Source organism: Pedococcus sp. NPDC057267, assembly GCF_042668795.1.
Lineage (GTDB): Bacteria > Actinomycetota > Actinomycetes > Actinomycetales > Dermatophilaceae > Pedococcus.
This window is the reverse complement of sequence record NZ_JBHUYG010000023.1, coordinates 1-44,213: the sequence shown is the minus strand read 5'-3', so window position 1 is coordinate 44,213 and position 44,213 is coordinate 1. Positions and strand designations below refer to the sequence as shown.

General features: G+C 71.3%; 43 protein-coding genes. 15 read left to right on the top strand and 28 right to left on the bottom strand.

The features are described 5' to 3' along the window. Positions 1-64 precede the first annotated feature (64 nt). From ACFUC1_RS07445 to ACFUC1_RS07435, 3 genes are all read right to left on the bottom strand, one after another. On the bottom strand, positions 65-751 hold the full coding sequence (locus ACFUC1_RS07445; RefSeq protein ID WP_379118204.1) for a hypothetical protein: 687 nt from the start codon (positions 749-751) through the stop codon (positions 65-67). 14 nt (positions 752-765) lie between these two features. Next, positions 766-1,320, bottom strand: a complete 555-nt coding sequence (locus ACFUC1_RS07440) for a helix-turn-helix domain-containing protein (protein ID WP_379118202.1) — start codon at positions 1,318-1,320, stop codon at positions 766-768. A gap of 105 nt (positions 1,321-1,425) precedes the next feature. Further along, the gene (locus tag ACFUC1_RS07435; protein WP_379118200.1) at positions 1,426-2,277 is read right to left on the bottom strand and encodes a 3-keto-5-aminohexanoate cleavage protein; all 852 of its coding nucleotides are present in this window, start codon (positions 2,275-2,277) and stop codon (positions 1,426-1,428) included. A 141-nt stretch (positions 2,278-2,418) separates the two neighbouring features. Between ACFUC1_RS07435 and ACFUC1_RS07430 the strand changes: the two genes are divergently transcribed. Continuing rightward, on the top strand, positions 2,419-3,831 hold the full coding sequence (locus ACFUC1_RS07430) for a polysaccharide biosynthesis tyrosine autokinase (RefSeq protein WP_379118198.1): 1,413 nt from the start codon (positions 2,419-2,421) through the stop codon (positions 3,829-3,831). A 96-nt stretch (positions 3,832-3,927) separates the two neighbouring features. Here the strand turns inward: ACFUC1_RS07430 and ACFUC1_RS07425 are convergent, their stop codons facing one another. Next, positions 3,928-4,971 carry a YgfZ/GcvT domain-containing protein gene (locus ACFUC1_RS07425; protein ID WP_379118196.1) on the bottom strand — a complete coding sequence of 348 codons (1,044 nt, stop codon included), beginning with the start codon at positions 4,969-4,971 and terminating at the stop codon, positions 3,928-3,930. Then, complete coding sequence (locus ACFUC1_RS07420) at positions 4,968-5,381, bottom strand: Fur family transcriptional regulator (RefSeq protein ID WP_379118194.1); 414 nt, start codon at positions 5,379-5,381, stop codon at positions 4,968-4,970. The genes ACFUC1_RS07425 and ACFUC1_RS07420 overlap by 4 nt, the downstream gene beginning before the upstream one ends. Positions 5,382-5,437: 56 nt before the next feature. On the opposite strand from ACFUC1_RS07420, the gene ACFUC1_RS07415 reads away from it, so the two are divergent. Then, positions 5,438-6,457 carry an LCP family protein gene (locus ACFUC1_RS07415; RefSeq protein WP_379118192.1) on the top strand — a complete coding sequence of 340 codons (1,020 nt, stop codon included), beginning with the start codon at positions 5,438-5,440 and terminating at the stop codon, positions 6,455-6,457. 26 nt (positions 6,458-6,483) lie between these two features. On the opposite strand, the gene ACFUC1_RS07410 is transcribed toward ACFUC1_RS07415, so the two are convergent. The 3 genes from ACFUC1_RS07410 to ACFUC1_RS07400 are packed head-to-tail and all read right to left on the bottom strand — an operon-like array spanning position 6,484 to position 8,528. Continuing rightward, a complete protein-coding gene (locus ACFUC1_RS07410) occupies positions 6,484-7,443 on the bottom strand; it encodes a hypothetical protein (RefSeq protein WP_379118189.1) in 960 nt (319 codons plus the stop codon). Then, the gene (locus tag ACFUC1_RS07405) at positions 7,443-8,027 is read right to left on the bottom strand and encodes a low molecular weight phosphatase family protein (protein ID WP_379118187.1); all 585 of its coding nucleotides are present in this window, start codon (positions 8,025-8,027) and stop codon (positions 7,443-7,445) included. Before ACFUC1_RS07405 ends, ACFUC1_RS07410 begins: the two co-directional genes overlap by 1 nt. A gap of 3 nt (positions 8,028-8,030) precedes the next feature. Continuing rightward, complete coding sequence (locus ACFUC1_RS07400; protein WP_379118185.1) at positions 8,031-8,528, bottom strand: FABP family protein; 498 nt, start codon at positions 8,526-8,528, stop codon at positions 8,031-8,033. Positions 8,529-8,650: 122 nt separating this feature from the next. Between ACFUC1_RS07400 and ACFUC1_RS07395 the strand changes: the two genes are divergently transcribed. Continuing rightward, positions 8,651-9,022 carry a DsrE family protein gene (locus tag ACFUC1_RS07395; RefSeq protein ID WP_379118183.1) on the top strand — a complete coding sequence of 124 codons (372 nt, stop codon included), beginning with the start codon at positions 8,651-8,653 and terminating at the stop codon, positions 9,020-9,022. 39 nt (positions 9,023-9,061) lie between these two features. Here ACFUC1_RS07395 and ACFUC1_RS07390 read toward each other — a convergent pair whose 3' ends face one another. Both ACFUC1_RS07390 and ACFUC1_RS07385 read right to left on the bottom strand, forming a co-directional pair. Further along, entirely contained in the window at positions 9,062-9,919 is an 858-nt protein-coding gene (locus ACFUC1_RS07390) for a hypothetical protein (protein ID WP_379118181.1), read from the bottom strand. 16 nt (positions 9,920-9,935) lie between these two features. After that, positions 9,936-10,196, bottom strand: a complete 261-nt coding sequence (locus ACFUC1_RS07385) for a MoaD/ThiS family protein (RefSeq protein WP_379118180.1) — start codon at positions 10,194-10,196, stop codon at positions 9,936-9,938. 83 nt (positions 10,197-10,279) lie between these two features. On the opposite strand from ACFUC1_RS07385, the gene ACFUC1_RS07380 reads away from it, so the two are divergent. After that, on the top strand, positions 10,280-10,969 hold the full coding sequence (locus ACFUC1_RS07380) for a winged-helix domain-containing protein (protein ID WP_379118179.1): 690 nt from the start codon (positions 10,280-10,282) through the stop codon (positions 10,967-10,969). An 81-nt stretch (positions 10,970-11,050) separates the two neighbouring features. Here the strand turns inward: ACFUC1_RS07380 and ACFUC1_RS07375 are convergent, their stop codons facing one another. Further along, positions 11,051-12,883 (bottom strand): bifunctional metallophosphatase/5'-nucleotidase, encoded by a 1,833-nt coding sequence (locus ACFUC1_RS07375; protein ID WP_379118178.1) that lies wholly within the window; start codon positions 12,881-12,883, stop codon positions 11,051-11,053. A 103-nt stretch (positions 12,884-12,986) separates the two neighbouring features. Between ACFUC1_RS07375 and mshD the strand changes: the two genes are divergently transcribed. The 7 genes from mshD (at position 12,987) to pstB (ending at position 21,498) form a co-directional block, all read left to right on the top strand. After that, positions 12,987-13,985 carry a mycothiol synthase gene (gene mshD, locus ACFUC1_RS07370; protein WP_379118177.1) on the top strand — a complete coding sequence of 333 codons (999 nt, stop codon included), beginning with the start codon at positions 12,987-12,989 and terminating at the stop codon, positions 13,983-13,985. Between the two features lie 10 nt (positions 13,986-13,995). Then, entirely contained in the window at positions 13,996-16,254 is a 2,259-nt protein-coding gene (locus tag ACFUC1_RS07365) for an RNA degradosome polyphosphate kinase (RefSeq protein WP_379118176.1), read from the top strand. Continuing rightward, positions 16,251-17,201 (top strand): NUDIX domain-containing protein, encoded by a 951-nt coding sequence (locus tag ACFUC1_RS07360; protein ID WP_379118175.1) that lies wholly within the window; start codon positions 16,251-16,253, stop codon positions 17,199-17,201. Before ACFUC1_RS07365 ends, ACFUC1_RS07360 begins: the two co-directional genes overlap by 4 nt. Positions 17,202-17,410: 209 nt before the next feature. Then, positions 17,411-18,547: a phosphate ABC transporter substrate-binding protein PstS gene (gene pstS, locus ACFUC1_RS07355; RefSeq protein WP_379118174.1), complete on the top strand. Its 1,137-nt coding sequence runs from the start codon at positions 17,411-17,413 to the stop codon at positions 18,545-18,547. A gap of 152 nt (positions 18,548-18,699) precedes the next feature. Beyond that, positions 18,700-19,683 (top strand): phosphate ABC transporter permease subunit PstC, encoded by a 984-nt coding sequence (pstC, locus tag ACFUC1_RS07350; RefSeq protein WP_379118172.1) that lies wholly within the window; start codon positions 18,700-18,702, stop codon positions 19,681-19,683. Further along, positions 19,680-20,618 (top strand): phosphate ABC transporter permease PstA, encoded by a 939-nt coding sequence (pstA, locus tag ACFUC1_RS07345; RefSeq protein ID WP_379118171.1) that lies wholly within the window; start codon positions 19,680-19,682, stop codon positions 20,616-20,618. The genes pstC and pstA overlap by 4 nt, the downstream gene beginning before the upstream one ends. A 103-nt stretch (positions 20,619-20,721) precedes the next feature. Then, positions 20,722-21,498, top strand: a complete 777-nt coding sequence (gene pstB, locus ACFUC1_RS07340; RefSeq protein ID WP_379118168.1) for a phosphate ABC transporter ATP-binding protein PstB — start codon at positions 20,722-20,724, stop codon at positions 21,496-21,498. 43 nt (positions 21,499-21,541) lie between these two features. Here pstB and ACFUC1_RS07335 read toward each other — a convergent pair whose 3' ends face one another. From ACFUC1_RS07335 to glyA, 14 genes are all read right to left on the bottom strand, one after another. Then, positions 21,542-22,639 (bottom strand): hypothetical protein, encoded by a 1,098-nt coding sequence (locus tag ACFUC1_RS07335; protein ID WP_379118166.1) that lies wholly within the window; start codon positions 22,637-22,639, stop codon positions 21,542-21,544. Between the two features lie 236 nt (positions 22,640-22,875). Continuing rightward, complete coding sequence (locus tag ACFUC1_RS07330; RefSeq protein ID WP_379118164.1) at positions 22,876-23,868, bottom strand: anion permease; 993 nt, start codon at positions 23,866-23,868, stop codon at positions 22,876-22,878. A gap of 8 nt (positions 23,869-23,876) precedes the next feature. Then, positions 23,877-24,503, bottom strand: coding sequence for a DUF47 domain-containing protein (locus tag ACFUC1_RS07325; RefSeq protein ID WP_379118162.1), 627 nt, complete (start codon positions 24,501-24,503; stop codon positions 23,877-23,879). A 224-nt stretch (positions 24,504-24,727) separates the two neighbouring features. Further along, positions 24,728-24,946, bottom strand: coding sequence for a hypothetical protein (locus ACFUC1_RS07320; protein ID WP_379118160.1), 219 nt, complete (start codon positions 24,944-24,946; stop codon positions 24,728-24,730). A 638-nt stretch (positions 24,947-25,584) separates the two neighbouring features. After that, positions 25,585-26,232 carry a hypothetical protein gene (locus ACFUC1_RS07315; protein ID WP_379118158.1) on the bottom strand — a complete coding sequence of 216 codons (648 nt, stop codon included), beginning with the start codon at positions 26,230-26,232 and terminating at the stop codon, positions 25,585-25,587. Between the two features lie 53 nt (positions 26,233-26,285). Then, positions 26,286-26,672, bottom strand: coding sequence for a zf-TFIIB domain-containing protein (locus ACFUC1_RS07310; protein ID WP_379118156.1), 387 nt, complete (start codon positions 26,670-26,672; stop codon positions 26,286-26,288). 172 nt (positions 26,673-26,844) lie between these two features. Beyond that, positions 26,845-27,486, bottom strand: a complete 642-nt coding sequence (locus ACFUC1_RS07305; protein ID WP_379118154.1) for a malonic semialdehyde reductase — start codon at positions 27,484-27,486, stop codon at positions 26,845-26,847. A gap of 345 nt (positions 27,487-27,831) precedes the next feature. Then, positions 27,832-28,680 (bottom strand): formyltetrahydrofolate deformylase, encoded by an 849-nt coding sequence (gene purU, locus ACFUC1_RS07300; protein ID WP_379118152.1) that lies wholly within the window; start codon positions 28,678-28,680, stop codon positions 27,832-27,834. Between the two features lie 28 nt (positions 28,681-28,708). After that, a complete protein-coding gene (locus ACFUC1_RS07295) occupies positions 28,709-30,082 on the bottom strand; it encodes an L-serine ammonia-lyase (RefSeq protein ID WP_379118151.1) in 1,374 nt (457 codons plus the stop codon). Continuing rightward, a complete protein-coding gene (locus ACFUC1_RS07290) occupies positions 30,073-30,711 on the bottom strand; it encodes a sarcosine oxidase subunit gamma (RefSeq protein ID WP_379118149.1) in 639 nt (212 codons plus the stop codon). The genes ACFUC1_RS07295 and ACFUC1_RS07290 overlap by 10 nt, the downstream gene beginning before the upstream one ends. Beyond that, positions 30,701-33,568, bottom strand: coding sequence for a sarcosine oxidase subunit alpha family protein (locus ACFUC1_RS07285; RefSeq protein ID WP_379118147.1), 2,868 nt, complete (start codon positions 33,566-33,568; stop codon positions 30,701-30,703). The genes ACFUC1_RS07290 and ACFUC1_RS07285 overlap by 11 nt, the downstream gene beginning before the upstream one ends. Continuing rightward, a complete protein-coding gene (locus tag ACFUC1_RS07280; protein WP_379118146.1) occupies positions 33,565-33,843 on the bottom strand; it encodes a sarcosine oxidase subunit delta in 279 nt (92 codons plus the stop codon). The genes ACFUC1_RS07285 and ACFUC1_RS07280 overlap by 4 nt, the downstream gene beginning before the upstream one ends. 82 nt (positions 33,844-33,925) lie before the next feature. Further along, positions 33,926-35,161, bottom strand: a complete 1,236-nt coding sequence (locus ACFUC1_RS07275) for a sarcosine oxidase subunit beta family protein (protein ID WP_379118144.1) — start codon at positions 35,159-35,161, stop codon at positions 33,926-33,928. Further along, positions 35,158-36,468 carry a serine hydroxymethyltransferase gene (glyA, locus tag ACFUC1_RS07270; RefSeq protein ID WP_379118143.1) on the bottom strand — a complete coding sequence of 437 codons (1,311 nt, stop codon included), beginning with the start codon at positions 36,466-36,468 and terminating at the stop codon, positions 35,158-35,160. The genes ACFUC1_RS07275 and glyA overlap by 4 nt, the downstream gene beginning before the upstream one ends. A gap of 262 nt (positions 36,469-36,730) precedes the next feature. On the opposite strand from glyA, the gene ACFUC1_RS07265 reads away from it, so the two are divergent. Both ACFUC1_RS07265 and ACFUC1_RS07260 read left to right on the top strand, forming a co-directional pair. Next, on the top strand, positions 36,731-37,948 hold the full coding sequence (locus tag ACFUC1_RS07265; RefSeq protein ID WP_379118141.1) for a M24 family metallopeptidase: 1,218 nt from the start codon (positions 36,731-36,733) through the stop codon (positions 37,946-37,948). A 149-nt stretch (positions 37,949-38,097) separates the two neighbouring features. Further along, on the top strand, positions 38,098-38,883 hold the full coding sequence (locus ACFUC1_RS07260) for an IclR family transcriptional regulator (RefSeq protein WP_379118139.1): 786 nt from the start codon (positions 38,098-38,100) through the stop codon (positions 38,881-38,883). A gap of 75 nt (positions 38,884-38,958) precedes the next feature. Here the strand turns inward: ACFUC1_RS07260 and ACFUC1_RS07255 are convergent, their stop codons facing one another. Both ACFUC1_RS07255 and ACFUC1_RS07250 read right to left on the bottom strand, forming a co-directional pair. Next, the gene (locus ACFUC1_RS07255) at positions 38,959-39,909 is read right to left on the bottom strand and encodes a polysaccharide deacetylase (protein WP_379118137.1); all 951 of its coding nucleotides are present in this window, start codon (positions 39,907-39,909) and stop codon (positions 38,959-38,961) included. Then, positions 39,906-41,426 carry a purine-cytosine permease family protein gene (locus ACFUC1_RS07250; protein ID WP_379118135.1) on the bottom strand — a complete coding sequence of 507 codons (1,521 nt, stop codon included), beginning with the start codon at positions 41,424-41,426 and terminating at the stop codon, positions 39,906-39,908. The genes ACFUC1_RS07255 and ACFUC1_RS07250 overlap by 4 nt, the downstream gene beginning before the upstream one ends. 109 nt (positions 41,427-41,535) lie before the next feature. On the opposite strand from ACFUC1_RS07250, the gene ACFUC1_RS07245 reads away from it, so the two are divergent. Both ACFUC1_RS07245 and ACFUC1_RS07240 read left to right on the top strand, forming a co-directional pair. Then, a complete protein-coding gene (locus tag ACFUC1_RS07245) occupies positions 41,536-43,080 on the top strand; it encodes a PucR family transcriptional regulator (protein WP_379118133.1) in 1,545 nt (514 codons plus the stop codon). Continuing rightward, entirely contained in the window at positions 43,077-43,541 is a 465-nt protein-coding gene (locus ACFUC1_RS07240) for a nucleoside deaminase (RefSeq protein WP_379118131.1), read from the top strand. Before ACFUC1_RS07245 ends, ACFUC1_RS07240 begins: the two co-directional genes overlap by 4 nt. Before the next feature lie 141 nt (positions 43,542-43,682). On the opposite strand, the gene ACFUC1_RS07235 is transcribed toward ACFUC1_RS07240, so the two are convergent. Then, positions 43,683-44,213, bottom strand: a 531-nt coding sequence (locus ACFUC1_RS07235; RefSeq protein ID WP_379118129.1) for a hypothetical protein, incomplete at its 5' end; no start/stop codon positions are given.

The window sequence follows — 44,213 nt, the reverse complement described above, 5'->3', positions numbered from 1 at the left end:
CCCGGGTCGCGGGTGGGGGCCGTCGGTGGTGGGCCGGTGTCTGGCCGGCCCCGGGGGGTGTGGCTCAGTCGCCGACCTTCTCGGCCGCGGCGACGGTGGCCTTCTTGGTGGCGGAGGCCGTCTTGCGGGCGCTCGTGGCGGCGCGCTTGGCCGAGCTCTTCGTCGTGGCGGCCGACTTCTTCGTGGTCGTCGCGGTGCGCTTGGCGGCGGTGCGGGTGCGGGCCGCGGACTTCTTGACGGTCGCGGTGGCCTCGCCGGCCTCGGTGGCGACCGACTCGGTGACGGCGTCGACGGTGGCGACGGCCTCACGGCGGCCGGTGGTGAGGGTGGCCTTGGCCGAGCGCTGGATCTCGCTGGCGGAACGGCGCACCGTGGTCACGGCGCCCTTGCCGAGGGCGAACGTCGCCTCGGCCTGGGCGAGCAGGTCCTGGGTCGGCTTCTGGGTGCGGACGCGCTTGACGAGCTTCTCGCCGCGGGCGACGACGGTCTCGTACTCCTCCTGGGCCTTGCCGGCCAGGACGAGGCCGCGGTTGAGCGCGAGGGCGGGGATCTCCTTGCCCTGCTCGACGGCGACGGCGGCGCGGGCCTGGGCCTTGGCCTGCAGGGCGGACGGGTCGAGCTCGGCGCCGACGGTGCGGGCCTTGACGCGGGCCTCGCGGACCTTCTCGACGGCGAGGTCGGTCAGGCCGACGACGGCGTACACGGGGGTGCTGTCGGTGACGGTCTTGCGGATGTCGGCAACGCGTGCCATGGGAATCTCCTTCATCAGGGTGTGGTCGTGGTGGGGCGGGAGGCGCTCCGGGGAGCGGCGGACTTCGACGCCGGCTTCCGTGCCGGCTTCGCGGTGGCCGCGGCGGTGCGCCCGGCGGCCGGTCGTGCGGCCCCCTTGGCTGCCGTGGCGGCCTTGTCGGACTTCTGCGCGGCGGCCTTCCTGGTGGCCCGCGTGGCAGACGGCTTCACGGCACCCACGAACGAGTCGTAGATGTCGAGCAGCGCGGCCCTCTGGCGGTCGGTGAGGTTCGGGTCGGCGCCGATGACGGCCCGCGTGTCGAGCGGCTCGGCCTCGTGGCCGTGGCGCTCGTCGAGGATCCCCGCCCGCACGTAGAGCGACTCCGCGGAGACCTCGAGGCCCTTGGCGAGCTGTTGGAGGATCTCGGCGCTGGGCTTCTTCAGGCCCCGCTCGATCTGCGACAGGTAGGGGTTGGAGATCCCGGCCAGCTCGGACAGCTGGCGCAGCGAGAGCCGGGCCGACTGGCGCTGCTCGCGCAGGTAGTCGCCCAGGCTGTTGCCTGCCAGGGGGCCGAGCGGGATCCGGGACATGCCTCCAGTGTGCTTGCTCCAGTTAGCAGATTGCAAACCCGAGACAGCGTGACGGTGACCACACGGTGGCGTCCACCACGCGCACCCCACCCGGTCCAGGAGGGTTCAGGCGGTGGGCGTGCGGCGGTCCTTGACCCCGAGGAGGGCGCGGGCGTCGTCCGTCGACATCGCCGGACGCTGCATGACCTCGGCGAGGTGCGCCGCCCGCTCCACGAGCTGGGAGTTGTGCTCGACCGGCACACCGCGCGCGTAGACCACGTTGTCCTCCATGCCGACGCGCAGGTGGCCACCGGCCGACAGGGCGGCCGCTGCGACGGGCAGGTGCGAGCGCCCGATGCCGGTCGCCGACCACGAGGTCACCTCGGGCGGCAGCATCGCGACGCCGGCCATGAGCGCGGCGGTCGTGCCCGGCATACCGCCCGGCACACCGGTCACGAAGTCGACGTGCACCTTCCCGCCGAAGGGCAGGCCGTGGCGGTCGAGCAGCCGGGCCAGTGCGGCCACGTGGCCGAGGTCGAAGAGCTCGAACTCGGGGACGACCTCGCGCTCCTGCGCCTGCACGTACAGGTCCGACATGAAGCCCCACGGGTTGAGGAACACGTCGTCGCCGAAGTTCGTGGTGCCACAGGTCAGGGAGCACGAGTCGGGCTCGGCGTCGAGCACGGTCAGCCGCTGTTCGAGCGGGTCGTGGACGGAGCCCCCGGTCGACAGCTGCACGACGAGCGACGTCTGCTCGCGCAGCGCCTCGACCGCGGCCGACAGGTAGCCGTGGTCGAGTGTCGGGCGGTGCTCCGCGTCGCGGATGTGCAGGTGGATCATCGCGGCCCCGACCGCCTCGCAGGCCTTGGCCGTCTCGACCAGCTCCTCCAGGGTGGTGGGCAGCTGCGGGACGTCCGCCTTGTCGAGCTCGGCGCCGGTGGGCGCGACCGTGATGAGGGTGCCGGGGGTGGGGGGCATGGCGTCATCATGGCAGCGAGTGCTCGCGTCGGGGTCCCCGGAGGGCCTGCAGCGTGTGGGACACTGAGCACCGCCTGCGCGCAAACGCGCGCAAACCGGGAACGGAGACACCCCCGGGGGACAGAGAGCGAAAGCGGGACCGTGGACCTTCACGACTACTACCGGGTGGTGCGCAAGCGTTGGCGCACGATCGCCGCCTGCACCCTCCTGCTGGTCGCCCTGGCAGCCCTCTTCACGCTGACGAGCCCCAAGACCTACCAGGCCCGCACGCAGCTGTTCGTCTCCACCTCGGGCGGCTCGGACTCCGCCCAGCTGCTCCAGGGCAACACCTTCACCCAGCAGCGGGTGAAGTCCTACGCGGACCTCATCAACACCCCCACCGTCCTGAACCCCGTCATCAAGCAGCTCGGCCTGGGCATGTCGGCAGACGCCCTGGGCGCCAAGATCAGCTCCGACGTGCCGCTCGACACGGTCCTCATCGACGTGCTGGTCACCGACCGCGACCCGGAGCGGGCTGCACAGATCGCGGACGCGGTCAGCAAGCAGTTCAGCAGCACCGTCGGCGAGCTCGAGCGGGTCTCGGACTCGGCACCGAGCCCGGTGAAGGTCTCGGTGGTCCGGCCGGCCGCCGTCCCCGGCGCCCCCATCAGCCCCAACCCGACCCGCAACATCGGCCTCGGGGTGGTGCTCGGGCTCCTCGTCGGCCTCGGGGCGGCCCTGCTCCGCGACACGTTCGACACCTCGGTCAAGAGCGAACGGGACGTCAAGGACGCGACCGACGAGACGGTCCTCGGCGGCATCGCCTTCTCCAACGACGGCGCCAAGCAACCCCTGATCACCCAGTCGGACCCGCACGGCCCCCGTGCGGAGGCGTTCCGCTCCCTGCGCACGAACCTGCAGTTCGTCGACGTGGCCAACCACCCCCGCTCGATCGTCTTCACGTCCTCACTGCCGGGCGAGGGCAAGACCACGACCACGGCCAACCTCGCGATCAGCATGGCCGCGGCCGGGGCCCGCGTCTGTGTCATCGAGGGCGACCTGCGCCGACCCCGCCTGCTGCAGTACATGGGCATGGAGGGCTCGGTCGGCCTCACCAACGTGCTCATCGGCCAGGCCGACCTCGAGGACGTCATCCAGCCCTTCGGCGACACCGGCGTGCAGGTGCTGGGCGCGGGCCAGATCCCGCCCAACCCCAGCGAGCTCCTCGGGTCCGAGACCATGGCACGCGTCCTGCGCCAGCTGGAGCAGATGTTCGACTACGTCGTCATCGACGCGCCCCCGGTCCTGCCCGTCACCGACGCGACGGTGCTGAGCACCATCACGGGCGGCGTCGTCGTGGTGGCGGGGTGCGGCGTGGTGGCCAAGGAGCAGCTCAGCCGGACGATCGCCTCGATCAAGGGCGTCAACGGCAACGTGCTCGGCATCGTCGTCAACCGCATCCCCACCCGGGGTGCCAACGCCGAGACCTACTACTACGGCGAGGGGTACGCCCCGCTGTCGCCGGACCGCAGCCGGCGCGAGCGTTCCCGCGACCGCCAGGGCGTCCGCGTCTGACCGACGCCACGCAGCGAACGAACGGCCCGCCGTCCCCTGGGGAGGCGGGCCGTCGTCATGCGGCAGTCGGAGAGGTCGCGAGCTGCCGGCGAACCGTCACGGGGCGACGACGACCTCCTGCGCGGCGCTGACGCCGGCGACGTCGAGGGTGGCGTCCACCGGGGTGTTCCGCTTGACCAGGGCGAGGCCGATGGGGCCGTCCTCGTGGTGCCGCGCGACCGAGGTGAGGAAGCCGACCTGCTTGCCGTCCAGGCTGACCGCGCTCCCCCGGTCCGGCAGCGTGTGGCCCGAGCCGTCGAGGTGCAGGAACACCAGCCGCCGCGGCGGCCGACCGAGGTTGTGCACCCGAGCGATGGTCTCCTGCCCGCGGTAGCAGCCCTTGTGCAGGTGCACGGCCGTCCGCAGCAGGTCGACCTCGTGCGCGATCGTGCGGTGGTCGGTCTCGAAGCCCAGACGCGGTCGCCAGGCAGCGACGCGCAGCGCCTCGCTGGCCCAGGTGCCGGCGAGGTCGCGGTCGCCCACGGCCCGGGCCAGCTCCGCGCGCGGCACGAGGACCTCACGCCAGCGCCGGCCCCGCGCTGGGTGCCCCTCCACCGGCCCGTATGCCGCGGTGTCGCCCACCAGCCCGGGCCAGGGGTCGCGCCAGGCGAGCGGCTCGCCGGGCCGGGACTCCGACCCGGAGGGCTCCCCCAGCACGGCCCAGTCGGCGGTGACGTCGGCGACCTCGACACGCAGCATGAAGCGCATGGAGTCGAGCCACGCCGCGAGTGCCGCCGAGGTCCCCGGCTCCGTGGTGATCCATGTCGTCGTGCCGTCGTCGACGAGGTGGAGGTCGTGCTCGACGTGGCCCTTCGGACTCAGGACCAGGGCCTCGCGCGAGTCGTGGGGCTCGAGGCCGGTGAGCTGCTGGCTGGTGATCGAGTGCAACCACGAGAGCCGGTCGGGGCCGGTGACGGTCACCACACCACGGTGCGACAGGTCGACGACCGCCAGTCCCTCGGCGAGGAGGCGCTGCTCGCGCACCGGGTTGCCGTAGTGGGCGGCGACGCCGGCGTCGAGGCCCTCGCCCTCCACCGCCCCGGGACGGGACAACAGGGGCGACCGGTGGGCGGGCGCCCCGGTCCGGACGTGTTCTGTCACCGGCTGCACTCTGCACACTCCCCGTGGACGGCCATGTGGGTCACGTCTGCGACAAAGCCGTTGACGGCCAGAACATTCCCGACGAACTCCGTGGCGAACGCCTCGGGGCACTCCTCGACCCGGCCGCAGCGGCGGCACACGAGGTGGATGTGCCCTGCGTGGTCGGCGAGGTGGTAGCTGGGGGCACGGTGGTCCAGGTGCGTGTGCGCCACGACGCCGAGCGACTCCAGCGCCTCCAGCGCCCGGTAGACCGTGGACGCGGCCAGCCGCTGACCCCCGTCGGCGGCGACGAGGGACACGACGCGGTCCGGCGTCACGTGGCCCTCGCGCGTGACGACGTCGAGCACGCGCCGCCGCTGGGAGGTCATCCTCAGGCCCCGGGCGCGCAGCTGCTCTCCGACGTCCTGCACGTCCCCACTGTACGGTCCTGCCCCGGAATGCCCCCCGGGTTACCTACACTGTCCGGGTGCTCGATGAGTTCGAAGACACCAGGCCCACCCCGCCGACCCCCCGCCGCAGGCACCGCGCCCGGCAGGTCGTCGCGGTCCTCGTCGCGCTCGTCGTGCTGGTCGTCGTGGGGGGTGCCGCGGCATACCTCCTCTTCCTGAACCACACCGTCTCGGCCAACGTCAAGCGGGAGGCCCTGCTCCCCACCCCCGGCGTGAGCGGCGCGGACCCGGGTCCCACCCGGAAGCCGGACGCCAAGAACGCCCAGAACATCCTGATCATCGGCTCCGACGCGCGGCCCGGGCTGGCCGGCGCACGGTCGGACGTCATCGTCCTGATGCACGTCTCCAGCGACCGCTCGAAGGTCACGCTGGTCCACTTCCCCCGGGACCTCTACGTCGACGTACCGGGCCACGGCAAGGACAAGATCAACGCCGCGTTCGCCTACGGCGGCGCACCCCTGCTCGTGCGCACGCTGCAGGAGCTGGTCGGCGTGCCGATCGACCACGTGGCGATCAGCAACTTCGAGGGCTTCAAGGCCATGACCGATGCCGTGGGCGGCGTCAACGTGTACGTCGAGGAGCCCAGCAGCGGGCCGAACTACACGTTCCACAAGGGCTTCCAGGAGATGGACGGCGCCGAGGCCCTCGCCTTCGTCCGCGAGCGCAAGGACCTCAGCGAGGGCGACATCTCCCGTGGCCGTCGCCAGCAGGCGTTCATCAAGGCGCTCATGCTCAAGGCGCTGAGCAGGGACGTCCTCACCAATCCCGTCAAGCTGGCGGAGTTCGTCGACGCGGGAACGAAGAACCTCATCGTCGACGACAAGTTCACCGTGGGCGAGATGCGCAGCGAGGCGTTCTCGATGCGCAACCTGCGCGGCCGCGACGTCAGCTTCGTCACCGCGCCGTTCGCCGGGTTCGGCACCTCCCCCGTCGGCGCCTCGATCGACATCCTCGACGAGCCGGGGATGCGCGTGCTGGCGGACGCCCTGCAGAACGACGACATGGCGAGCTACACCGACAAGTCCCTCACACCCTGAGGGTCAGGCGCGCCCGCACCCGGGGACTACGGGGTCGTCCACCCGGTCAGGTCGGCCGCTGAGGTGTGCACCTCGTCACCGACCCGCAACCAGGCCCGGTCGGGGGTGACCGAGAGCGCGATGCTGCCCGGGTCGACCTTCCCCAGGTCGGTGACGACGCAGCCCGCAGCCTTGGTCGGGGACCCGCTGTCGACGACTGCCAGGCCCTTGCACCCGTCGACCGACGGGACGACGAGGTAGGAGCGGCCCGAGCCGTCGATGGCGACGGCGAGCGCGCCCCGTGCCGTCGTGACGGTGCGCCACGACGACCCCGTCCTGCTCGAGAGCAGCGTGCCGTCGCCGCACAGCACCTGGGCGCCGCTGTCGACGACGGCGAGGTCGATGACGTCGGCCGAGCCGCAGGGCTTGCCCCGCTTGCCGGAGGGCAGCCCCACCGTGTCGGTGGCGCGGGGGTCGCGGTACCAGGCGTCGCTCACGCTTCCAACGCCGCCGAACTGGGCGTCCACGGCGCGCGTCTGCTTGATCGCAGGGGCGCAGCCGCCCTTGTCGGCGCCGACGGCGAAGGCCGATCCGTCAGCGCGCACGCGAACGCGGACGAGGACGTCGAAGGGTGCGGACCGGGGCCCCCACGTCCTGCCGCCGTCGGTGGTGAGCTCCAGCGTCGCGCCGCCCTTGTCGCACGAACCCTGCGTGAAGCGCAGCGCCCGCTTGGCGTCGACACCGACGACACCCACGGCGACAGGCACGACGTCCACGGCCGCAGCGGCGCCGCCGTTCGCGCCGGTCGGCGCCGCGCTGCCCGCAGGGCTGGTCGAAGGGCCCGGGGCCGGTGCGGTGGACAGTGCCCCCGACGGGGTGCCGACCGTCTGGCCGCCCCGTGCCACCGGCTGCCGGGTGCTGCTGACCGCCAGGCCGACGAGGGCCACGTCGACGACGAGGAAGGCGGCCAGGGCCACGAGGCCGGCGCGCTCGGTGAGCCGGGCCATCAGGGCCGACCCAGGGCGGCGACGACGGGGGGCAGCGCGCTGTCGATCTCCCGGGCCATCTGCTCGAAGACCTCCGGGCCACGTCGGTAGGGGTCGATGATGTCGGCCTCGGCATCGGACAGGGGCGGTCGCATGCCACGCTGGCCGGCGGCCAGCGCCACGACCCGCTGCACGTGCTCGGAGGCGGACCCGGACGAGGCGTGCAGCTCGGCCGGGTCGATCCCGGCGAGGAGGTCGGCGAACTCGCGGAACGCGAAGACGTAGCGCAGCGCGCGCGGGTGCAGGGTGGCGACCTGGCCGCGGTGCGCGCGGGTGGCGGTCAGCACGAGGTCGGCCGACGCCACGTGCTCGGGCAGCAGCCTGCGGGCCACGAAGCCTGCGGACGGGTAGCCGCGCCGGTCCATGAGCACCCGCGAGCCCTCGTCGACCGGGTTGGCGGCCAGCGCGCCGGTGCCACCGCTGGTCACCTCCACCTCACCGGGCCCCCAGGAGCGGTCGAGCTCGGTCTGGAGGGCACGCTCGAGGTAGGGCGAACGGCACACGTTCCCCGTGCACACGGTGAGGATCCGCGCACGCGTCGTCATCGGTCACCCGACGCGCTTGAGCTCGGCGGAGACGTGGCTCTGCAACGACTGGCCGACGGCAGCCATGTCCATGGCCCAGAGCAGGTTGGAGTTCACGAGGCCGTAGAGCCGGCTGGCGGCGTTGTACTCCTTGGCGTGCGGGCTGCGCAGGACACCGTCGGTCCGCAGCTCGATCTTGGCCGGCTCGGCCTTGCCGTAGTACATCTCGACGATCCCCGTGGGGTGGGTGAGCAGCAGCTCGACCTCGCCGCCCTCGACGGGGCGCCAGAACCCCAGCTCGGTCGCGAGCGGTCGGACCTTCTGCCCCGCGTCGTCGAGCAGCCAGGTCCGGCTGTGCCACTCCAGGAACGGGCGACCGTCGTGGGTCACCTCGATCTCCTGGCCGAAGTTGGCCGACTCGATGGTGGGGTAGCCGACGACACCCGCCCCCTCCCAGCGCCCGATCAGCCAGGCGAGGGGGGCGAGCTCCCGGGGCAGGTCGGGGTCGAGGGTGAACTGCATCAGCGCGGCGTCTTCACCAGGCGGTAGACGACGAAGCCGGCGAACCAGGTCACCACGACGGCCGTGACCACGAGAAGGGCGATGTAGAACGTGTGCACGGGCCAGATCGTAGCCTGTGGGCCATGTCCGAACCGCGAACCCGTCTGGTCGTCAAGGTCACCTCCGGCGTCGAGGCCCTCGAACGGCTCAACCAGGCGTTCACCGTGGCCGCCACCGCGGCCGCCAGCGGGGCGGCGGTCAGCCTCTGGCTGACCGGGGAGGCGACGTGGCTGGCGGTGCCGGGGCGGGCGGAGGCGGTGACCCTGCCGTATGCCGCAGAGCTGGCCGAGCTGCGCGATGCCGTGCTCGCGGCCGGCTCGCTGACGGTCTGCGGCCAGTGCGCGGCCCGGCGGGGGCTGGAGGTGGCCGACCTCGTCGACGGCACCTCGATCCGGGGCGCCGCCGCCTTCGTCGAGGAGGTCCTGGCGGCGGACACCCAGGCGCTCGTCTACTGACCTCGGCGTCACCACCCCGGTCTGCGGGCCCGGCTCTCCTCAGCCGGAGAAGACCGGGGACGTCACGACGCTGAAGGCGATGACACCGACGAGCAGCGAGGCGGCCAGTGCGGACGCGAGCTGCGCCCGGGGCAGGGGGGCAGCGGGCAGGGGGGCGAGCACCCGGCGCGCCGCATGGGAGATCGCGGCGGCGAGCAGGCCGAGCAGGGCGCCCGAGCCCGCGGTCGGCTCCCCGGCCACGAGCGCGACGAGGAGCGCGGCCAGGCCGCCGGCGAACATGGAGATGAACAGCGCCCACTGCCGCAGGCGAGGCACCGAGATGAGGGGGTCCGCGAGGACACCGACCGCGAGTCCCGCCATCGCGGCGGCGAGGCCGTGCTCGCCGTAGAGGTACTGCGGGATGGGCGCGAAGGCAGCGCCCGAGGCGATGATCGCCAGCCCCGCCACGGTCGAGGCGATGGACTCGGTCAGCCGTGGGCGGCCGTCCCGGCGCAGCAGCTGGTGGGCGAACGCGGCGAGCACGGCCACGGCCATCGCCGCGGGCATCCACTTCAGGTACGGCTCGTCGCTGGTCAGGAGCACGGCGGCCGAGCTGAGCGCCACGCCGGCAGACAGGACGGTGGTGGTGCCCCGGGGGCTCGGCAGACCCAGCAGCACGGGCCAGCCCCAAGCCAGCACGAAACCCCCGAGTGCCACGGCGAGCGCCACGAACCGGGGGCTGGCGTAGCCCGTGAGGGCCACCAGTACGGCGAACGCGATGGTGGCGAGGATCGAGACGGGGCGCACGGCCAGCGCCCGCTTGGGCAGGTCGGACCGCGACGCCCCCGCCACCGCCCGCCGCTCGCGACGGGTCAGCGGCAGGACCGGCGCGGACTCCTGCTCAGGCACCTCGGACACAGCCCGCATCCTCCCATCACCCCCCGGCGAACGGGGGCAGGACCTCGACGACGGCTCCCGCGGGCAGGACGTCGGACCGCTGGGCGGCCCGGCCGTCGAGCAGCAGGCTGCTGACGGCCGCCACGGGGGCCAGGCCCGGACGCAGCGCCGTGGCCGCCTCCAGCGCGTCGCCCACGGTCACGCAGCCGCTGACGACGTCGCAGTCCGCGCCGGCGGCCGCACGGGCACCCGCCCAGTAGCGGACGGTGACGGACTGCTGGTCCTGCTCGGACGGCATACCTGCTCCTCTCTGGTGAGACAACGATCTCACCATGCGTACCGCACCCCGGCCACATCGGCCTGCCCGTACCATCGGCAGGGATGGCCCGACTGCTGCTCCTCACCAACGCGCTGGCACCCAGCGCGGACGTGCTGCCGGCCCTGGGGCTCCTGACCCACCAGGTGCGGGTGATCCCGGCCGAGCCGACCGCGCTGGTCGATGCTCCCCCCGCCGACGCGGTGCTGCTCGACGCCCGCCGTGACCTGGCCGTGGCGCGGTCGCTGTGCCGGGTGCTGCGTGCCAGCGGCATGTCCGTGCCGCTGCTCGCGATCCTCACCGAAGGTGGGCTCGCCGGCATCACGGCCGAGTGGGGCGTCGACGACGTGCTGCTCGAGTCCGCCGGCCCGGCCGAGGTCGAGGCGCGGCTGCGCCTGGCCGTGGGCCGCATCGCCGAGGCGCAGGAGCCCGAGGAGGTGCAGATCACCTCGGGTGACGTCACGATCGACGAGGCCACGTACTCGGCCCGCGTGAAGGGCCGCCTGCTCGACCTGACCTACAAGGAGTTCGAGCTCCTGAAGTACCTCGCCCAGCACCCGGGCCGCGTGTTCTCCCGCGCCCAGCTGCTGCAGGAGGTGTGGGGGTACGACTACTACGGGGGCACCCGCACCGTGGACGTCCACGTCCGGCGCCTGCGGGCCAAGCTCGGGTCGGAGTACGAGGTCCTCATCGGGACCGTGCGCAACGTCGGCTACCGGTTCGTGCCCGCCGAGGACATCGCGGCCGACGCCTGACGCCGACACGTGCGCGGACGGCGCCCCACCCGCTCTCGGGTGGGGCGCCGTCGCCGTCGGCCGGGGCGCGAGGCCCCCGTCTCAGTTGGCCGTGATCCGGGTCAGCGGACCCGGGGTGTAGGGCGAGCTCGCCGACAGGTAGTTGGCGAACGCGTCGATGTCCAGGCCGCCGTAGTAGACGTTCGTCCCCTTGGCCATGGTCGGGAAGTTGTCCCCGCCGCCCTGGAGGAAGTTGTTCGTCACGATGCGGTAGGTCTGGGTGTCGACGAGCGGCTGCCCCTTGAGCGTCACCGTCCCGAGCGTGGTGCCCGAGTAGGTGTAGTTGAAGTCCTTGTTGACCTGCAAGATCTTCTTGCCGCTGCCCGAGTTGGCCCCGCTCCACTGCTCGGTGAGCAGCTGCTTGACCTGGGCGCCGGTGAGGTCGAGCGACACGAGGTAGTTGTTGAACGGCTGGACCGTGAACGCCTCCTCGAAGGTGACGTCACCGGGGGCCTCGCCGTACGGGCTGTTGGCGTAGGTGAGGTCGGCGCGGATGCCGCCGGGGTTCATGAACGCGATGTCCGGGGTCTTGCCCGCGGTCACCACCGACGGGTCGGCGAGCTGCGCGTCGGCGATGAGGTCACCGAGCTGGGACTCGCCACCGGCGTTGCCCGTGCGGGTCACGTCGGTCGTGATGTGCCCGAGCACGCGGCTCGCGATCGGGCGGGCCAGGGCCGAGTAGTCGCTGATGATCTTGGTCTCGGCCGGGTCCTTCGGGACGTCACGGGTGACGACCATGTTGGCGCTCTGCACGGACGTGCGGACGATGTCCTGGGTCCGCCGGTCGTAGGTGAGCTCGGTGTCGGTGAACAGGCGGCCGAACGACGACGCCGAGGTGACCATGCGCGGCTGGCCGGCCGGGTCCTTGATGTCGCACACGTACGGCTGGTGGGTGTGGCCGGACACGATCATGTCGATGGCCGGGTCGAGGCCCTTGGCGATCGGGATGATCGGGCTGTCGGCGGCGAGGCTGCCGCCCTTGGCGCACGTGTAGTCGTAGGTCGGGTTGACCTTGTACGGGTTGTTGTTCGCGTCGTACCAGGTCTCCTGGTTCGGCGTCCCGCCCTGGTGGATGAGCACGACGATGGCGTTGACGCCCTGCGCGCGCAGGACCGGCACGAGCGCGTTGGCGGTGGCGACCTCGTCCTTGAACTGCAGGCCCGCGACGCCGGCGGCCGTGACGATGGACGGGGTGTCCTTGAGCGTCATGCCGATGAAGCCGATCTTGGCGCCCTTGATGTTCTTGATCGTGTAGGGAGGCAGGATCGTCTTGTTGGTGCCCGCGTAGACGACGTTCGCGGCGAGGTAGTCGAAGTTCGCGCCCGTGAACGTCTTGCCACCGGGGCAGGAGTCCTGGTTGTTCGCGCCGGCGCCGTCGTCGAGGCAGCCGCCGTTCGCCATCCGCTGGAGCTCCTTGTAGCCCTCGTCGAACTCGTGGTTGCCCACGGCGCTCGCGTCGAGCCCGAGCGCGTTCATGGCCTCGATGGTCGGCTCGTCGTGGAACGCGGCGGACAGGAAGGGCGAGGCGCCGATGAGGTCGCCGGCGGCGACGGTCAGCGAGTACGGGTGACCCTGCCTGGCCTGCTTCAGGTGCGTGGCGAGGTACTCCACGCCCCCGGCGTCCTTCGTGACGTCGACGGCGATGGGGTTGCCGGCCTTGTCCGTGCCGAGCGTGTGCCCGGTGACGATGCGGCCGCTCGAGCCCGACGGCGGCTGCAGGTTGCCGTGGAAGTCGTTGAACGACAGCAGCTGGATGTCCATGGTCGGGCCGTTCGCGGCAGCCGTGGAGCTGCCCCCGGTCATGGCCAGGCCGGCGGCAGCCATGGCGGCCACGGCGACGACTCCCGACAGGCGTCGGGTGCGCAGAGAGGTCATGTGTGCGTCCTTGTGCGGAGGAGGGACCCGGCAGGTGGGCCGGTCCCGTGCACGCTAACGGCACCCTGCGCGTTAGGGAAGATGCAGGAGGCGGCGTGGTCCAATGCTCTCCGTGCCGTCACCTCGAGTCCGTCCCACCGATGCCCTGACCCCCCATGAGCGCGACGCCGTCCGCTCCCTCGCCGCGCGCGCGACGCAGGCCGACGGCGTGGGCGCCCTGTCGGAGCAGACCTTGTTCGACCTCGCCGCCGGCCCCGGCCGTGTGCGCCACCTGCTCGCGTATGCCGGGGACCAGCTGGCGGGGTACGCCCAGCTCGCCGGCGACGACGGGGAGGCCGGCGAAGGCGACGGGGACCCCGGCGGGGCCAGCGGCGGCGACGAGGGCCCCTCGGGCGAGCTCGTCGTGGACCCGGGCCACCGGCGTACGGGCATCGGTCGGGCGCTGCTCGAGGCGGTGCTGGCCGAAGCGGGCGAGGCGCGCCTCTGGGCCCACGGGAACCTCCCGGCCGCCCGCGCCCTCGCGGCAGCGGCCGGCCTCGAGCCGGTCCGCGAGCTGCACAAGATGTCCCGCCCCCTCAGCCAGGACGACGCCACGTCGCCCGCCACCACGCTCCCGGCCGGCTACACCGCGCGGGCGTTCGAGCCGGGAAGGGACGAGGAGGCGTGGCTGGCCACGAACGCCGCGGCGTTCGCCCACCACCCCGAGCAGGGCCGGATGACGCTGGCCGACCTGCACGACCGGATGGCGCAGGACTGGTTCGACCCCGCGGGGTTCATCCTCGTGGGCACCGCCGAGGCTCCCGACGCGGTCGCTGCGTTCCACTGGACCAAGGTCGACCCCGAGCAGCGGTCGACGCTCGAGCCCGGAGCGACGGCCGGCGAGGTGTACGTCGTGGGCGTGCACCCCGAGCACCAGGGCCGCGGCCTGGGCAAGCCGGTCACGGCCCTCGGCCTGGCACACCTGGCCAGGCTGGGCCTCCCGGAGGTCGTCCTCTACGTGGACGGCGACAACGCGGCGGCGATACGCACCTACACGGGACTGGGATTCCGCAGCATCATGGTCGACGTGATGTATTCGCGTCCCGTTCACCGCCCCCTGTGAGGATGACCGCATGAGCGTGACCACCGAGGCCGACGACGCCGACACCTTCGACACCGACGAGTCCGGCCACGAGGTGTCGATCGCGAGCGCGCAGCCGCGTGCCGCGAACGGCCGGTTCATGCGGGTCGTGCAGTCGGCCGGGTGGCAGGACGACAGCGGGCTGCCGGCCGACCGGTTCCTCGACCGCGAGATCTCCTGGCTGCAGTTCAACGAGCGCGTGCTGCAGATGGCCGCCGACGAGACGGTCCCGCTGCTGGAGCGGGCCCGGTTCCTCGCCATCTTCACGTCGAACCTCGACGAGTTCTTCATGGTCCGGGTGGCCGGCCTCAAGCGCCGCATCGCCACCGGGCTCGCGGTGCGCTCCGCATCCGGGCTGGAGCCGCGGGAGGTGCTCGAGCAGATCTCGTTGGTCGCGCACGAGCTGCAGGCGATGCAGACGGCCGTCTACAAGGACAAGGTGCAGCCGGCCCTCGAGGAGGAGGGCATCTCGATCGTCCGCTGGGACGAGCTCAGCGACGACGAGCGCGCGCTGCAGTCCGAGCAGTTCACCGAGCAGGTCTTCCCCGTCCTCACCCCGCTGGCCGTCGACCCGGCGCACCCGTTCCCCTACATCTCGGGGCTGTCGCTCAACCTCGCCGTCGTCCTGGTGAACCCCAAGACGGGCAAGGAGCACTTCGCCCGGGTCAAGGTGCCGCCGCTGCTGCCCCGGCTTCTGCACATCGAGCCCGAGGCCGGCGAGCCCGTGACCGCCGACCTCTTCCACACCCGGTTCGTCCCGCTCGAGGACGTCATCGCCGCCCACCTCGACATGCTCTTCCCGGGCATGGAGGTGCAGGAGCACTTCACCTTCCGCGTCACCCGCAACGAGGACCTCGAGGTCGAGGAGGACGACGCCGAGAACCTCCTTGCCGCGCTCGAGAAGGAGCTCACCCGGCGCCGGTTCGGCCCGCCCGTGCGCCTCGAGGTCGACGAGCTCATCGACGACCACGTCCTCGACATGCTCGTGCGCGAGCTCGGCGTGAGCGAGAGCGAGGTGTACCGGCTCCCGGCCCCGCTGGACCTGCGCAGCCTCAACCTCGTCGCCGACCTCGAGCGGTCCGACCTGCGGTACCCGCCGTTCCGGGGGATGTCGCACCCGGACCTCGCCCCGGCAGAGAGCTCGAAGGCGTCGGACATCCTCCCGGTCGTCCGCGACAAGGACGTCCTGCTGCAGCACCCCTACGACTCGTTCTCGACGTCGGTGCAGGCCTTCATCGAGCAGGCTGCCGCCGACCCGCACGTGCTCGCCATCAAGCAGACCCTCTACCGCACGAGCGGCGACTCGCCCATCGTCGACGCGCTCATCGACGCGGCGGAGGCGGGCAAGCAGGTGCTGGCCATCGTGGAGATCAAGGCCCGCTTCGACGAGCAGAACAACATCTCCTGGGCCCGCAAGCTCGAGCACGCCGGCGTCCACGTGGTCTACGGCATCGTCGGCCTCAAGACCCACGCCAAGCTGTGCATGGTCGTGCGGCAGGAGAGCGACGGCGGCCTGCGCCGCTACTGCCACATCGGCACCGGCAACTACAACGGCAAGACCGCCCGGCTCTACGAGGACTTCGGGCTGCTCACCTCCGACCCGCAGGTCGGTGACGACCTGGCCAGGCTGTTCAACCAGCTTTCCGGGTTCGCGCCGCGCAGCAAGTTCAAGCGGCTGCTCGTCGCCCCCCGGTCGATCCGCAGCGGGCTCGTCGAGCGGATCGAGGCCGAGATCGAGCACGTCAAGGCCGGCCGGCCCGGCCTGGTCCAGATCAAGGTGAACTCGATCGTCGACGAGCAGGTCATCGACGCGCTCTACCGGGCGTCCATGGCCGGCGTGCACGTCGACGTCTGGGTGCGCGGGATCTGCGCTCTGCGGCCCGGGGTCGAGGGGCTGTCCGAGAACATCGAGGTGCACTCGGTGCTCGGCCGCTTCCTCGAGCACTCCCGCGTCTTCCACTTCGGGGGCGGTGGCGAGCCGGAGGTGTGGATCGGCAGCGCCGACATGATGCACCGCAACCTCGACCGCCGGGTCGAGGCACTGGTCCGCATCGCCGAGCCCCGGCACGTCGAGGACCTGCGCTGGCTGCTGGCGCGTGGCATGAGCGACGAGTACGCCCACTGGCGCCTCGGGTCCGACGGCCGGTGGACCCGCGTCAACACCGGACCCGACGGCGAGCCGCTGCTCGACCTGCAGGCCACGCTGATCGAGCAGCACACCAAGCGCCGCCGCAAGGCCCGCCGCCGTTGAGCGCCCCCATCCCGGCCGCCGGGACGCTGCCCTGGCGACGTCGACGCGGCCAGCTCGAGGTCGCCCTCGTGCACCGGCCCAAGTACGACGACTGGTCGTGGGCCAAGGGCAAGCTCGACCCGGGCGAGCCCTGGCCGGTGGCGGCGGTGCGCGAGACCGCGGAGGAGACCTCGCTCGAGGTGGGCCTCGGGCGACCACTGCCCGGCGCCACGTACACCGTGCTCGACGGTGACGGGCAGCCCGCCACCAAGGAGGTGCGCTACTGGGCCGCCGAGGCCACGCGGCCGCCGGGGCCGCTCACCAACGAGGTGGACGAGGTCCGCTGGCTCGACGTCGTCGCCGCCTCGGACCGGCTCGACTACGCCCGCGACCGCGACCAGCTGCGTGCCCTGGTGCGGGCCGACAAGGCCGGCACCCTGACCACCTGGCCGCTCGCACTGGTGCGGCACGCGCACGCCGTCGGGCGCGGCTCCTGGACCGGGCAGGACCCGCTGCGCCCCCTCAGCCCTGCGGGACGCGACCGGGCCGCGCAGCTGGCGGCCCTGCTCGCGGCATACGCGGTGCGCCGGCTCGTCAGCTCACCGTCGGTGCGCTGCACCGACACGGTGCGCCCGTATGCCGCGCTGCGCGGCATACCGCTGCGCACCAAGGACGGGCTCAGCGAGGAGGGCTACGAGGCCGACCCGACCCGAGCAGGGCGGCACCTCGAGCGGCTGCTCGAGCGCGGCGTGCCGTCGGCCCTGTGCAGCCACGGCCCGGTGCTCCCCGACCTGCTGGCCCGCCTGCGCGAGCGCGTCGACGCCACCGAACCGGACGCCGGCGCCACCGGCGAGGCGCTGGGCCGGGCCGCTGCCGAGAAGATGGCCAAGGGTGAGGTGCTGGTCGTCCACCTCGCCGGCACAGGGGTCGGCGCCCAGGTCGTCGCCGTCGAGCGGCACCTGCCCTGACCTGCGGTTTCGTCCGGGACCTGACCGAATCCTGACCCTCCGTTCACCCGGCCGTCGGGTGGCCGTGCTGGGGCCGCCGTCCAGAGTCTGGGTGTTGTTCACCGTCCGTTCACCTACGACGGGCCGCCGCGTCACCAACCCTCCCTACCTTCAGGGTCGTCGGGCAGTGCGCCCGCCCCGAGTTTCCCCTGTGGAGAGGTTTGAACACCGTGAAGATCCAGCGTCTCGGCCTCGTGGCCAGCGTGGCCCTGGTCGGCTCCATCGCGCTGTCCGCGTGCGGCTCCGACAACAACACCGGCTCCGGCGCCAGCGCCTCCGGCTCGTCGTCGTCCTCCTCGGGCGCCGCGTCGGCCGACTGCCCCCAGGGCGGCGGCACGCTCAACGCCGAGGGCTCGTCCGCCCAGAAGAACGCGATCGAGGAGGCCATCTCGAGCTTCCAGGACGCCTGCTCGGGCACGACGGTCAACTACAACCCGACCGGCTCCGGCGCCGGCATCAAGCAGTTCATCGCCGGCCAGGTCGACTTCGCCGGCTCCGACTCGGCGCTCAAGACCAAGCCGAAGGACGGCAAGATCGAGGCCGACGAGGCCGCCAAGTACTGCGGGTCGCCCGCCTGGAACCTGCCGATGGTGACCGGCCCGATCGCGATCTCGTACAACCTCAAGGGCGTCGACAAGCTCGTCCTGACGCCGGCCGTCGCCGCGCAGATCTTCACCGGCAAGATCACCTCCTGGAACGACAAGGCGATCGCCGCCGTCAACCCCGGCGTCACCCTGCCGAACGAGCCGGTCAAGGTCTTCTTCCGCTCCGACGAGTCGGGCACGACCGAGAACTTCACCAAGTACCTCAACGCCGCCGCCCCCAAGGACTGGCCGGCCGAGCCGGGCAAGACCTGGACCGGCAAGGGTGAGGGCAAGCCGAAGTCCGACGGTGTCGCGAACGCGGTCAAGTCGACCGAGGGCGGCATCACCTACGCCGAGTGGTCCTACGCCAAGGACAACAAGCTCGGCATCGCGCAGATCGACAACGGCGGCGGCGCCGTCGAGCTCACCGGCGAGTCCGTGGGCAAGGCCGTGGCGGCCGCCAAGCAGGACGGCCAGGGCAACGACCTGCGCCTCAAGCTCGACTACGCCACCAAGGAGGCCGGTGCGTACCCGATCCTCCTCGTCACCTACGAGATCGTCTGCTCCAAGGGCAAGGACCCGAAGAAGACCGCGCTGACCAAGGCCTTCCTCAAGCACTTCGCCGACAAGCAGACCCAGCAGTCCCTCGAGGAGATCGGCTACGCGCCGCTCCCCGACGAGGTGCAGTCCAAGGTCGAGGCCGCGATCTCCGCGCTGTCCTGACCGACCGGGTGCCGCGGGGCCGACCGGCCCCGCGGCACCCGTGCTGCGTCCCCCCGCGCAGCACAACCGACCCCTGCGGCAGCCGTGCCGCAACGGCGCACCACCACAGCACCACCAGATCCCCACATCCCCCACATCCCAGAGGCATCCCAGTGGCAACAGTGACCGGAAGGACGCTCGAAGGCGACCTGCAGGGCGACCGCGCAGGAACCGGACGGCTCGGCGACCGCCTGTTCGGCGACGCAGCCAAGGCCTCGGGCGGCCTCGTCATCGGCATCGTCACCCTCGTCGGCCTCTTCCTGCTGTGGCAGGCGATCCCCGCCATCGCGGACGACAAGGTCAACTTCCTCACGTCACGCGAGTGGGCGGTCGGCGACCCGAGCAACCTGCGGTTCGGCATCCTCGAGCTGCTGTGGACCACCGTCGTGGCCTCCACGATCGCCATGCTGATCGCCGTCCCCGTCGGCGTCGGCGTCGCCCTGTTCATCACCCAGTACTCGCCGCGCTGGCTGTCGCGCCCGGCCGCCAACCTCGTCGACCTGCTCGCCGCGGTCCCGTCGATCGTCTACGGCCTGTGGGGCCTGAAGACGTTCGGACCCAAGTTCGACCCGGTGCAGAGCTGGCTGACCGACCACCTGTCGTGGTTCCCGCTGTTCTCCAACACGTCCACCAGCGGCGGCACGATTCTGTTCATCGGCGTCGTGCTCGCGATCATGATCCTGCCGATCGTCACCGCCCTGTCACGCGAGGTCTTCGCCCAGACCCCGACGGCGCACAAGGAGGGCGCACTGGCCCTCGGCGCGACGCAGTGGGAGATGATCCGCACCGCGGTGCTGCCGTTCGGCCGGCCCGGCGTGATCTCCGCGGCCATGCTGGCCCTGGGCCGGGCGCTCGGCGAGACGATCGCCGTCACCATCATCGTGTCGTCCCTGGCGCCCGGGACGCCGTGGAGCTGGTCGCTGCTCAACGGCGGTGAGACCTTCGCCTCGCGGATCGCCAACAACGCCAGCGAGTTCGACTCCCCCGCGAAGACGGGTGCGTTCATCGCGGCGGGCCTCGTGCTCTTCGTCCTGACCTTCGTGGTCAACGCGGTCGCGCGGGTCGTCATCGAGCGCAGGAAGGCCTTCACCGAATGAGCACCGACACCGTCGCCACAGGCCGCACCGTCGGCTCGACCGGGTCCTCCCGACCCGGTGGCCCCGTGCCCGTCCTCGGCCACCCTGCTCGCGGCCGCGAGGCGAAGGACCTGCTCGCGCGAGTCGTCATGTGGCTCGCCTTCGCCCTCGCGCTCGTGCCGCTCGTCTGGATCCTGTGGACCGTGGTGTCCAAGGGCTTCCACCTGCTGCTCGAGCCGCAGTGGTGGACCAACTCGCAGAAGGGCATCACCTCCCGCCACGAGGGCGGCGGCGCCGTCCACGCCATCCAGGGCACCCTGATCCAGGGCCTGGTCACCGCGGCCATCTCGGTGCCGCTGGGCGTGATGACGGCCATCTACCTCGTCGAGTACGGCCGCGGCCGGTTCGCCAAGGCGGTGTCGTTCATGGTCGACATCCTCACGGGCGTCCCCTCGATCGTGGCCGGCCTGTTCGTGTATGCCGTGTGGGTCACCACGTTCGGGTTCCAGCGGGTGGGCTTCGCCGTCTGCCTGTCGCTGGTGCTGCTGATGATCCCGGTCGTCGTGCGCTCGACCGAGGAGATGCTCAAGCTCGTCCCGAACGAGCTGCGCGAGGCGTCGTACGCGCTGGGCGTCCCGAAGTGGCGCACCATCGCCCGGGTCGTCCTGCCGACCGCCTTCTCCGGCATCATCACCGGCATCCTGCTCGGCCTGGCCCGGGTCATGGGCGAGACCGCGCCGCTGCTGATCCTCGGCCCGTACACCAAGTCGATCGCGACCGACCTCTTCGGCGGCTACATGGCGACCCTGCCGACGATGATCAACCAGGACCGCACCGAGAGCCTGCAGCCGGCGGTCGACCGCGTGTGGGCGGCTGCGCTCACCCTCATCCTGCTCGTGCTGCTGCTCAACCTCGCCGGACGCGTCGTCGCCCGCTTCGGCTCGGTGAAGAAGTAGCCCCACCGTGCGGCACACGGCATACCGCGACGAGGCGGCGCCGGCCCACCACTCCCCCGACATCCCCTGAGACCACATCCCATCCCGAAGGACGAACAACCCCATGGCCAAGCGAATCGACGTCAGTGACCTGAACGTCTACTACGGCGCCTTCAAGGCCGTCGAGGGCGTGACCATGACGGTCGAGCCGCGGTCGGTGACCGCGTTCATCGGACCGTCCGGCTGCGGCAAGTCGACGTTCCTGCGCACCCTGAACCGCATGCACGAGGTCATCCCCGGCGGACGCGTCGAGGGCAAGGTCATGCTCGACGACCAGGACCTGTACGCCTCGAACGTCGACCCGGTGGCCGTGCGACGGACCGTCGGCATGGTCTTCCAGCGGCCGAACCCGTTCCCGACGATGTCGATCTACGACAACGTCGCTGCCGGGCTGCGCCTCAACGGCGTCAAGGGACGCAAGAAGCTCGACGAGGTCGTGGAGAAGTCGCTGCAGGGCGCGAACCTCTGGAACGAGGTCAAGGACCGGCTCGACAAGCCCGGCGCCGGGCTCTCCGGTGGTCAGCAGCAGCGCCTGTGCATCGCCCGGGCGATCGCGGTCGAGCCGCAGGTGCTGCTCATGGACGAGCCGTGCTCCGCCCTCGACCCGATCTCGACCCTCGCGATCGAGGACCTCATCTCCGAGCTCAAGGAGACGTACACGATCGTCATCGTGACCCACAACATGCAGCAGGCTGCGCGGGTCTCGGACCAGACGGCGTTCTTCAACCTCGCCGCGACCGGCAAGCCCGGCAAGCTGATCGAGGTCGACGACACCCAGAAGATCTTCAACAACCCCAGCGTGAAGGCCACCGAGGACTACATCTCCGGCCGCTTCGGCTGACCCATCGCGACCACCCAAAACCCCACTTGTTGCCATCTGATGGTCACCAGGTGGGGTTTCGGCGTCCCGGGTGACGACCTCGTGGCAACAAGTGGGCGGGGATGCGGAGGCCAGGTGGCATGTCACGCCAGTCCCTCAGCCCGTCCCCCTGGTCCAGCCGCCACGAGCACCGCACGCGAGCTGCGTCCGCACGTCGACGCGCCCGCACGAGGGCGGCGTCGAGACCCGCGCCTCCGTCACGCAGCTCGGCCGTCCCCCACCGCGCCACCACGAGACCCATCGACTCGAGCTCACGCTCCCGGTCGCGCTCGCGCAGAATGAAGGTCGCCGCGCGGTCGGCGTCCCACTGCTCGTCGAAGCTGCCGAGGTACTTGCTCCGCCCGTCGGCTTCGCCCACGATGCCGAGACCGCCCCAGAGCAGGTCCACCCTGCCGACGAAAGATCCGTCGAGCCGGTGAATCGAGACCTGGCTCATCGGGGGCGGCCATCCGAGGGCGACCGCCGTCGCCACCGACGCGGACTCAAGCCAGGACTCGCGCCGACCGTCAGCCAGCACGATGCCCAGGTCGGCGGTCCGTATGCCCGGCCACCTGCGCTGGCGGCAGCGCACGGCCCGCAGCTCCTCCTCGGCGACCAGCCCCCGACCCAACGCGACGTCGGCGATCGCCAAGCCGTCTCGCAGCCGAAGGGTTCGCAGGCAGTCGATCACAGTCCGGGCCACCGTCGTCACGCGAACGCCATCGACCTCGGTGACGTCATCGGGAGACAGTGCACCGTCGAGGACTCGCCGCCAGTCCTCGGTCGCCGCGGTGCGGGTCGTCTGCAGCGCCGTGAGGCAGACACTCGAGCCCATGGGTCCCCACGGCTGCGGGAGTCCGTGGAGGAGCGCAGCCGTGGCGTGGCTGACCACCGAGCCGGCCACCGAGACCTGCCCCGCGCGGGCGAGGCCCAGGTGCGCCGCAACGGGCGACAGGGCCGACCACGCCTCGCTGGCGGCATACACGTGCGGGGCGGGCACCACGAGCTGGCCTCGCCGCACCGCACCCGCGATCGCGGTGCTGGTCAGCCCGACTGCCCGCGCCTCCCGCGCCAGGAACGGCTGGGGAAGCGCGAGCCACGCGGCCTCCGGGGTGGTGCGCACGTTCCGACCCTGACTCGGCCGGGGCCCGCGGGACAGGGACGCGTTCGTGACTGTGGACGACCTTGCGGCCTGCGGGACGACTGTGGACAGCCGCACTGGGCTCGTCCCGGGATCCGTTCAACCTCGACTTGTTGCCACGTCGTGGTCACCGCAACACCGAAACCGGTCCCGAGTGACCACTTGGTGGCAACAAGTGGGAAGAGCGCACCGACGGGGGTGCGGAGTACCAGAGCGGGTCAGACGAAGAGGTGGATGATCCAGAAGCCGAGGGCGGCGACGATGCCGGCACCCGGGAAGGTCAGGACCCACGCGCCGACGATGTTGCCGGCCACGCCCCAGCGCACGGCCGACAGCCGCTTGGTCGCGCCGACGCCCATGATCGCCGACGTGATCGTGTGCGTCGTCGAGATCGGGGCGCCGAACGCCAGGCCCGCGACGTACAGGATCGAGGCCGCGGTCGTCTCTGCAGCGAAACCCTGCGGCGGGTCGAGGTGGATGATCCGGCGGCCGAGGGTGCGCATGATCCGCCACCCACCGGCATACGTGCCGAGGGAGATGACCACCGCGGAGATGAGCAGCACCCACAGCGGCACGGTGTTGCCCGAGTGGTACCCGCCCACGGTGAGCGCGAGGACGACGACGCCCACGGTCTTGGACGCGTCCTGCAGGCCGTGGCCGAACGCCATCGCGGCGGCCGAGGCGGTCTGGGCGTAGCGGAAGCCACGCGAGACCTTGCCGGGCTGGGCGCGACGGAAGAGCCACAGGATGATCGTCATGACGATGTAGCCGAGGATCACGCCGACGACCGGCGAGAGCACCATCGGGATGACGACCTTCTCCCAGATGCCGTGCCACTTGACGGTGGCGCCGGCAGCCAGGGCCGCGCCGCCGAGCCCGCCGATGAGGGCGTGCGAGGACGACGAGGGCAGGCCGTACCACCAGGTCAGCAGGTTCCACCCGATGGCGCCGATGAGGGCAGCCGCGACGATGACCAGGCCGGTCGTGCCGACGGGGGCGTCGATGATGCCCTTGCCCACGGTGTCGGCGACCTTCTTGCCGAAGAACGCACCGCAGAGGTTGGCGACGGCGGCCATCGCGAGGGCCACGCGCGGGGTGAGCGCGCGCGTCGACACCGAGGTGGCGATCGCGTTGGCGGCGTCGTGGAAGCCGTTGGTGTAGTTGAACCCCATCGCCAGGGCGATGACGATCCCGACCGGAAGCCATTCCATGAGGTGGCTCAGGACTCCTTGACCGCGATGCTCTCGACCTTGTGCGCGACGCTCTCGAACGCGTCGGCCGCGGCCTCGAGCTCCTCGACGACCTCCTTGAGCTTCATGATGGTGATGGCGTCGTTGCCGAAGTCACCGTTGAAGAGGCCCGCGAGGAGGCGGCGGTAGGTCTGGTCGGCCTGGTTCTCGAGGCGGTTGATCTCGATCCAGTACTCGGAGAGGTCCTTCATCGAGCGCAGCCGCGGCATGGCCTCGGCGGTCAGCTCGGACATGCGCGAGAGCACCTCGACCTGGTCGGAGACACCGGCGGGGAGGTCGCCGACGCGGTACAGCACGATGAGGTCGACGGCCGCGTCCATGAGGTCCATGCAGTCGTCGAGCGCGGACGCCAGGCCGTGGATGTCCTCGCGGTCGAACGGGGTGATGAACGAGCTGTTGACCTTGCGGATGATCTCGTGGGTCGCCTCGTCGGCCGCGTGCTCGATCTCGCGCATGCGGGTCGCGATGGAGTCACGCTCGTCGGTCCCGGCGCCGAGCATCTTGGTCAGCTCACGCGAGCCCTCGACGAGGTTCGAGGCGGACTTGGCGAACAGGTCGTAGAAGCTGTTCTCCTGGGGGGTGAGGCGAAAGCCCACGGTTCTCTCCGGTCAGGCGGGGGGATGGCCGGAGACGATGCTACGGGCAAGGGCGATCAGGAGCGCAACCCGGATGCTCCGTGCGCACCGCTCCTTGCACCGCCCCCAGATCCCGGGCGTGGGACTCGCGAGACGTGCGAGTCAGGTGTGCCGGCCTGACGTCGTGGTCGGGCGTGGACGTCAGAGCAACAGATCGGACGTGCAGGTCAGACGTGCAGGTCAGGTCAGACGTGCAGGCGGGTCGCGGAGCGGTGCGGCGCCGCCGGCCCCCCTGCGGGCGCGGTGCGGTGGCCCCGCACGAGGCCGAGCGCGCGGTCGATCTCCTCGTCGGTCAGGGGCCGCTCGCTCGCGGACGCAGCGACCACGAGGTCCCCGACGAGCTCGATCTCGTCCTGCAGGGCGTCGTCGGTGAGGTCGCCACCGGCGTCCGGGTCCGTGGTCATGGAACGACGCTAACGGAGCGGGCTGCGTGGGTGGCAACGTCCTTTGCCATCTCTTGACCGCCAGAGCCGCAGAACCACCCATCCGAGTCATGGATTCCGGTAGTGACTAGTTACTCCGGCGGCGCCGGACACTCCCCGCGCCGGTTGCTCCTCGGCGGCGGTTGCTCCTCGGCGGCGGTTGCTCCTCGGCGGCGGACACTCCCCCGCGCCGAGTGCTCCTTGGTGGCGGATGATGGGCGTATGCCGGGTAGCGAGCCCTTGCCGTCCCCTGCGGGCGGCGCCCCGACCATTCCCGTGCGGGCCGGCACCGAGGTGGTCCTGCAGGAGCGGGGGTCCTTCGCGCACGCGACGTGCGCCGTCTGCGGCTGGTCCGGTCCGGGTCGGCGCTCCCGCGCGACGGCCCGCGACGACGCCGGGGCCCACGTCGCAGCCTGCACAGGTGCACAGGCAGCCGCCCAGGCGGGGGCCTGAACGAAGGAGGGTCATGCGCCGGGCCGGGAGCGCCTCACGGCGCGTGGCCGCTCGTAGCGGCTTCAGTTGGGACCCGGGGCTACCGCGGCCCGGCGCACGTCCGACTGTAACCCGCGGACCCGGGGGAATGTTCCCGGGTCCACAGGGCACCGGGCACAAGGGGCCGTTCAGGTGAGCTCGCCGGCCCGCCACAGGTGGGCGCCGGCCTCGAGGTCCTCGGCCGTGGTGAGCATGTTCGCGGCCCGTCGCGTCTGCCGCCCGGCGGCCTCGCGGTCCGTCACGTCGGTGCTGTGCGCCCGGTCGGCACGGCCGGCAGAGACGACCCGGCAGAACGCCGCCGCGCGCTGCAGCGCGAGGTCGAGGTCCCCGGAGAACACCCCTCGCAGGACGGCGTCGGTGAGCGCCTGCAGCTCTGCGGGACCGGGCGGCTCGGCCACGCCCGCGACCACGTGGTTGACGTCGGTGAAGCGCATCCCGGCGGCATAGTCGGCGCTGGCCTCCTCGGGGTTGCGCTGCACCCACTCCCGCAGGGCGTAGAGCCGCCACAGCGCACCGGGCAGGCTGCGCGCCGGCCGGTCGGCCCACAGCTCGGCGACCGTCGAGAGCCCGAGCTCGTCGACGAGCGCGACGAGCCGCTCGGTGAGCTCCGGGTCCTCCGCGGCCCGCCCGGTCCCCACCAGGACGGCTGCGGTCTCGTGGGCGATCTCGGTCACCTGGGCGGGGTCGGGCACCGTGCCGCCCTGGGTCTCCATGGCGGCTGGGCTGAAGAAGGCGGGACGGCGGGGGTTGTCACGTCCGCTGGGCTCGTTGCGCATCGCCGTCCATCCTCCCACCGCTGCGCCCGGGTGGCCGGTGTCGCGCGACCGGCTCAGTCGAACAGCTCGCTGAGGAAGGACTTGCGACGCCGCTGGCCGTAGGCGCCGTAGGGCGACTTCGAGGTGGCCCGGTACGGCGCCGGGTGGCCCTGCGCCGGTGGCTGCCGCCATGGCTTCTGGCCCTGCTGGTACTGCGGCTGCCCTTGGTACTGCGGCTGCCCCTGGTACTGCGGCTGTTGCTGGTACTGGGGCTGCCCCTGGGGCGGCGCGGCCTGCGGCGGCACCTGCGAGTGCCAGGCGTTCTCGGCGGCGACCAACGCCTCGAGCTCGCCGCGGTCGAGGAACAGGCCGCCGCACCCGGTGCACTGGTCGACGTGCACCTGGTTCCGCTCGTAGTTGCGCATCTCGGATCCGCACTTGGGGCAGGTCAGGGTGCTCATGACCGGCCAACGGGTCGCCGCCACGCGAGGTTCCGGGTGTCCCGTGGGGCGTGGCGCTCGGGACCGTGGCGTCGTCCGGCACGGCGGCGGCGGCCTGCGAGGTGGCCCCGACCCGGCCCCTGCTCCACTCGGAGAAGCAGGGGCGGTCGGTCCGGCCCTGGACGACAAGTCGTCAGACGGTGGTGAAGACGTCCTCGTAGTCGAGCCGCGGCAGGCGCTGCTTCCAGGCGTCCTCACCCGGGCGGCCGATGTTGACCACGGCGATGGTGCGGTGCTCACCGTCCGGGAAGAAGTCGCGGTCCACGGACGCCATGTCCAGTCCGGTCATGGGACCGGCGGCCAGGCCGGCCGCGCGGATGCCGATGATGAAGTAGGCCGTTTGCAGGGCTGCATTGAGGCGGGCCGTGTCCTCACGCGCGGCGTCGTCGCCCGCGAAGAGGTCACGAGCCCCCGGGAAGTGCGGGAACGTGCGGGGGAGCTCGTCGTGGAACGCGGTGTCGGCGGCGAGGATCGCGACGAGCGGCGCCGCCTGGGTCTTGGCCTTGTTGTTGCCGGACATGTGCTCGACGAGCCGGGCGCGCGCCTCGTCCGACCGCACGAGCACGACACGCAGCGGCTGGTTGTTCATCGACGTGGGCGCCCACTTCACGAGGTCGTAGACGGCACGCATCTGGGCGTCACTCACCGGCTCGTCGCTGAAGGTGTTCGCGGTGCGGGCCTCGCGGAAGAGGAGGTCCTGGGCGTCCTCGTCGAGGACGAGGCGGTCGCCGAACTGGGCTTCGAAGTCGGAGAGCGTGTCATGCGTCTGGGTCATGATCGTTGAACAATCAACTACGTTCACTCATTCCCCGACAGTGCGGGGCAGTCGACCGACGCACCGGTATCGTCGGCGTCCGCGAGGAAAAGGGCCGGCTCACCGACCCTGGTCGTCGCGAGTCGGGCCTCTGGGGGGTAGGGACTTTAGTTCTGACCTGTACTTTCCCCGCACATGCGTAGGGAGACTCGCCACGAGCATGGAACGTCCGCGGCCCCATGCTGGAACGACTGTGGACCGGGGACCCACCACCGTCCGCTACACGACCGGGTGGCAAACACGTTGGTCACTGCAGACCAGACCACGGGACTCGTGACGTTCGTCAGGTCGAGCGGTCCGACGCTTTCAGCGAAACACCACTGTGCGGTCTCTGTTCAGGAGCACCCGGTGCTGGCCGTGCCAGCGCACCGCCCTGGCCAGGGCCAGGCACTCGGCGTCACGCCCGGCGGTGACGAGCTCCTCGGGACCGTAGGTGTGGTCGACCCGGATCACCTCCTGCTCGATGATCGGGCCCTCGTCGAGGTCGGGCGTCACGTAGTGGGCCGTCGCGCCGACCTGCTTGACCCCACGTGCATACGCCTGGTGGTAGGGCTTGGCCCCCTTGAAGCTGGGTAGGAACGAGTGGTGGATGTTGATGGCCCGTCCCTCGAGCTGCTTGCACAGGTCGTCCGACAGCACCTGCATGTACCGCGCCAGCACCACCAGGTCGACCTCGTGCCGGTCGACGAGCTCGAGCAGCCGCGCCTCCGACGCCTCCTTGGTGTCGGGGGTGACCGGCACGTGGATGAACGGGACGCCGGCCGACGCCGCGATGGACCGCAGGTCCTCGTGGTTGGAGACGACGAGCGCGATGTCGACGCCGAGGCTCCCGGCGTTCCACCGGTAGAGGAGGTCGTTCAGGCAGTGCCCGAACCTCGACACCATCACCATGGCGCGGGTGCGCCGGCTCGCGTCGTGCAGCTCCCAGCGCATCCGGTATGCCGCGGCGACCGGCCCGAAGGCGGCCTCCAGGGCCTCGTGCCCGGCGCCGGGCGACGTGAAGCACGTGCGCAGGAACAGCAGCCCGTGGACGGGGTCGTCGAACTGCTGGTGCTCGGTGATGTCGCACCCGTTCTCGACGAGCACGGACGTGACCGCGTGGACGATGCCCGGCCCCTCAGGGCAGGTCAGGGTGAGGACGAACTGCTGGGCCATGGTGCACTCCTTCGCCGGCTCGGGCCGGTCAGCACTCGACGACGTTGAGGGCGAGCCCTCCCCGTGCCGTCTCCTTGTACTTGTCCTTCATGTCGGCACCGGTCTCGCGCATCGTCTTGATCGCCTTGTCGAGCGAGACGTGGTGCTGCCCGTCGCCGCGGATCGCCATGCGCGCGGCGGTGATCGCCTTCACCGACGCGACGGCGTTGCGCTCGATGCAGGGGATCTGCACGAGCCCGCCGACGGGGTCGCAGGTGAGGCCGAGGTTGTGCTCGATGCCGATCTCGGCGGCGTTCTCGACCTGCTCGGGGGTGCCGCCGAGCGCCTCCGCGAGGCCGGCCGAGGCCATCGAGCACGCCGACCCGACCTCGCCCTGGCAGCCGACCTCTGCACCCGAGATCGACGCGTTCTCCTTGAACAGCAACCCGATCGCGGCCGCGGTGAGCAGGAACCGCACGACGCCGTCCTCGCTGGACGACGGCACGAACTTCTCGTAGTAGTGCAGGACGGCCGGGATGATGCCGGCCGCGCCGTTGGTCGGGGCGGTGACGACCCGGCCGCCGGCGGCGTTCTCCTCGTTGACGGCCAGCGCGAACAGGGTGACCCAGTCCATGGCGCGGAGCGGGTCGTCCGCGTCGGGGCGGTGCTCCAGCGATGCGCTGAGCTGGGCGGCGCGGCGGCGCACCTTCAGGCCACCGGGCAGCACGCCGTCGGTGGCGCAGCCCCGGGCGACGCACTCCTGCATCACCGACCAGATGCGCAGCAGGCCGGCCCGCACCTCCTCCTCCGAGCGCCAGGACAGCTCGTTGGCGAGCATGACCCCACTGATCGGCAGGCCCGACTCGCGGCACCGGTCGAGCAGCTGCGCGCCGGTGGTGAACGGGTAGCGCACCGGCGTCGAGTCGGGCACCAGACGCTTCTCGCCGATCTCCGACTCGTCGAGGACGAAGCCGCCCCCGACCGAGTAGTAGTCGCGCTGCGCCAGCACCTCCCCCGCGGCGTCGAGGGCGCGGAACCGCATGCCGTTGCTGTGGAACTCCAGGCGCTTGCGGCGGTGCAGCACGACGTCGTCGTCGACGGCGAAGTCGATGTCGTGCCGGCCGAGGAGGGCCAGGCGCCCCTCCTCGCGCACGGCGCGGACCGCCGGCTCCGCGGCCACGGGGTCGACCTCGTCGGGCACCTCGCCCTGCAGCCCGAGCACCACGGCCTTGACGCTGCCGTGGCCGTGGCCGGTGGCGCCGAGCGAGCCGAACAGCTCGGCCCGCACGGCGCGCACCTGCTCGAGCAGGCCGTCCTTCTCCAGTGTGGTGGCGAAGGAACAGGCTGCCCGCATCGGCCCGACGGTGTGCGAGCTCGACGGGCCGATGCCGACCTTGAACAGGTCGAAGGCGCTCACTGCCACGAGGAGTCGTCCTCGTACTCGCGGCAGGCGTCGAGCAGCCAGTCGGCGAGGTAGCGGGCGAACGAGGACCGCACGAGGAGCCGGACCTCGCCACCCCCGTCCCGCGTGACGTCGTCGCGCACGACGAGGACGACGCCGGTCAGCGCGAGGAGGGTCTGCACGCAGGTGCCTGCCGGGCTGACGCGAGGGTCGAGGTCGAGCGAGCACCCGCGGGCCAGGACGTCCCGGGTCAAGGGCCCGGAGACCGCGATCGTGGTGCGGTGCGCCGACACGTCGACCACCACGCCTGCCGACCCGAGGGCCTCGCGCAGCGCCGGCTCGAGCGCCGCCTGGTCGGGCGGGGCGACGACCAGCCACTCGTCGGGCCCGAGCCACAGCACCTCGACACCGTCGGCCCCGCTGACCGCGGTGTTGGCCGTCGTCGGGAGGGCCACCCCCAGCACCCGGGCCGCCTCGGCGGCCTCCGGCCCGGCGGGGTCCACCCGCACGTCGAGCTGGGTGAGGAAGGGCACCTCCCTGACGGTGACGCCCTGCGGCAGCTCGGCCAGCCGGCCGGCATACCCCTGCAGCGGGCTGGTGCGCCCGATCGGCTTGCTCTTCTGGGACTGGGTGGTGATCTCAACCGTCACGGCGGCTGCCCTCCTTGTCGAACAGGACGCTGTCGGTCACGGTGACCGGGACCAGGCCGTCCTCGAGTGGCACGTACAGGGTCTGCCCGATGCGCTCGCGTCCGGAGCGGACGAGGGCGAGGGCGAAGGTGCGGCCGAGGGCCGCGCTGCGGTAGCTCGACGTGACGTGGCCGAGCATGGGGACCGGCGGCTGCGGCAGGTCGTCCACCTCGACGACCTGGCCGCCCTCGGGGAGCAGGACGTCGCCGTCGACGGGCAGGAGGCCGACCAGCTGCTTGCGGTCGGGTCGCTGGTTCTCGGGGCGGCTGAACGACCGCTTGCCGACGAAGTCTTCCTTCTTCTTCGACACGACCCACTCCATCCCCAGGTCCTGCGGGGTGACGGTGCCGTCGGTGTCCTGGCCGATGATCGGGTAGCCCTTCTCGGCGCGCAGGACGTGCATCGTCTCCGTGCCGTACGGCGTGATCCCGTAGGGCTGGCCGGCCTCGAAGAGCGCCTCCCAGACCGCGGTCGCGTGCCACGCGGGCACGTTGACCTCGTAGGCCAGCTCGCCGGAGAAGCTGATCCGGCACACCCGGGCCGGCACCCCGGCGACCTCGGTGTCGCGCCACGTCATGAACGGGAACGCGTCGTTGCTGACGTCGAGGTCGGGCGCCACGGCGGCGAGCACGTCCCGCGAACGCGGGCCGACGAGCGGGATCGTCGCCAGCTGCTCGGTCACCGACGTGAGGTGGACCCGCAGCTCGGGCCACTCGGTCTGGAGCCACTCCTCCATCCACTCCAGGATCGTGGCCGCGTTGCCGGTCGTGGTGGTGACGAGGAACCGGTCGTCGGCGACCCGGATGACCGTGCCGTCGTCGATGACCATGCCGTCGAGGCCGCACATGACGCCGTAGCGCACGGAGCCGACCTTGAGGCTGCTCATCAGGTTGGTGTAGAGCCGGTCGAGGAGCTCGGCGGCGTCGGGGCCCTGGACGTCGATCTTGCCCAGCGTGGAGCCGTCCATCATGCCGACCGACTCGCGGGCGGCCCGGCACTCGCGCAGCACCGCGGTCTCGAGGTCCTCCCCGTCCTGCGGGTAGTACCAGGGCCGCTTCCACTGCCCGACGTTCTCGAACTCGGCGCCGTGCATGACGTGCCAGTCGTGGATCGCGGTGACGCGCACCGGGTCGTGCAGCTGGCCGCGGTCGCGCCCGGCCAGCGCTGCGAACGCGATGGGCGTGTAGGGCGGCCGGAACGACGTCGTGCCCAGCTGGCCGACGTCGACGCCGAGGGCCTCGGCGACGATGCCGGAGGCGATGACGCCGGAGGTCTTGCCCTGGTCGTGCGCCGTGCCGATCGTGGTGTAGCGCTTGACGTGCTCGACCGAGCGCAGGCCGGCACCGGTGGCGCGCAGGATGTCGCCCACGGTGGCGTCGCGCTGGAGGTCGACGAAGCGCCGGTCCTCGTAGCCGCCGTCGGGGTCCGGGTCGGGGACGGCCCAGAGCACGTGCGTCGGCAGGCCGTCGGGCTGCTCCTCCACCTCCGGCAGGGTGACCGGCTGGGCGTCGAACCCCAGGGCCCCCAGCGCCTCGAGGGCCGCACGACGGCCGGACTCGAAGGCGCCCGCCAGGGTGAGCTCACCGCTTGCCGCCCCGGCCACGTTGGTCCCCTCGACCGGGTCGCCGGGGACGAAGGCGCCGATCGTGGCGTCGTAGCGCAGCTTCCCGCGGGCCTGGCTGAACAGGTGGACCGCCGGGTTCCAGCCGCCGGAGACCAGCAGCAGGTCACAGGTGATGCCCGTCCGGGCACCGAGCCGCCCGCCCTCGAACGGCGCGACGTGGGCCCGGGTGACCCGCTCGGTCCCGCTGGTACCCGTGACGACGTGGCCGGCCTTGACCTCGATCCCCCGGCTCGCGCACTCCTCGGCCCAGTGGGCCGGGGCGGAGGGACGGGCGTCGACGACGGCGGCCACGTGGGCGCCGGCGTCGGCCAGCTCCACCGCCGCCGCGTAGGCGGCGTCGTCGGTCGTGAACACGACGACCTCGGAGCCGGGCACCACGGCATACCGCCCCAGGTAGGTGCGCGCCGCGCCGGCGAGCATGATCCCCGGACGGTCGTTCCCGGCGAACACGATCGGGCGCTCGTGGGCGCCGGTCGCGACGACGACGTGGCGTGACCGGATGCGCCAGACCCGCTGGCGTGACACGTGCTCCGGCGCCTGCGCGCCGAGGTGGTCGGTGCGCTTCTGCAGCGCGAGCACGAAGCCGTCGTCGTAGTGGCCGAAGGCGGTGGTGCGCTGGAGCACCCGCACGTCCGGGTGTGCCACGAGCTCGGCGACCGCGCGCGCGACCCACTCGAGCGCCGGGGCGCCGTCGACCCGTTCGGTGCCGGCGAGCAGCGAGCCCCCGGCCTCCGGCTCGTCGTCGACGACGACCACACGGGCGCCGGAGCGCGCCGCGGTCAGCGCCGCGGTGAGACCGGCGGGGCCCGCGCCCACGACGAGCACGTCGCAGTGCGCGTGCATGGCGTCGTAGCGCGCCGGGTCGGGGTCCTCGGCGAGGCGGCCCTGGCCGGGCAGGCCACGGGCGCGCAGGCCGTCGAAGAGCTCGACGGTGGTGGCGGTGAGCATGGGCTCGGGGAAGGGCGTCTCGACCTGGACGAGGGCGTTGGGGTCCTCTGCGCCGGCGGCGAAGGTGCCGCGCGGGCGGCCCAGCTTGATGCTCGTCGCGACCTGGTGGACGCCGTTGGCGAGCAGGGCCGAAGCGAGGGTGTCGCCCGCGTGACCGGTGAGGGTCCTGCCCTCGAAGGTGAAGGAGAGCTCGCGGGAGCGGTCGATGCGGCCACCGGTGGGCCGCCGGAACTCCTGGGCGCTCATGCGATCACCGGCTTCGGCTCGTCGAGGCGGTAGACCGCCAGCATCTGGTGGGTGGCGGTGTCGCGGACGGCGTTGAACCACCGTCGGCACCCGCCGGTGTGGACCCAGCGCTCGGCGAAGGGACCCTTGGGGTTGTCACGGAAGAAGACGAACCGGCCCCACTCCTCGTCGGAGAGAGCGCTGGTGTCGGAGGGGTAGGCCACGTGGGCCTGGCCCCCGTAGTGGAACTCGGTCTCCTCACGGGGCCCGCAGTGCGGGCAGGCGATGAGCTGCATGGTGTGCTCCTGGTCTTGCTCTCAGGACTGGGCTGAGGTCTGGGGCTGACGTCTGGGCGGTGCGGTGTGAGCTCGGTCCGGCTCAGTGGGCGACGGCGGCGGCGCCGTGCTCGTCGACGAGCGCGCCGGTGGTGAAGCGCTCGAGGGTGAAGGGGGCGTTGTAGGGGTGCGGCTCACCGGTGGCGACGGTGTGCGCGAAGCACCAGCCCACGCCGGTCGTGGCCTTGAAGCCGCCGGTGCCCCAGCCGCAGTTGAGGTACAGGTCGTCGATCGGCGTCAGGCCGACGATCGGCGAGGCGTCGGGCGTGGTGTCGACGATGCCGGCCCAGGTGCGCAGCAGGTGGGCCCGCGCGAAGACGGGGAACAGCTCGAGCGCCGCGGCCATCTGCCGCTCGATGATGTGGAACGCGCCGCGCTGGCCGTAGCCGTTGTAGCCGTCGATGCCGGCGCCCATGACGAGCTCGCCCTTGTGCGCCTGCGAGACGTAGACGTGCACGGCGTTGGACATCACGACCGTCGGGTGCACCGGCTCGAGGAGCTCGGAGACCAGGGCCTGCAGCGGGTGCGACTGGATCGGCACGGGCAGGCCGACCATGTCGGTGAGCACCGAGGTGTGGCCGGCCGCCGCCAGGGCGACCTTGCCCGCGCGGATGGTGCCGCGGCTGGTGCGCACGCCGGTGACCCGGCCGTCCTGCACGTCGATGCCCTGCACCTCGCAGTCCTGGATGAGGTCGACGCCCATCTCGCTGGCCCGCCGGGCGAAGCCCCATGCGACGTAGTCGTGCTTGGCGATGCCGGCCCGCGGCTGGTACGTCGCGCCGAGCACGGGGTAGCGGACGTCCGGCGAGATGTTGACGATCGGGCAGACCTCCTTGACCTGCTGCGGGTCCAGCCACTCGGCGTCGATCCCGTTGAGGCGGTTGGCGTGGACCCGGCGGACCGAGTCGCGCACGTCCTGGAGGCTGTGGGCGAGGTTGAGCACGCCGCGCTGGCTGAACAGGATCGGGTAGTCGAGGTCCTCGGCGAGGGTCTCCCACAGCTTGAGGGAGTGCTCGTAGATGCCCGAGCTCTCGTCCCACAGGTAGTTGGACCGGATGATCGTGGTGTTGCGGGCCATGTTGCCGCCGGCCAGCCAGCCCTTCTCGAGCACGGCGACGTTGGTGATGCCGTGGTTCTTGGCCAGGTAGTAGGCGGTGGCCAGGCCGTGGCCGCCGCCACCGACGATGACGACGTCGTAGGACTTCTTGGGCTCGGGGTTGCGCCAGAGGAAGTCGGGGTGGTCCGGCAGCTCGGCGCCGGGGGTGCGGGGCGTGCTCATGAGAGGTCTCCGTCGAGGTCCGGGTAGAGGGGGAAGCGGTCGGCCAGCGCGGTGACGCGGGCCTTGAGGAGGTCGGCCGTGGTGTCGTCGAGCTCGGGCTGGAGCGCGGCGGCGATGATGTCGGCGACCTCGGCGAACTCCTCGGCGCCGAAGCCACGGCTGGCCAGGGCCGGGGTGCCGATCCGCAGGCCCGAGCTCACCATCGGCGGGCGCGGGTCGAAGGGGACGGCGTTGCGGTTCACGGTGATGCCGATGCGGTGCAGGCGGTCCTCGCCCTGCTGGCCGTCGAGCTCGGAGTGGCGCAGGTCGACGAGCACGAGGTGCACGTCGGTGCCGCCGGTGAGGACGCTGATGCCGGCCGCGGCGACGTCGGGACGGGTGAGCCGCTCGGCCAGGATCTGCGCGCCCTCGAGGGTGCGGCGCTGCCGGTCGGCAAACTCCTCGCTCGCGGCGACCTTGAAGGCCACGGCCTTGGCCGCGATGACGTGCTCGAGTGGGCCGCCCTGCTGGCCGGGGAAGACGGCGCTGTTGATCTTCTTGGCCAGCTCAGCGGTCGAGAGGATCACTCCGCCGCGAGGGCCGCCGAGGGTCTTGTGGGTCGTGGTCGTCACGACGTGGGCGTGCGGCACCGGGCTGGGGTGCAGGCCGGCGGCGACCAGGCCGGCGAAGTGCGCCATGTCGACCATGAGGAAGGCACCCACCTCGTCGGCGATGGCCCGGAACTCGGCGAAGTCGAGCTGGCGCGGGTACGCCGACCAGCCGGCGACGATGAGCTTGGGCCGGTGCTCGCGGGCGAGCCGGCGCACCTCGGCCATGTCGACGCGGTGGTCGCTCTCGGAGACCCGGTAGGCGACGACCCGGTAGAGCTTGCCGGAGAAGTTGATCCGCATTCCGTGGGTCAGGTGGCCGCCGTGCGCCAGGTCGAGGCCCAGGATGGTGTCACCGGGCTCGAGCAGCGCGAACATGGCGCCGGCGTTGGCCTGGGCTCCGGAGTGCGGCTGGACGTTGGCCGCCTCCGCCCCGAAGAGCGCCTTGACCCGGTCGATGGCCAGCTGCTCGACCACGTCGACGTGCTCGCAGCCGCCGTAGTAGCGCCGGCCGGGGTAGCCCTCGGCGTACTTGTTGGTCAGCACCGAGCCCTGCGCCTCCATGACGGCAAGCGGGGCGAAGTTCTCGCTCGCGATCATCTCGAGGGTGCCCCGCTGGCGGGCGAGCTCGTCGCGGAGCGCCTCGGCGACCTCGGGGTCGAGCTCGGACAGGGGGGTGTCCAGCAGGGACTGATGGCGCAGGCCAGCGGTGAGAGCCATGTCGGCGTCCTTTCGGAGAGAGTGGAGCCAGCGTGACCCATCGTTGCGCAAGTGTCAACACTGTTGCTATCAAAGCGAAGCAGCCACCGCCAAGACGGACCAGTTACATCGACGACGACCGCGCGTCAGAGGCTGCACTGCGGCTCAGCTAACCCCCGTTGACACCATTGCGGCGGTGGCCTACCGTCCGACTAGTCGCATCCTTGTTGCACTCCTAGCAACATGCGAGCAGCGGTGATCCAGGCCCGAAAGGACGTGCCCCATGAACCTCGAACGACTGAAGGACATCCCCAACGGTGAGAAGGTGCAGCCGACCTTCTCTGCCCAAGAGATGGAAGCCAGGCTGACCAAGCTGCGCAAGGTGATGGCGGACGAGGGTCTCGACGCCGTGCTCTTCACCAGCTACCACAACATCAACTACTACTCGGACTTCCTCTACACATCCTTCGGGCGCAACTACTACCTCGTGGTGACCCCCGGGTCCTCGACCACGATCTCGGCCAACATCGACGCCGGCATGCCCTGGCGGCGCACCTTCGGCGAGAACGTCGTGTACACCGACTGGCAGCGTGACAACCACCTGTATGCGGTGCAGCAGGTGCTTGCGAAGGAGGGCATCAGGGGCGGGCGCCTCGGTGTCGAGGACGACCACATCAACGGCCTGCTGCGGCACAAGGTCGCCGAGTACACCGGCATGGAACTCCTCGACGTCTCCCAGAGGGTGATGCGCCAGCGGATGGTCAAGTCGGCCGAGGAGATCGAGGTCATCAAGCACGGAGCGCGCATCGGCGATCTCGGCGGAGATGCGATCCGGGAGGCGATCTACGAAGGCGTGCCCGAGTACGAGGTCGCCATCGCCGGCTCGAACGCGATGATCCGCGAGATCGCGCGAACGTTCCCGCACGCCGAGCTGAGGGACACGTGGGTGTGGTTCCAGTCCGGCGTCAACACCGACGGGGCGCACAACTGGGCCACGTCCCGCCAGGTCCAGCACGGCGACATCCTCTCCCTCAACTGCTTCCCGATGATCGCCGGCTACTACACGGCATTGGAGCGCACGCTCTTCTGGGGCGAGCCGTCGGCCGAGCACCTGCGGCTGTGGGAGGTCAACGTCAAGGTGCACCGCCGGGGACTCGAGCTGATCAAGCCGGGCGCGGTGTGCAAGGACATCTGCGCCGAGCTGAACGAGATCTACGAGGCTGAGGGCCTGCTTCCGAACCGCACCTTCGGCTACGGCCACTCCTTCGGGGTCCTGTCCCACTACTACGGCCGGGAGGCGGGCCTGGAGCTCCGCGAGGACATCGACACGGTCCTGGAGCCGGGCATGGTCGTCTCCATGGAGCCCATGATCATGGTTCCGGAGGGCCGGCCCGGCGCGGGAGGCTACCGCGAGCACGACATCCTCGTAATCGGCGAGGACGGTGCGGAGAACATCACCAAGTTCCCCTTTGGGCCCGAGCACAACATCCTCGGAGCCTGAACGGGACGCATCCCGACCACGGCCCCCGCGTCCTGCCGGACGCGGGGGCCGTGGCACGAACCCCTCCGGGGGCGCGCCGGGCCGCCGGTGGAACGGGCGCCCGGCCCCGGCATACGATCCGCATCCACCCGCCCACGAAAGAAGGAACCGTGCCGAGCGACGACACCGAGCGGAATCCCGAGGCCCGTGGCGCCTCGGTGCTGCTCAACGGCCTGGCCGTGCTGGAGGCGTTCTCGATCCAGGAGCCGGTGCTCGGAGTGACCGAGATCGCGCGCCGGGTCGGGCTGCACAAGAGCACGGTCTCGCGGATCCTGGCGACCCTCGAGCAGGCGGGGTATGTCGAGCGCGAGCCGGCCGGCGGCCGGTTCCGCCTCGGCCTGGGACTCATCGCACTGACCGGTCCCCTGCTGGCCGACCTCGACGTCCGACGCGTCGCAGGCGCCGCCCTGCAGCGCTTGACCGAGCGCACGGGCGAGACCAGCGCACTCATGGTGTGGAACGGCCACGAGGCCGTCGTCGTCGAACAGGTGCCCAGCCCGAAGCAGGTCAAGCACACCGCGACCATCGGCACCCGCTACGACACATATGAGAGCTCCTCGGTCAAGGTGTTCCTGGCCGAGCTTGACGCCTCCGACGTCGCGCACCTGTTCGAGCGCCGCCTCCTCGCCGGCACGTACGACGAGCACACGCTCGACGCCTACACCGCCGAGCTCGAGCAGGTGCGCACGCAGGGCTTCGCCGTGAACGACGGGCGCACGTCGGCCGAGGAGGTGGGGATCGCCGCACCGGTCCGCGACCACCGCGGGGTCACGACAGCGGCCGTCATGCTCTCAGCCCCTCGGTTCCGGGTGCCGCCCGCGCTCCTCGAGGTGCTGGCCCGAGACGTCGCCGAGGCCGCCCGGGACGTGTCGGCCCGGCTCGGCAGCTCGGCCTGATACCTGGACCCCGCACAACGGGCGTGGCCCCGCACCACGAGAGGTGCGGGGCCACGGTCGTCGCGGCGGGCCGGCTCAGGCCCTGGCCAGCCGGTCACGATCCGTCTCGCCGACGCGCATCCCGTTGCGCCGGATTGCGACGTCCGGGAAGGACGGGACGGTGTAGCGATCGTGGACCCGGACCTCGTCGCTGGTCCTGGCCGTGTGCTCGGCGATCTCGGCCAGCGTGGTGACCCACATTCCGTCCAGCCCCTTGACCTCCTCGACGAGCTGCTCGAGCGCGGCGAGCCGGCCGGGTCGGCCGGAGATGAAGGGGTGGTTGGTCAGGACCCAGCAGCCACCCTGGGCGTGCTGTGCCTGCGCCTCGAGGAACCAGAGCTCCTTAGCCTTGTTCGGGCTCTCGATCACCCCGCTGCCCGTCCAGCCCGGGTAGAAGGCGTACTGCTCCCAGTCGTCGAGCGCCCAGTCGACCGGGATCTCCACGATGTCCCGGCTGGAGCCCGGTGACACCTGGAAACGGTACGGCGCGTCCCCGTCGAGCAGACTCGAGTCGTACCGGAACCCTCGCTCCGCGAGCAGCTCGGGCGTGTGCCAGTTCATCTCCCACCAAGGTGCGCGGTACCCGACCGGGACCACGCCGGCGACGGAGTGCAGGGCGTCCAGTCCGCGGTCGAGATAGCCCGCCTCCGTGTCCCGCGAGATGCCCTGCATCTGCTCGTGCAGGTAGCCGTGGTGACCGATCTCGTGGCCCGCGTCGACGATCGCGCGGAGCATGTCCGGGTGTGACTCGGCGGTGAAGCCCGGGACGAAGAACGTGGCACGCACCTCTTGGCGTGCGAGCATCGCCAGCAGCTTGGGCACCGCGACCTTCGGGCCGTAGGACTGGTGCGACATCAGTGACATCCGGTTGACCGCGCCGGGGTCGTGGGCCAGCACGCAGGACTCGGCGTCGACGTCGAAGGTGAAGGAGGCTGCGGCCCTGCGCCCGGCAGGCCAGGTGGCCACGGGGGTGTCGGCGCCGCTCACAGGTCCGACCCCAGGGCCACGGAGCCGGCCGGTGCGGGGAGGGCCGGTGCGGAGAGCTCGTCGGTGGCCGTCGTGGCGACGGCCTCGCCCGGGTCGACGGCGGCATACCGCGCGTGCACCCGCCCGCCCAACAGGGCGTACGTCCCGGCTGCGGCGACGCCGCCGGCCAACCAGGACAGGTCCACCCCGCCCATGGCCCTGGCCGCGAAGCCCTGGAGAGCCGGCGTCAGTCCGTACATGAAGAGCCAGGTGGCGATGACACCCACCGCAAAGGCGGTCATGGCTGCCCAGTTGACGTCAGGCAACCGGCGCGTGCCGACCGGCTCGAAGAGCCGGGGTGCGTCGATCCGGCCGCGCTCGAACCGGTAGTAGTGCACCAGCATGATCCCACCCCAGGCCGCCACCCAGGCGACGATCCCGATGAGCCAGGTGTCGAGGATCGTCGCGAGGTCCGACTGGAAGATGAAGAAGACGACGGCGAGCATCGCGATTATCCCGACGAAGACACTGAGCTTGCGGCGCTCGACCTTGACGTCGAGGGCCTGGGCCGCGACGGAGAACGTGTAGATGTTGAGGATGTTCGTGGCAATCGGGCCATGGATGACCAGCAGCAGCACCGGCAGCGCCAGGGCGCCGTAGTTGTCGACGATGAGTTTGCCGGGGTCGACCGAGCCGTTCTTGGTCGCCAGCGTGGCGCCGAGGACACCCAGCCACACCACAGGGATGAACTGGCCGAGCACGCTGGCGGAGTACAGGCGCCGGCGGGGCATGGCCGTGCTGACGAAGCGCGAGTAGTCGGCGGCATAGGTGAACCACGTGATGCCCCAGCCGATGCCGATGGCGGTCATGACGGCCGTCATGGCGGCCCAGCGCGCCTCACCCGTGAGGACGTGGCCCGCGGGTCCGGCATAGCCCCAGTTGACGTGCAGCTTGAACCAGGCCACGAGCGACATCCCGACGAGGACGACGACGGTCGGGGGCACGGTCCATCGCTCGAACGTGGAGATCGCCCGGTACCCGATCCACGAGATGGCCACCTGGATGCCCATGATGACGGCTGCGACAAACACCTTGGCGACGTAGTTGTGGGCTGCCGGGTCGAGGACCCCGAGTTTGCCCAGCAGGGCCATGACCAGGTCGAGGATGATCCACGTGTTCACCGCGCACCACCCGATCGCCAGGCCTGCCTGGATCGTGGCCGGGAGGTAGGCGCCGCGGCGGCCGAACGCGGCCCGCGACAGCACCATGCCCGTCACACCCGTCCGCTGGCCCATGAGGACGAAGAGGCCGAAGAGCGCCATGCCGATCAGGTTCCCGGCCACGAGGACGATCAGGGTGTCGCGGAGCCCGAGACCGAGCTGGACGCCCAGTGCGCCGAGCACCCAGTTGATGGGCGCGATGTTCGCGCCGGCCCAGATCCAGAACTGGCCGGACACGCTGTGGGTCCGGGCCGACTCGGGGATCGGTTGGAGGACCTGCTCGACGTCGTGGGGGCTGGGGGCGGTGCTTGCACTCATGGGGATCTCCGTCCTTGGAGGGGGGTTGCCGACCATGGTGAGCGCTGGCTCCCACCCGTCACAAGAGACATACTGTCAGTCAACATCGCCAAGGAATGGACGGAACGTCATGGCTCTTGCGCTGCGCGACCTACTCGCGGATCCCAGTCTCGCCGCCTCGCACCCCGTCGTCCATGCCGGTGCCGAAGCATTGGGCAGGTCGGTGCGCTGGGTGCACACGAGCGAGGTTCTGGACGTCGCATCCCTGCTGCGCGGTGGTGAGCTGCTCCTCGTCGGGGGGGCGTCACTCGCCGAGGCCAGCGAGGACGTGCGTCGCACGTACATCGCCGAGCTCGCGGAGGGCGGGGCAGCGGGCCTGGCGCTGGAGACGGGAACGCGTCTGCCGCTCGTCCCGCCGGAGATGGTCGACGAGGCCGAGCGCCGCGGGTTCCCGATCATCGAGCTGCACGGGGTGGTGCGCTTCGTCGAGGTGACGCAGAGCATCAACAGCGGGCTGATCAACGAGTCCGTGCGCCGCCTCCAACTGGCCGACCGGGTCTCGCACGCCCTCGCCGCCGGGCTAGCGGAGGGGGCCGAGCTGCCGGAGCTGGCAGCCATCCTGAGCCGTGTCGCGCACGCAACCGTGCGGCTCACCCGACCGGGGGGTGAGCCCATCGCGGAGGCGGTTCACCCCTCGTCCCTGGGAAACGGGCGTCACGGCGAGGCGCTCACGGCCCCCGTGACGAGCGCCGGTGTCACCGTGGCGATCCTGGCCCTGGTGCCGACCGGCGACAGCGACTTGCTCATGCTGCAAGCAGCCCGAGAGCGCGCCCCCGAAGCCCTAGGTCTGGCGTTGCTGCGCTGGAGCCCGCTGTCCCAGCTTGAGCGCGAGACGCACGAGTTCATCACCACCCTGGTCCGGGGAGCGCGCTCCCCTCGGCGCCTGCTCGAGCTGGCCGACCAGCTGGGAATCCGGGCCCACACCGCGTGGGCCACGGTCGTCGGGAGGGTCGGGGACGACCCGCGTTGGGCAGCCGGCATCGACTCCGCCCTGCGACGCGCTGGTCGACGCGCGGTCTCGGAGCTCACCCATGACCGCTACACCGCCGTCGTCGCGTTCGACCGGACCGAGCCCCTGTCGGCCGCGCGCCAGCGTGTGCTGCGGGACCTGCGCGACACGCCGCTTCCACCGCAGGTGCGAATCACGGTCGGGCCCGGGTCACGGGACGTCACGACGTTGGGCAGGTGCCTGCGTGAGGCCGAGCTGTCGCTGGAGCTGGGGGGCGAGGGTGACAGGGAGCTCGTGGTCGACGCAGGTGCCCTCGCCATGGACCGGTTCCTCTCCGCCGTCAACCGCCCGGCCATGACGGCGGAGTTCGTCGACGAGGTCCTGGGTGACCTGCTGGAGCACGACCGGGCTCGCGGGTCGGACCTCTTCGGCACCCTCGCCGCGTACCTGCGGCACGCCGGGCACAAGACCCAGACCGCGTCGGCGCTACACCTCCAGCGGCAGACCCTGTACCAGCGGCTGGAACGCGTCATGGCGATCCTCGGCCACCCGGACCCCTCCTCCGACCGCTGGGCCGCCATCACGGTCGCGGTGGAGGTCGAGCGGACGCGTCGGCGCGGCATACTTCCGGGCTACCACCCCTGGCGACCGACGGAGGCCCGATGAACGCTCCATCCACCGTGGAGGACGACCGGCGATGGCTGGACGTCGCCGTGCATGAGGCACGCTCCGGGCTCGCCGAGGGCGGGATCCCCATCGGCGCGGCCATGGTGTGCGACGACGTGCTGGTGGCGAGTGGGCGCAACCAACGCGTGCAGCTCGGCAGCGCGATCCGGCACGGTGAGACGGACTGCATCGAGAGGGCGGGAAGGCAGCCCGCCTCCCTGTACCGCCGCTCGACCCTTTACACTACCCTTTCGCCCTGCTTCATGTGCGCGGGAACCGTTCTGTTGTATGGCATTCCGCGAGTGGTGGTGGGCGAGAACAAAAGCTACGAGGCATCCGAGGAGCTCTTGCGCGCCCACGGCGTCGACGTGGTGGTGGTGGATGACGCCGCCTGCCTCGAAATGATGAACTCGTTCGTGCAGGCCCACCCCGATCTCTGGTTCGAGGACATAGGCCGCTGAGTGGCCTCAAACGGGCGGCGTACAGCGCTGGTCAACGACCGCATAATGGCTCCGCGCGTATAGCAGATCGGCGCGTTTATAGCGCGGTATAGCAGCCCGTGATGGCGTGACGCAGTGCCATCGGGCTCCATCTCGTCATGATCATCGTGCGGGGATCATGCGCGGGTCTTCGCTGGGGCAGCGACAGATCAACTTCACGACGGTGGAGACGACGTACCCGCCACGGCCGGCGGTGCCGGAGCGAAGGTCTAGCGCGAGCAGGGGGTGCCTTCTTCGGCACCACACCAGAGTGTCCAGTGGTAGCCACTGGAAGTCTTGGCCGAGGTGACTGGCAGAGCCGCTGGAGTTCCAGTCGCTGTCCGGCGCGGTGGCGGTAGGTGGGCGTCGCCGGATGCGGCGCTGGTCGACGTCGTAGCGGGTGCCGCTGGCGGTGGTCACCTCCCACTGGCCGCCGTCGGTGTCCGTGAGCACGTCGGGTTGGTCCACCTGGTCGGCTGTCGCGTGTGGGGTGGGCGGGGGCAGGGGCTGGGGCCGGGTGTGGTTGAGCTGGTGCAGCCGTTGGCCGAGAGGGGCGTGCGGAGCCTGACCCGCTTTCCCGGACACCTGAGCTGAGGCGATGATCGCCTTGGAGAGGAGTCCGTCAGATGCCTGCACCGAAGCCGCCGGAGTTCC

What these genes read in the sequence shown, in the direction of transcription:
- ACFUC1_RS07445 (WP_379118204.1), bottom strand. Translation starts at nt 751, where the DNA reads ATGGCACGCGTTGCCGACATCCGCAAGACCGTCACCGACAGCACCCCC.
- ACFUC1_RS07440 (WP_379118202.1), bottom strand. Translation starts at nt 1,320, where the DNA reads ATGTCCCGGATCCCGCTCGGCCCCCTGGCAGGCAACAGCCTGGGCGAC.
- ACFUC1_RS07435 (WP_379118200.1), bottom strand. Translation starts at nt 2,277, where the DNA reads ATGCCCCCCACCCCCGGCACCCTCATCACGGTCGCGCCCACCGGCGCC.
- ACFUC1_RS07410 (WP_379118189.1), bottom strand. Translation starts at nt 7,443, where the DNA reads ATGGCCCGGCTCACCGAGCGCGCCGGCCTCGTGGCCCTGGCCGCCTTC.
- ACFUC1_RS07405 (WP_379118187.1), bottom strand. Translation starts at nt 8,027, where the DNA reads ATGACGACGCGTGCGCGGATCCTCACCGTGTGCACGGGGAACGTGTGC.
- ACFUC1_RS07400 (WP_379118185.1), bottom strand. Translation starts at nt 8,528, where the DNA reads ATGCAGTTCACCCTCGACCCCGACCTGCCCCGGGAGCTCGCCCCCCTC.
- ACFUC1_RS07395 (WP_379118183.1), top strand. Translation starts at nt 8,651, where the DNA reads ATGTCCGAACCGCGAACCCGTCTGGTCGTCAAGGTCACCTCCGGCGTC.
- ACFUC1_RS07385 (WP_379118180.1), bottom strand. Translation starts at nt 10,196, where the DNA reads ATGCCGTCCGAGCAGGACCAGCAGTCCGTCACCGTCCGCTACTGGGCG.
- ACFUC1_RS07380 (WP_379118179.1), top strand. Translation starts at nt 10,280, where the DNA reads ATGGCCCGACTGCTGCTCCTCACCAACGCGCTGGCACCCAGCGCGGAC.
- ACFUC1_RS07375 (WP_379118178.1), bottom strand. Translation starts at nt 12,883, where the DNA reads ATGACCTCTCTGCGCACCCGACGCCTGTCGGGAGTCGTCGCCGTGGCC.
- mshD (WP_379118177.1), top strand. Translation starts at nt 12,987, where the DNA reads ATGCTCTCCGTGCCGTCACCTCGAGTCCGTCCCACCGATGCCCTGACC.
- ACFUC1_RS07365 (WP_379118176.1), top strand. Translation starts at nt 13,996, where the DNA reads ATGAGCGTGACCACCGAGGCCGACGACGCCGACACCTTCGACACCGAC.
- pstA (WP_379118171.1), top strand. Translation starts at nt 19,680, where the DNA reads ATGAGCACCGACACCGTCGCCACAGGCCGCACCGTCGGCTCGACCGGG.
- pstB (WP_379118168.1), top strand. Translation starts at nt 20,722, where the DNA reads ATGGCCAAGCGAATCGACGTCAGTGACCTGAACGTCTACTACGGCGCC.
- ACFUC1_RS07330 (WP_379118164.1), bottom strand. Translation starts at nt 23,868, where the DNA reads ATGGAATGGCTTCCGGTCGGGATCGTCATCGCCCTGGCGATGGGGTTC.
- ACFUC1_RS07320 (WP_379118160.1), bottom strand. Translation starts at nt 24,946, where the DNA reads ATGACCACGGACCCGGACGCCGGTGGCGACCTCACCGACGACGCCCTG.
- ACFUC1_RS07315 (WP_379118158.1), bottom strand. Translation starts at nt 26,232, where the DNA reads ATGCGCAACGAGCCCAGCGGACGTGACAACCCCCGCCGTCCCGCCTTC.
- ACFUC1_RS07310 (WP_379118156.1), bottom strand. Translation starts at nt 26,672, where the DNA reads ATGAGCACCCTGACCTGCCCCAAGTGCGGATCCGAGATGCGCAACTAC.
- ACFUC1_RS07305 (WP_379118154.1), bottom strand. Translation starts at nt 27,486, where the DNA reads ATGACCCAGACGCATGACACGCTCTCCGACTTCGAAGCCCAGTTCGGC.
- purU (WP_379118152.1), bottom strand. Translation starts at nt 28,680, where the DNA reads ATGGCCCAGCAGTTCGTCCTCACCCTGACCTGCCCTGAGGGGCCGGGC.
- ACFUC1_RS07285 (WP_379118147.1), bottom strand. Translation starts at nt 33,568, where the DNA reads ATGAGCGCCCAGGAGTTCCGGCGGCCCACCGGTGGCCGCATCGACCGC.
- ACFUC1_RS07280 (WP_379118146.1), bottom strand. Translation starts at nt 33,843, where the DNA reads ATGCAGCTCATCGCCTGCCCGCACTGCGGGCCCCGTGAGGAGACCGAG.
- ACFUC1_RS07275 (WP_379118144.1), bottom strand. Translation starts at nt 35,161, where the DNA reads ATGAGCACGCCCCGCACCCCCGGCGCCGAGCTGCCGGACCACCCCGAC.
- glyA (WP_379118143.1), bottom strand. Translation starts at nt 36,468, where the DNA reads ATGGCTCTCACCGCTGGCCTGCGCCATCAGTCCCTGCTGGACACCCCC.
- ACFUC1_RS07265 (WP_379118141.1), top strand. Translation starts at nt 36,731, where the DNA reads ATGAACCTCGAACGACTGAAGGACATCCCCAACGGTGAGAAGGTGCAG.
- ACFUC1_RS07250 (WP_379118135.1), bottom strand. Translation starts at nt 41,426, where the DNA reads ATGAGTGCAAGCACCGCCCCCAGCCCCCACGACGTCGAGCAGGTCCTC.
- ACFUC1_RS07245 (WP_379118133.1), top strand. Translation starts at nt 41,536, where the DNA reads ATGGCTCTTGCGCTGCGCGACCTACTCGCGGATCCCAGTCTCGCCGCC.
- ACFUC1_RS07240 (WP_379118131.1), top strand. Translation starts at nt 43,077, where the DNA reads ATGAACGCTCCATCCACCGTGGAGGACGACCGGCGATGGCTGGACGTC.